This window comes from Bacillus fungorum, from assembly GCF_002746455.1.
Lineage (GTDB): Bacteria > Bacillota > Bacilli > Bacillales > Bacillaceae_G > Bacillus_A > Bacillus_A fungorum.
Genome location: NZ_NWUW01000024.1, coordinates 1 through 57,671, shown reverse-complemented (window position 1 = coordinate 57,671; position 57,671 = coordinate 1). Strand labels below are relative to the sequence as shown.

The following is a 57,671-nucleotide window of genomic DNA, read 5'->3' as shown; positions in this document are numbered from 1 at the left end:
AAAAGGTGCTGTATTTCAAGTCTTAGATAAAGAAGGTAAAGAAGTTACTAGATTAACAACGGATGAAAAAGGAAAGGTGATTTCCAACCAATTAGTATTTGGAAAGTATACGATTAAAGAAATAAAAGCGCCAAATGGATATATGTTACTTAGAGATCCAATAGAAATAGAAATTACAGAAGCGGTAAGGACACAAAAACTAACAGTGAAAAATGCGAAAAATAATTGGGTAATCCCTAATACTGGTGGCAGCGGAACAACAAGTTTTTACGTAATTGGTTTTATGCTAATGTTTGGTGTGCTATATTTCCGTAAGAAAATCGTATATAAATAGTTTAAAAACAGTTGTATATGATGAACTAATTTTTTTAAGTTAGACAGATCGTTGTATTAGATAGTTTAGGACATGAGTTCGGTATTGTACTGGATTCATGCTATTAAATTTGTTGAAGAAGGTGTAAGAGTAGCTGAAATTTGTTATGAATTTTTAAAGTCAGCAGGGCATATTCGGTGCGGTGTTCCTGATGCATTTTTCCGAGATGAAGCATATCAAAATATAGTTCAAATAGGCGGACCTGGTCCGAAAGATCACCCAGCAGCAAGTCATAAAATTGTTCATAATTATAAAACATTAACGAAAATGTTTGAAACTGCTGGATTTGAGGTAGATTTACTTGAATATTGTGATGAGAATGATCAGTTTTATAACAATGAATGGGGTGCAAAAGACGGTGTTATTTTCCGTTCGAAAAGGTATGATTCTAGAAATAAAGGTGATAAACTTGGTTTTCCATCGTTAATTGTTGATGCGATTAAGTGCTAAATCATTCAACAAAAACAGAAGTAATTCTATAAATTCAAGAGTCGCAAATGCGGCTCTTTTTATTTGAGCGTAAGTCTATATTTAATGAAGAAACGTGCATAAATGATATTTAGTTTTCAAGATTATTTAACTCGATTTAGAAAAAAATCAATTTTTTCTCATCACGATTAACTTTAAATTAATACTTCGTTGATATAAAGATTTATTTTATATTTATATTCGTTTAAAATGAAGTGAGAACATACATTCTATATAAGGGGACAATCAATATGATAGCTGAAATTGGGGAACTAACTGATGGATATATTATAAAATTTGAACGTCAATTTGCATATACGATTGAAGAAGTTTGGTCTGTTTTAACCGAAAACAGTAAGCTGAAAAAATGGATGTCTAATTTACAGATTGAAAGTCTTAAAACAGGTGGAACCATAAAGTTTGATATGATGGATGGTTCATTTATAAATATTAATATTTTAGAGTGTAAACTAAACTCAATACTTGAATTTACTTGGGATAAAGGTCGGGTTCGATTTGAAATACATAAAGAGGAAAATGGTTCTCTTTTACTCCTTAAAGAATACATTCATGAATTAACTAATCATACACCGAAAGATATAGCAGGTTGGCATATTTGTTTAGATCTTTTTACTTCCGTTTTAGAAGGGGAAGAGAAAGGATTCTCTAAAGATGAATGGCAACGATGGTTTGAAATATATAAGGATAAGGTTCTCAGACCGGGAGAATAATCACGTTAAATGTTATATTAATTATATAATTATTATATTATAAAAGTGATCATTAGTATTGAAAACAGTTGATAAGTGGTATTGTTGTGTATTAATCTTTTTGTTTTATTGTCTGATTTTTTGCATTTAACAGAAATATATACTTGAATGAAGTATATATTTCTGTTAAATTTATCCTATGGATAGAACAAGTTTAATTAAAGGTCATTTAGAAATGTGTGTATTATCTATTTTGTCGAAAAAGAAAAGTTATGGTTATGAGATTATGAAAGAGCTAGAAGTACACAATTTAAAGTTGAAAGGAGTAGGAAGTATTTATCCAATTCTAACTAAGTTGAAAAATCAAGAGTGGGTTAATACTTATCAAGAAGTAACAGACAGTGGTAAAGTTAGGATTTATTATGAAATTAATGAAAATGGGAAAATGCGTCTTGAGAAGAAAATTAGTGAGTGGTTAGAATTGCAATCGGATATTCAAACATTATTAAAAAGCGGTTTGAAAGGAGACCTTCTGAAATGAGGAATAGATTGATAGGTAAAGAAAAGCAATTTTTAACAGACGTACTTAAGGAATTAAAGCAATACGATATAAGTTTAGAAGAAAGGGATAATATTAAGCGACAAATATTAGAACATATTCAAGAATGTCGTGAACATGGTGAAGATAGTATAGATGATTTAGGTACACCTCAATTATTTGTTCAAGATTTTTTAGAAATAAATGAAATTGATTTACAAGTTAAAATGAAACAACTTCAAAATGAAAAGGGCAAATTCAACACATTTATCTTACGTGGCATATTCATCGCAGTTATTACTTACCTCTTCTCGCAAACTATATTTTCAATATTTTTAACTGAATCATTTAATCCAACTAATAGTAAAAATGCATTCCAGTATAATCTTTTATATCGCATATTAGAGAATCAATGGTGGAACTCATTATTAATAATGATAAGTTTTACGCTCTCTGTAGTGGTATTTATTTGCTTGGTAAGTTATAAAAAAAGAAAGCATCTAAAGTATAATGAAGAATATGATCTATAAACTGTCTCTAATTTGTATTCTTTGTAATGTATTAATATTATGTATCACACCTCCAAAAGTATACGCTCAGCAAAATGTTAAAGTTACATTAGATAAGTATATTGAAAAATTTATAAAGGAGCAGAACATTCCGGGAGCTTCTGTTGCAATTGTACATAATAAAGATGTATTCTTCACAAAAACGATGGGGATTACAGGAGAATCTAAAAAAAAGGTAACTAGTAAAACACCATTTGCAATCGGCTCAATAAGTAAATCTTTAACAGCTTTAGCTATAGTGAAATTAATAGAAGACAAAAAAATAAAATTAGAGGATCCAGTTCAACGATATCTCCCCTGGTTTAAACTAAAAGATTCTCAAATATCCTCAACTATAACAATCCAACATCTACTAACTCATACAAGTGGAATCAACACATATGAGGGCTTAGCATTATCAGATAAGCAATCCAAAAGTTCTACAGCATTAAAAGAAAATATAATGAAGCTTTTAAATGTAAAAGTAACTGCTCCACCAGGTGAAAAATATCAATATAGTAATGCGAATTATATTGTTTTAGGCGCACTTATTGAAGAAGTCACAAATGAAACATATTCATCATATATGCAAAAGCGTATTTTTCAGCCATTAAATATGAATGGAACGGCAGCAAGTAAAGAAACTGCATATGAAAAAGGTTATTTAACAGGTTATCAGTCTTGGTTTGGCATACCAAGAAAAAGTATAGTCTCCTATGATAATGCCGGGGCACCGTATGGCTATATTACTGCAAATTTAGAAGATATGATTCAATATATTATGTTTTTGAATCGTCCAGAGGATGCTCAATTATTAAAGCAAGAAAACATGAATCTTTATCTATCACCACTTTATAAGATAAATTCAGAAAAAAGTTATGGTTTTGGATTAAGAACAACAAATATAAATGAAAGTGAAACGATGATTTGGCATTCAGGATCAACGCCCGATGCTCGTGCAGAAATATTTATTTTAAATAAAAGTGGCTGGGGTGGTGTGATTCTAACGAATAAAAATCATGTATTAGAAGAAACCGCACTATCAGTATTGAAAAATGGGATTATTAGTATTTTGAATGGAGAAGAACCGGTTGATATCCCTAAAAACATACCATTAACACAAATTATTTTGTTGATAGTTACACTTATACTTTTCATAATATCAATTATGTTAATTAAAAAATATAAACATATGAAAACTGTAAAAAAGGTAATTTGGTTATTTACAGGGAGTTTATCCCTACTATTATCTATTATTTTCATCCCACTGCTTACTTATAGTACAAGTTCACCATGGCGTACGATTAAAATATTTGCGCCAGACGTAGCTTTATTTATAAGTATTATTGTAACTTTATTAGCTGTGAACGGGCTAATATCAATTCTTATAGCCTTAAGAAGGAAGTAAGTATAAGGGGAAAGAATTAAAGAAATATAATTTAAGTGTTATAAACAGTTGACTCTCACACAATGTCATTGTTTAAGATGAAGTTGAGCTTCGAAGTAGATGTAACTTATAGGAGGAAATCATGTTTAAAATAGGGGATTTTTCGAAACTATCTTCCATTAGTATACGTATGTTGAGACACTACGATAAAGTGGAATTATTACAACCAGTAAAAGTCGATGAACAGAGTGGATATCGATTTTATTCAGCAGACCAATTAAAAAAAGTAAATCAAATTCAAACATTAAAAGCTATGGGGTTTAATATTGCTACCATCAAAGAAATAATAGAATGTGATAATATAGATAGCATAAAAGAGCAATTTTTAAATCGTAGTGCTCAAATTAAAGAAGACATGAATAACCTCCAAAAACAATTACGTCTCCTCGAAGGCTCAATGAAAACGATGAGAGAGGATGTTGTTGAGATGAATTATCATGTTTCGATAAAAGAAATTCCAGAAAGAACTGTAGCTAGTGTTAGAAAGATTATTCCATCGTATAATTGCGAAGGTGATTTATGGAGTATATTAATGCAAGAAATTCAAATGAAAAATATTAGTATTGCCCAACCGAGTTATAGTATTGCGGTTTTCCATGATCGTGAATACAAAGAAAATGATGTAGATATAGAAATACAGCTAAGTATTCTTGGTAATCACGAAAATACAAAAGATGTTACATTTAAAAATATGGAATCAACTAATGTAGCTTCTATAACAGTTAATGGAAGTTATGAACAGATGGCAGCTGTAAATGAGGCTGCGGCAAAATGGATTGAGACAGAGGGTTACAAATTAGCAGGCCCGATGTTTAATATTTATCATGTGAGCCCAGCGATGGAAGCGAATTCTAATAAGTGGGTTACAGAAGTTTGTTATCCAGTTAAATGATGATAAAGAAAAAAGGCATTATTTATATGCCTTTTTTCTTTATAAACTTATCCATAAATATCAAGACAAATTACTTCTAGATTCGATTCGTCAACTACTAGCACAATTTTATTTGCAAATGTACAAAATGAGCGGATTGTAATGGATTCCCTTAATGAATCTTCTAAAAACCAACCTGTTGGTACTAAAGAAATACAACCCTCTTTTTGAAAGAATGAATGTTTTAGAAAACCCCGAGTGGCATAGCTAATCGTGTAAGTACACGTAAAAATCCTAAAACTCTTCCTTGTATATTTGATGGGACTGTTTTCTGGCGAACTGTTGTTACAATCGTATTCCATGCAATATTACACGTCATTGCAATACCGAAAGCAATGACGGGAGCTAACCAATATGTACTCCATAAAGCGATTGTTAATCCAAGTGTACCTAATAATAGGAGTAAAGGGATAAGAAGGCCACGCCGGAATTTCTTTTCTAAAGGGACGGCAATCAAGCTACCTAAAAGTCCTCCAATCCCAATTAAAGTATAGTTATAACCACTTTGTGCAGAGGTAAGATGTAATGTGGATAATAAATAATACATAAGTACACCTAAAACAGCACTTGCACCAAAATTCCCTACCATAGCTTGAAGTGATAAAGCTATATTTAACGGATCTTTTTTTAGCCATTTAAATCCATCATATAAATCTGTTAGTATATTTTGAAATGAATTTTTATCTTTGGTTCTCTTATTTTTGTTTTTGATAGGCGGTAACATCATCACAGCAATTAAAGTTGCAATAAAAGAAAGAACATTGATCCAAAGTACATGAAACCCACCAATAAATGAAATGAAAACTCCGGCTATCATTGGACCAACTAAACTAGACAGTTGATTGACCATTTGATATAAAGAATTCGCCTTTGTTAATGATGCACCTGCGATGTGTGGAATGACTGTAACAGTTGTTACATCAAAAAGCATGGACATAACTGCTAAGATAAAAGTAATTACGTATAAATGCCAGACTTCTAATAGATGTAATGCATGTAGAATTGGTATGAGACTTACTAAAATAATATTGGTAATATCCGCTATCCAAAGTAACTTTTTTCGATCGTATCGATCAATTATTACACCCACTAAAGGGCCAAATAAAACAATTGGCAATATGTTAATAGCAAATAAAGAACTCATAATTACACCTGAGCCGGTTAATTGATAGGCAATCCAAGGTAACCCAAAAGTATACAATGAGTCCCCAATTCGTGAAATGAGTAAACCAAAAATAAAAATCTTGTATTCTTTAGAAAAAGTTGTCTTTACGGTAAGGCTACGTTCTTGTATAAGTTTCACACTGTTTATACCACCTTTATTATAGAGGAATTTGAAAATAATCCGTCCAATATTTGTTATATATAGAATTCTATGATTCTTTTGTGAATCCTACTTTTTAGATGTATTTTAGAATTTTAAGGAGGGAATAAATGAAGGCTTTGGATTGAAGATTATTTAAAAACATAATAAAATTATAGTAAACTATTTTGTGAGAAGGTTGATTTAGGAGGAGAAATATTGATACATATAGATAAAAATGTACGAACATCTGGTGCATATGTAATGTATAAGAATTTATTTGTTTTTTCAAGTGGGACCAACGAGTAAAGGGGATACATTAGGTGTAGTAAGGCTTGGCGGACATAAAGAAGACGAAGAAACAGCAGTTTCTAAATTAGCAACAAAAGCCACATTAATAAGGGGCTTTTGTTTTAAATAATTTAATTGTATGTGTATCCTCCATCAGGAAACAATACATTGCCTGTAGTAAAATTATTTTGCATTAAATATAGAACAGTATGTGCAATTTCATCATTATGACCAGGCCTTTTTACAAGAGAAAGAGTTTTATAAGCTTCATAAGCAGCTAGTCTATTTTCGTTTTGTTCATTTTCCTTCTGTATCGTACCAGGAGAAACAACATTAACTCTTATAGGAGCTAATTCAACAGCTAAAGCTTTTCCTAAACTTTCAATAGCCCCATTACAAGCCCCATAAGCAGGTGCCCCTTTAAGTGGCCGTTGACTAAAAGCACCGGACATTAATACGATAGATCCTGATTTTGAAAGAAAAGGAACCGCATATTTAACTGCATAATATTGTGGCCAAAACTTTCCGATAAAGCTGCTTTCAGCAATATCATTTGTAGCGGTTATTGGTCCAAGTGTGTAAGAGGCTCCTGGTGTAAATAAATGATCAAAATCCCCGACTTTCTTGAAAAAATTTTGTAAATGCTCTTTATTTTGATTATCCAATACATAAGTTTGCAGACGATTGTTATTTATTACTTCTTGAGCATTCTTTAGTTTCTCTTCAGATCGTCCTGCAATAATCACATGTGCTCCTTGTTCGATTGCTTGTTTTGCTGTTGCTAATCCAATACCAGAACTCCCACCGATAATAATGATTTGTTTATCTTTTAATGAAGTAAAAGACATGATTAAGCCTCTCCCTTAATATAAAATTAAAAATAAATCTGTGCTCCTTTTATTATTCTTTAAAATAAGAGTATTGAAAAGTACGCACTTTATTTGTACTTAGTCGCAAATTTCGTACTAATCGCTTGTCGTATGGATAAATAATATGAAAAATTATTTGTTATCATTTATGATTTGAGGAGAGAGGTGAGAAAAATGAATTTACAAGAACCAAAGTTAAAAGGGGTATTAGCAACATTACAAATAATCGGTGGAAAATGGAAGCCACTCATTTTATTTATTTTACTAACAGATGGAACGAAACGATTTGGTGAATTAAAGCAATTAATACCCGATATATCTCAGGGCACATTAGCGAAGCAACTTAGAGAATTAGAGTTAGATCAACTAATAGAACGCGAAATTTATCAAGAAATACCACCTAAAGTGGAGTATAGCTTAACTGAACATGGAAAAACAGTTAGTACAGTTTTGGATAGTATGTGTAGTTGGGGAAGAGCGCATTTAGAATATATCGATAAAGATGAACTATAAAATTGTTATGTAAACTTAATGTAGTGTGAAGTGAAATATTGTTTTAATAATTTGTATTTTATAATATATAATTAAATAGCGTTGTAGGTTATTATACATATTTAATTCGTTTTTACAAAGGGGAGTTATAAGGTGAATGAATTAGAGTACAAAAACTTTTATGATAAAGTAGGCAGATTAAATGGATGGGATTTTAGTAAAATAAAATGCGAAACTGAAGGAGATACATGGGACTTTTATGGAGAAGTGAAAGAAAGATGTAAATTATCAGACACTCTACTTGATGTTGGTACAGGTGGAGGAGAGAATGTACTTCACATAGCATCTTCAGCCAAATGGTTAATTGGAATTGATAATTCTAATGGCATGATTGGAAAGGCACATTCCAACTTGAAAATATCAGGTGTACAAAACGTTGAGTTTTTTCAAATGGATTCTGAGGCATTAACTTTTCCGCATGAGTATTTTGATATTGCTTCTAGTTGTCATGCCCCGTTTATAGCATCTGAGTTAGCAAAAGTAATGAAAAAGGGTGCTTTTTTCTTAACACAACAAGTTTGCGAACATGATAAATTAAACCTTAAAGAAGCATTTGGACGAGGACAATGCTTAGGTGAAAGAGATGGAACTTTAAAAGAAAAGTATATGAGGGAGCTTATTAGTGCGGGATTTGAACTCGTGCAAGTACGTGAATATGATGTAACTGATTATTACAGTACGCTTGAGGATCTTATTTTCTTATTAAAACATACGCCTATTATTCCTAATTTTGGAGAAGAAGAAGAGGATTTTACTATTTTGCAAAAGTTCATTAAAGCTAATAGTTCTGAAAAAGGTATTCGTACGAATTCAAAAAGGTTTATGATTATTGCTGCCAAATTATAACGTATTATAGCGTAAAAGCTGTTTTTCTTGTATAGAAAAGCGGCTTTTTGTGTAAAAAAGAATGCAAGAAAAACTTAAAAATGCCCCCTTATTGATAGTGGGTATCAAACAAAAAGATTTTTGGAGCTAACATATTCATATTAAAGTTGTAGTTTTTATATGGAAAATCCATTCTTCAGTTTGATTTTATCTATTTATAAGTGTAATAAAATACGGATAGATAATAAGAAACGAGGAGGAATGTAGTGTGATTACACATATATCAGATATAAAACTACAAACGGTTTCCATAGAAGGGGTAAAACAAGTTTATAAGGACATATTATCTTTTCCAATAAAAAAAGAAACAGCATCATTTATTCAATTTGAAGTAACACCTTATACAACAATTAGCTTTCAAGAAGTGTATGAACCAATTACACCTGCACATTTTGCTTTTGAGATTCCATATTCAAAATTTCATGAAACTGCAAAATGGCTTGAAAATTCTGGGGTACTTATTGTGAAATGGAAAGGTGGAAATACAATTGGTGTGGAGAAGGATTTATTCAATTTATACTTTAAAGATGGAGATGGAAATCTTCTCGAAATTATCGCACATAGTTATGTTAAAGAAGATGTATTAATACCGCATTCACCATTAAACGCTTTATATGTAAGGGAAATCGGTCTTCCCGTTAAAAGTGTACCTGTATTTACGGAATGGTTGAAATTAAATCTAAATATGAAAACGATGGAAGATGGGGATATTTTTAACTTTGTAGTTGGCGGCACTGCATATATCGTCGCGACTTGGTGTCAGCGACCTTGGATTCCAATTGCGATGAAAGCTTTACCACCGAAAGTACATGTTTCTTTCGGAACACCGGATCAAGCTTTTTTACACCGAATCCAAAATAACTTTAAGAAAAATAGTGTTCCATTTGAATGTAAACATAATGAAGTGTCATTTATTGAGCAGGGATATTCATTTTCTATTGTGTATACACCAGAGTTTTATTCGGATATTCCTAAACAATTAAACTTACCGCTTTCTATTTAAGGATGGAAAGCGGTAAGTTTATTGTATATTCGTGAAGAAGGTTTTAGCTAGGATTATAGTGAATTTAAAGAGAAGTATAGGGTGTTATTCTAATTTATGTTAAGGAGGGAAATGAAGTGGTTTTAGGTAATCCAATTGCAAAAGGGAATACAGCGGAAATTTATTTGTATGATAATAAGATTGTGAAATTATTTAAAGAATATCTTCCAGATACTGAGGCTATGAACGAGGCAAAAAAACAAAAGTATGCTTATTCATGTGGACTACAAGTTCCAAACGTATTTGAAGTGATAAAGATACAAAATAGACAGGCAATTATTATGGGACATGTAAAAGGGGACAACATTGGTGATCTCCTGCTTAACAATCTAAATGACGCAGAGTATTACATAAATATTTGTGTTAATGAACAAAAAAAGATTCATTCTATTTGTGTGAACACAGATGAAATAGAATCAATGAGAGGAAGGTTAGAGCGACAAATAAAATCTTTACATAAATGGGATGAAAAACAAAAGGGAAATTAATTATGTAATTGAATGTTTTTTGCTTTTTGGTGACGGATTACGATTAATTCATTTAATATATGTTGTAATTTATCTTCAACAGATAAGAACTTTTCGGAAATAAGCGTTTTTGCTTTTTTTTCGTATATGACGATCTGGATCTTGTAAGTAAGACTGTAATTCGGTAATTGTTTTTTCTTCATCGTCCCATAACGCAGTTAAACCACCAGTAATTTCGAAGTACTCGGTTACTAGTTTGTCTTCGTTTACTTCTAAATCAATATTCTTTTCACAAAATAATGTTTGCGCATTCTTAATTTTTTTATCTAGTAAGCTGTACGTTTCTGGATTAAGTTCCATTCGAAAAGGGGAATCTAAATATTTATTATCAAATGAATTTTGATAACGTTTCAAAAGAGGTCGTACAAATTGTTGATCATATTCAAAAGTATCTTTTATTTCTTTATTACCTGTATTACATTGAAAGGCGATATAGTGGGATCTTAATTGTTCTTCAATTTCCCAAATGAATGTAGATTGTTTTTTTTACCAGTTTTCAAGTTCTAGTTTTGAAGAAATCACTTCATTCAATAAAGTAGAAAGAGTATTTTCTAATTCTAGAACGTTACTAATATCAATCGTATGTAAGCGTTGCATGACATATCCCTCACTTTTTATTTATTCATGGAGATATTCTATTTATTAATTGTAATTTCCTTTTTAAGAGGAGAAAATGTGAAATAATGTTAAACTTTAAAGTGATAGAAGGGATGTATTTTCTTTCGCTTTATTATGAGCCGATGAGAATGAGGGATCTTCTTAGGTACTGCTATAAGGGAGTGAAATAATGTATAAGTATTTACATGTTTTAAATGATATAGAGAACATGATTCAACATGGAGAGGTGAAAGAAGGCAAGAAATTACCGTCTATACGGTCACTCGTTACGCAATATGAATGTAATAAGGCGACAGTTATACGTGCGCTTCATGAATTAGAAAAGCGTCATATTATATATTCTGTCCCTCAAAGTGGATACTACGTTGTTAAGAAATCTGGGAGTACCATAGAAAATAACGAGATAATTGATTTTGCGTCCTCAGCACCAGATTCAGATGTTTTTCCGTATTTAGATTTTCAACATTGTATTAATAAGGCTATTGATACGTATAAAAATGATTTGTTTGTATATGGAATGCCGAAAGGGTTACCATCTTTAATACCAGTTATTCAAAAACAACTAGCAAATTATCAAGTCTTTACAAAAGAAGAAAATATTTTTATAACGTCAGGTGTTCAGCAGGCACTTGCTATATTAACTTCTATACCATTTCCGAATGGAAATGAAACTGTATTAATTGAACAGCCAACATATCATCTATATATTGATTATCTAGAAATAAATAAAGTTCCTGTAATCGGTATTAAACGTACGAATGAAGGTATCGATTTGAATGAATTGGAGCAAATATTTCAAACTGGAAAAATAAAATTCTTCTATACGATACCGAGATATCATCATCCGCTTGGAACGTCTTATTCTAAAGATGAGAAAGAAAAAATCACACTATTGGCTAAGAAATACAATGTATTTATAGTGGAAGATGATTATTTAGCAGATTTAGAAACTGATTCAAAAGCAGATCCGTTATATAGCTTGGATAATTGTAGTCATGTCATATATTTGAAAAGTTATTCGAAGATTATTTTTCCAGGTTTACGGGTTGGAGTTGCGGTCATCCCACCATCCATTGCAAATGCTTTCTATACATACAAAAAAATACTAGATATTGATAGTCCGATGATTTCTCAAGCGGCTTTAGAAATTTATATAAAGAGCGGTATGTTTGAACATCATAAAAGTAAAATTAATTCTTCCTACTACAATAGATCAAAAAAACTAGCAGAAACATTAGAAAAAGTGCAAAATGAAAATCCATCGTTATTTACATTTAATAGACAAAACACATTGGGAATACACACTTGTTTAGAAATACAGAAAAACATAATTACAGAAACATTTATACAAAAATTAGGTGACATTCAAATAAGTGTCGATACTATTGATAAAAATTATATGAGGGATTTTCCTAAAGAAAAACTATTAAAACTAAATGTTTCGAATGTAAAAGAAGATAAGATTGAAGAAGGTATTCGTAAAGTAATTGAGGAAATCAAGCAATCAAGACAGTTGAATTTTCAGTTTAGAAAAGAATAATTTGAATTAGGAGGTTGGTTTGGTTTTGAGGCGCAAAATCATTCTCTTGTTTGTATGTAGCGCTATAGTAGTTGGTGCAATGATTGTGGTTAAATATAAAAAAAGAATCAATGCATAGCAGTTGCAAAGTATTCAAGAGGTATTATCGTAGATCAAAATAACGAACCTATATCTAATGTGAAAATTTATGAAGATACTATTAAAGGCAAGGAACGCAGTATTTCAAATGCAGAAGGTGAATTTGAAGTACTGCATGGTGTTTGTGGTGAGATTGTATTACAATTCGTTACTTCAGATGGGGAAACCTATATGAGGAAATATGATAGGAAGCATATACCAGAAGTTATAAAGCTGAATAAAATGAAACCATTACGGAGAAAAGTAGCAGTTGTGGCCGGAGCAACTGTGTATGTAAATGGATAACTATATAGAATTTTAAGAGCGCTCTTTTTCGTTAATGTAAATATTTACTTAGCATCTTTTTAAAATGATTTTTATCATAATTTACATATTGCGTAGCTGTATTTCGTATTGGATCTCCAGCATAAAATCTTTCATATAATTCGTGTCTAGATCTTAAGGGGCTTCCGATGATATCCCAGGCTAACTTAAATAATTTTGTGCGTTGTTCGGCATCTATATTCGTTCCTTTAAAGTATTTTTTCAATAAATCAGCTATCGGACTCTGGAAATCATTCGAGCTCGAAGGAAGTTGAATGAACTCACCTGCTCCAATTAATTGTAAAATTTCTATTGCACGTGGATAATATTTGGAACCAAGATTCCTTGCAGTTTCAATATATTTAAAGTTCGGCAAATAAGTTTTTGTTTCATTTGTAGTACCTTCAACTTCTGCAGCAATTAAAAGTGCGCGAATTGTTTCGATTTGCATAATTAATTCCCCAAGCTTCTCTTGAACATGTAAATAAGTAGTAGCACCAATCGCTTCAGCAATTTCACAAGCAATTGCAGTTATAAATTCTAGCTTTACTACTAATCGTACAATTGTTTGGTGATAAGCTAAACTACTAGAAGCTATATCTGACTTTATTGCCCATAACGCTTCAGGGTTGTTATATAGTAAGACACGTTCCCATGGTACAAATACATTATCAAAGATTAATAGTGCATCCATTTCATCGTACTGTGAGCTAAGAGGGGAATCAACTGTAATTGAATGTGTATTTGCAAATGGTTCTCTACAAACCATATGTAATCCAGGGGAATTGGCTGCGACAATGAGAAAGTGAGCTAAATCTTTTTGAGTATCAGTCAGTTTTGCTAATGGATAGATTAATAAATCATTTGAATAAGGAGAAGCAGTACCTATCATTTTCGCACCACTTAAATAAATTCCATCAGAAGTTTTCTTCGTAACTCTTAGTAATCCTAATTCGTTTGTATTCAACATAGATTCTGTAGATCGATTTATTTGTGGATCACGTTGGACTACGCTTAAAAACAAGTGGTTATCTCTCGCTTCTTCATAATAAGATGTAATTTTATCTGGAAACTGTGTATCAAATTTTTTGATACGCACCAGCCAGTAAGTCTCGATCTTGCGTAATCAGATAGTCTACTCATTACACCGTCTGTAGCATTATACATTTTATGTACAGTATCTTTTTTTACTGTGAAAATATTTCCCTCTGTAAACTCTTCAATCCGCTCACTATTATTTTCGTACATTATATTTTGTAGCGTACCATTGACTATTAGTATACATCCTACAGATATTCCGTGATCGTGCACAAAAGTCTTTGCTTTGCTGGGGAAATTTAATACTAAAATCTCTACAAATTCAGACTGATAGATAACGTTCCTTCCGTATTCAAGATTAACTGGTGAAGTAATAAAAGGAGATATTTTATGAAGTGAAATATTTAATGATTGAATAGCGTGTATTAAATTGACTGTATCGTAGTGACATAGGTTATTAAACGCCTTTCTTATGTTATGAATCAATTGCATGTACAACTTCCTCCTAAGCATTTGCAGTGAAAGAAAGTAACCTCCTATTATATCGTGTGTAGTTGATTACATAACATTGTATTGAAGAAATTCAAAAAGGGGACTGGTTTTAATTGGGTAATATCTGCTTTGGATGATATGGTGATTAATTCCATTTTTGTGGTATGCTTGAACTATAGCCTGTTTTCTATTGGAAAGGTGATGAAATAAATGGCAGTTCTTTTAGTGGAAAATCTATATCAAATGTCTATTGTTTTACTGATCTTATGTTCATTTTGTTTTTATAGATATTTAAAGAAAATAAAAAGGGAAAGAAAGCTTACAGGTTTTGAAATTACGATGTATATCGTGACGCAACTTGCGTATTTCGTTTGGGCGGCAACAACTTTTCTTAAAATGTTATCAGAATAGTAATCTTAAAGGATTAGACGCTGAACAGAAATGTACAGGAGCATTAACGGTATAAACGTGGGCAAGGCTAATTTATCTATTAGGTAAATAAATGTAGTCGATATCTAGGTGGATAACAATATTACTTATAACATCTTTATAAAAAGAGAGGATATAAATGGAACAATATAAGTTAATTTTAAAAGGGCCTAAACAACTTGAGTGGGAAACAAATGAAATTAAGGACATACAGGACGATGAAATTATCGTTAGAACAATCGCAGGAGCGATAAGCATTTGGGCCGAGTTACCACAGTATAATGGATCCGATGTTACGGAAACGAATCCTTTTTATCCAAGAAAAACTGGATATGAAAGTTATGGTGAAGTGATTCAAGTTGGTAATAAAGTAACACATGTAAACGTAGGTGATAAAGTAGTTTCTTTTTATGGACATGAAACGATAGGGATAGTTAAGGCGCATAAAGTAATTCGAGTGCCTAGTTCTATACAACCTAAAGTTGCTTTATTATCTATTCTTTCGTGTGATGCCGCTAAAGGAGTATTGAAACTAAACCCGCGACAGGATGAAAAAGTACTTATAACTGGAATGGGAGTTATTGGTTTGCTCGCTTGTTATTTCTTAAAATACCTTGTAGGCATTGAGCACGTGGATGTTGTTGAGCCTAATAAAAAGAGAGGAGGTTTTGCAAAGAAGTTTGGTGCGAAAAACATATATGATTCAGAAGAGAAAATAATAGAAACATATAATTATGGTTTCGAATGTTCTGCTACAAATAGTGGGTTCCATACTTTGCAAAAAGCTCTTAAAACTAATGGTGAAATATGTATACTGTCTGATGGTAATATAGAAGAACTAACATTAACTGCTAACTTTTATCAGAAAGAATTGCAACTCATTGGATCAAGTGACGGATACGATTATCAAAAGCATGCAGATTGGTTTTTTGAAGAAATAGGAAAAACACCATTTATAGAAGAGATCTTTCAACATGAAATACATTATACTTCACTCATAGAATGCTTTAATGAATTGAGTTTAGGGATAATTAAACCATTAAAAGTATATGTTTCATATGAATAACGAAAAAAATGAGAAAATATTTGTCACATACCTTACAAATGTTTCGTCACATTTATGATTACTAAATGAGGAGGAACATATATGAAAATATTTGTAGCAGGTGCAACTGGTGTAATAGGACGTTCTTTATTAACACTGTTAATAAAGAATGGGCATACGGTGTTTGCGATGATCCGTAATACTTCGCAAGTAGAAGCAATGAAAAAGGTTGGCGCCATACCAGTAATAGCTGATGTATTTAATAGAGAGGCTGTATTTTCTATATTAGAAGAAACAAATCCCGATGTAGTTATTCATCAATTAACGTCATTGTCATCATGGAATTTTGAGGATAATGCAAAAATTAGAACAAAAGGCACTCGTAACCTTGTCGATGCAGCTAAAAATGTAGGGGTACAGAAAATAATCGCTCAAAGTATTTCATGGGCGTATGAACCAGGGGATACATTTGCGACTGAAAAAGATTCACTACATATTACTGCTTCCATGCCCCGGCAGCTGACTATTAATGGCATATTAAAATTAGAAGAAGCTGTTTCTGAGTTGCCAGAAGCAGTTATACTTCGTTACGGTACGCTATATGGTCCAGGTACATGGTATGCGGAAAATGGATTAATTGCAAATCAAGTTCGTAATAATGAAATTATCGCATCAGACGGGATAAGCTCGTTTATACATGTCGAAGATGCCGCTAGGGCAACTATGTTAGCTCTTCATTGGCCTACAGGAACTGTAAATATTGTAGATGATTTTCCAGCAACTAGTAAAGAATGGTTACCAATATATGCAGCAGCGATAGGGGCAACTAAGCCTAAAGTTCAAGATGGGAAAAATAGTTGGGAAAGAGGAGCTTCAAATAATAAAGCACGTAAAGAGTATGGGTGGAAACCTTTATTTCCATCATGGTCTGAAGGGTTTAACAACTTAATAGGTAAGTAAAACACAACTTTAATGGGAATGATAGTAAAATACACCATTAAAGGATTGGGTTATTATGAATATAATTTGGGAAAGTATTATATTAACTTTTACTGGAATAATTGTCTTGAAAATGACAGGTAGTGCATCTGTCAGCCAAATGACAAGAGCTGAAATCATTATAGTTGTATCAATCGGCCGTATTATTGTAGAACCTGTATTAAGTAGAAAAGTAGTCCCATCTATATTTGCGGCCATCATATTTGCAAGCATACTACTTATTATTCATTTCTTTGAATTGAAATCAAAGAAGGTGGAACAATTTCTAAATGGAAGTAGCATTATAATTGTTGAAAACGGAGAGATTGTAAAAGAGAATTTGATGCAGGCAAAAATGTCGGAGCAACAACTATATATGCAATTAAGAGAAAAAGGGATCCATGATGTAAAGAGTTTACAGCAAGTTACAGCGGAACCGAATGGGCGTATTGGTTATCGATTAATAAAAGAAGCAGAACCAATAACTTTAGAAATGTTAGAAAAAGTATTAGATAGGTACAATATAAAAAGATAATTTCTCGTGAGAAAAAGCCAATTTTTTAACGATAAAATGTAAGAGAGAACTATAATTAAAAGTTATTAAGAATTATTAAAGATGTTTATATATTGATTATGCACAAATAAAAAGGACAAGCATATAATAGAAGTACCTATTAACTTTAAGTAACCTTAACTTTCTTTAATAGGATATCTCAAAATCCCCAAAAAGAGCACTTGCGGAAACAAGTGCTCTTTTATTTGGAATTTTAAACCATAAATATTGAATAAAATGTTAAACTGAAAAGAGCAATTTTTGTAATTAAAACTGTAGTATATGAATGGAGTGTTATTGAATGCAAACAAGAAAAGCCTATCTATATGTATTTGACACGATGTCGGATTGGGAGTACGGACATTTAATTGCTGAACTTAATACAGGGAGATATTTTAAAAAAGATGTAGCGCCTTTTAAAGTAGTCACAGTTGGAATAAATAAAGAAATGGTTATTTCAATGGGGGGCTTGAATATAAAGCCGGATATTTCCCTAGATGAATGTATCCTTGAGAGTAACGATCTATTAATTTTACCTGGAGGGAATACTTGGAGTGAAGAAATACATAAACCTATTTTGCAAAAAGTTGATGAGGCTTTAAAACTTGGTACAATTGTGGCTGCCATTTGCGGTGCAACTATAGGTCTTGCAAATTACGGTTACTTGGATTCTATAAATCACACAAGCAATAGTTTAGAGTATATGAAAATGGTTTGTCCTACTTATAAAGGAGAAAATTTTTATAAAGAGGGACCTGTATCATCCAGTGAAAACTTTATTACCGCATCGGGTGTAGCTCCTCTAGAATTTGCCATGGAGGTATTGAGAAAATTAGATGTATTTGCGCCGGATACACTTCATTCATGGTATAAATTGAATGAGACTCATGAAGCGGAATATTTCTTCCAGTTAATGAATTCAATTAATAGCTGATTAGTATTTCGAATGAAAATTATATTTTAGATGATACGAAAACTAATAACGAAATAATATTATGAAGATAAAAGGTAAGGGTGTTCCTATGAATATATGAGAAAATATCCTTACCTTTTATAGTATTATTTCTGAAAGGCAAAAGTAATAGCATTTGTTTTTAATTGAATGTGTCTTTCGTTACGAACTATATTATAAGCTAATTCTTTTATTTCAACTTTTACTTCTTTCCATCCTTTATAAATACTTTTTAATAGATGTATCATTTCATCAGTTGGGAGATTAATTTCAATTAAAGCTTCTAATTCTTCATTCGTTTTTAAAACAATTTCTTGTATGTTAGAGTTAATAATTAAACAATTAATACCGCCGTTTTTTGTCCCTTGTTTCATAGAATGGAGCACTTTTTTAAAATCTTCTTTTGATTTAACATGCTCTAAACTTGATACTGCAACGATATAATCATAAGCGTTAGAGTCAATATGATAGTTTTCAATTTCTGCTTGTTCTGTTTTTATAACCTCGAATACATCATGTTCTTTACTATAAATTTTTAGCTTTGTTAAAGCGGAATCAAGTAAATCAACACATGTAACAGTGCCATTATAATTTTTTATTATTTGTGCAATTGGAATGCTATTTCTACCGACGCCAGATCCAAGGTCAAGTACTTGTAATTTGTTTTGCCCTTCAAAGTAGTTCATTAAGTCCATAACTGTTTTAACCGGTTTATAAAGCCAAGAGCCAGCTTCAAACAATTTATATTGTTCATAGCAAAGATCGTGCTATTTCTTTTCTTCTTGTCTTATGTAATCGATACGGTTCATATTGTTTCAGTTCCAATATTTTTATTACAAAATGAATAGGTGGGGCAGCCTTTAATATTTGTTTGAATTCGAAAAATACCACCAGCATGTGGATACTCTTTTAATTCGTCATCAGTCATTCTTGTTCTGGCTGTGGTGATATATAAATCTGTTAAATTAGGTCCTCCAAATGTACATGATGTTACATATAACGCAGGAATTGGAATGCTTAATATTTGTTCTCCAGTAGATGGATTCCATCTAGTTATTTTTGAACCTCCCCAATGTGCAATCCATAAACAACCTTCTTCGTCAATTGTCATACCATCAGGTAGACCATCATTTTCAGAGAAAATGATTACATCACTTGGATTATGAATTTCTCCAGTACGTATATTATATTGATAGCGAACCACTTTTTTAGTAGGTGTATCTATAAAGTAAAAGTATGTATGATCAGGTGACCAAGCAATTCCATTTGATGTATTTACATGTGAAACTTTTTTCTCTACACTTAAATTATGATGTAAACAATACAAGGAACCTACAGCATTCATACCGTATGTATCTGTAGAACCTGCCCAGAAACGACCAGTTGGATCACATTTTCCATCATTGAAACGATTTTCTATTAAATGTGGTTTAGGGTCAAAAATATGTGTCAGTTTTTCTGTATTTACATTAATAGAATAAAAGCCTTTTTCCATAGCTAAGAGTAGTACATCCTCTAAATATGGAACAACACAGCCAATTGGTTGATTGAGTGCAATTACTCGGTTCGTATTAGCGGTAGGATTGTATATGCATAATTTTCTCTCCATAATATCAACCCAATATAAAAGTTGCTTTTTTTCATTCCAACATGGTCCTTCAGCTAAACTTGCTTTAGCATCTAAAACTAATTCTATATCACTGAACAAGATGTTCACCTCGCGTTATAAGATATTAATATAATTCGATAAGAATAGAGGTAAACCTTTTAGTCAGAGGATATTAAGATTTATACTGTAGAAAAATGACCTTCTCACAAGTGATTAAAAAAGTGTATAAACAAGGAGAGGAAAATGCATATGATGTTTTACGAAATTGTTTGCTTTTCTTGTAAAAATATATTTCTTGTTTACGAAGGTAGTGAAAAATATAAGCGATTTAAAGAAAAACCAAAAGGGGTATATTGTTGTGATGAGTGTAGTCACAAAATTCAATTAGAAGCGATAAAGAATTTTTTAGGTAATTTTACGATCTCAATTCGAAAATGTTTGACAATAAAAGTATTATAAATTATCATATTAAAAAACTAATATTTAACATGGCATGGAAGAGAAGAGTAGTTAAGAAAGAATACGTACAGAGAGCTCTGGTAGCTGAGAAAGAGCGGTATACATCTTAACGAAAAAAGACTTGGAGCTGCGCAAGGAACTAATTTATTTAGGGATGGTGCGACGGGTTCTCCCGTTATAGAGATAGGGTATAAGCATATTTTGCCGTACCTGAAGAGGTTAATATGGTGACATATTAACAAACTGAGGTGGTACCGCGAAGCTAACAACTCTCGTCCTCAAGATGAATAATCTTGGGGGTGGGAGTTTTTTTATTGCATAAAACTGAGAATACGAAAACAAAAAATAATTGAGGTGAGCAATAAATGCATTGGGCGTATGAAGTAGCACATGAATTAATTAGGAAACATCCAAATAAAGAAACGTTTGTTTGTGCATCTGGAATTAGTCCTTCAGGTTCTGTTCATATTGGGAACTTTCGTGAAATCGTAACGACTTATTTCGTAGTAAGAGCACTTCAAGGTTTAGGGAAAAAGACTCGTTTTATATTTTCGTGGGATGATTATGATCGATTTAGAAAAGTTCCAAAAAATATTGATCCATCTTTTGCAAAGTATATTGGTATGCCATACTGTGATATTCCAGATCCGTATGGATGTCATAACTCGTATGCGGAGCATTTTGAAAAAGAGTTTGAAACATCGCTTCAAGCATTTGGAATTGAAGTAGAATTTATTTATCAACATGATGGATATAGAAGTGACCACTACCAATGGCTATCCAAAAAGAAAAAATAATGACAATTGCTTCAGAGAAATTGTTAGATGATGCAGTGAATCGCGCTGTACGTAATATGGTGACATTTTTACATGAGGAAGTAGAAATGTCTAAAGCTGAGGCCACTCTTTTATTATCAGCTGCAGGCAATTTAAAAGTTTGCCAAGTTGTGGATCCGCTGAAGACTGCTCGAATGGAACTAGGAATGGATTATGTGGAGAAACTAGGATTTACTTTTAGTAAATTTCATATTAAATAGATAAGGGACGAAAAAGGGTACTTTTGTATAAAAGCATCCTTTTTTAATTTACGGATTTTGTGAAAAGAGGTAGTATTTATTTTATATAAGTATATTTGAGATTGTGGATTAAAAAGGAGTTCAATAATGGTCAAAATTATGATTGTAGAAGACGATATGAAAATTGCAGAACTATTATCAACACATGTTGCGAAATATGGTTATCAAGGAATTATTGTATCGGATTTTCAAAATGTATTAAATGTTTTTTTAGAAGAACAACCAGAGTTAGTTTTATTAGATATTAATTTACCGAGTTTTGATGGGTACTATTGGTGTCGTCAAATTCGCGGAGTTTCTACATGTCCAATATTATTTATTTCAGCCCGTGAAGGTACGATGGATCAAGTTATGGCGCTAGAAAACGGTGGCGATGATTTCATTTCAAAGCCATTCCATTACGAAGTTGTAATGGCTAAAATTCGAAGTTATTTAAGGCGTGCATATGGAGATTATGCACCGAAACTAGAAGAGCGAATGATTGAACAACAAGGCCTTTGTTTATATCCTGAAAGACTTGTATTGAAACTTAGAAACGAAGAGATTGATATAACGAGAAACGAAGCTATTTTATTAGAGACATTAATGAAAAATTATCCGCGTGTTGTGAGTAGGGAAGTGTTGTTAAATAAATTATGGGATAGCGAATCTTATGTTGATGATAATACATTAAGTGTAAATACAACACGTGTGCGTAAAAAGTTACAAACGTTACATATAGAAGGTGCGATTGAAACGATTCGTAGTGTTGGATATAGATTGCATATTACTTGGGATACTGGTATGGAAAAATGATAAGGTTGTTTATACGTGATCATATACCACTTATTTGCTTTACTATAATTCAACTACTAGCTATATTTCTCGTATATTGGTTTGATGGGCATAATCATATTACAACGGCGTTATATGCAATGTTTCTAGGGGCTTTCTTTATGGGAAGTTATTTAGTGTTTCGTTATTTTACACATCGTTCTTTTTATGAGCGCTTAGCAAACCCGATGCAATCTTTGGATGAATCTGTTCAAAAATCTGATTTTGCAGCTGTATCTGCTGCTCTTCAAGAATTGCTTGAGGTGCAATATAGGCATTATCAAAATCAGCTGCAAATGCAAGAGAGAAAAAATAATGACCATTTAACTTTTATGAATCAGTGGATCCATCAAATGAAAACACCTTTATCTGTAATAGAATTAATTACACAGGATGAAGTAGATTCACGTTTTGAAAGTATAAATGAGGAAACTGATCGATTAAAAAAGGGATTAGAAATGGCTCTGTATGTCGCGCGTTTAGAAGCGTTTACACAGGACTTTTATGTAGAAAGGGTACAACTACATAAAATAGTGAATGATTCGGTACATGAACATAAACGTTTCTTTATCCGGAATTTTGTATATCCAGAGCTTGAAATTGATAAAGGCATTACTGTAGAAAGTGATGCGAAATGGTTACAATTTTTAATCGGACAAATACTATCGAATGCGATTAAATATTCATCAGGTAGTAGAGAAAAGATTAAAGTGAAAGCTTGTAAGGAAGATAATACCGTTATACTTGAAATTGCTGATAATGGCGTAGGTATACCGAAGCAAGATTTACCAAGAGTCTTCAAACCTTTCTTTACAGGAGAAAACGGTAGAGGTTTTAAAGAATCAACAGGAATGGGGCTATATCTTGTATATGAAATTACAAAACAATTAGGTCATAGTGTAGAGATTCATTCAGAAGTTGATAAAGGTACGGCAGTACGAGTAATATTTTTTAATGTGTAAAAATTGATCAAGGCTAAAGAACTTTGGAGATAAGTTTTTTAGCCTTGTTTTGTATTTTTTTTAAAGTTTTCATATGAATAAACGATACAAATTAGTAAAAATTAAAGATATGAGCACATGAAATTGTAGAAATGAAAAATAATTGTTTTTGTAGTACAAATAATAATATTTACGCATACAGTATTATCATGGTACAATATGGTTATTAATGACGGAAAGGAATGATGGGTGGACGATGATTAACTAATCTTATTTTTAAATGTTGAAATTCAATAAATTTCAATTTCTAAAAAATAGGATTAGTCTGCCCAATTCCAAACAACGGTATTGCTATTTGCTTTATATAATAGCTTATTTGGGTATAAATAATGTAATGACTAATCCTGCCAAAATTACTTTGGGAGGATTTTTTTGTTCTCCTTTAATGAAAGGGATCGGTAATATGAAAGGAATTTTAAAATTAAATGATGTTTATGTTGAAATAAAGGAAAATACTTTGTTAGAAAAAATGAATGTAGCAGTGAAACAAGGGGATGTTATCGGATTAATTGGTAAAAATGGTGCTGGTAAATCAACGTTACTTCAATTAATAAATGGAAAGATTGAGCCTTCGAAAGGGATTGTTGAATGGCAGCAAACGAATATGACAACCGCATATGTTGAGCAAGAAATAGAATCTTTTATTAGTAATGATGTAATTGCAAAAGAAGCAGAACTTCTTGCGAAATGGGGCGTGCCAACGAACGATTTTCATACTTTAAGTGGTGGTGAAAAGCTGAAAATTCGATTAGCAAAAGGATTTGCTGAAAATCCTAATGTCTTAATATTAGACGAACCGACAAATCATTTAGATGAGATCAGTACGGGATTTCTCATTAAACAAATAAAAAACATGAAAGGTACAGTTATCGTTGTATCACATGATCGATATTTTTTAGATGTTGTCGCAACAAAAATATGGTCAATTGAGGACAAAAAATTAATTGAGCATAGTGGTAATTATACGAGCTACATGAAAGCACGTGAGCAAAAAAGAAAGTCGCAGCAGCGTGAATATGAAAAGCAGCAAAAAAAGATAGAACAGGTAGAAACTCATATAAAAGAATTAAGTTCATGGTCACAAAAGGCACATGCGCAGTCTACAAAACAAGAAGGAGTTAAAGAATTTTATCGTGTAAAAGCGAAGCGCATGGATGCACAAGTGAAGTCAAAACGAAAACGGCTTGAAAAAGAGCTAGAGAAAACGAAGGTAGAACGTGTAAAAGAGGAATATTCAGTTGAATTCTCTATTCAAGCGAGTAAAAAAGTAGGAAAACGCTTTTTAGAAGTAAAGCAATTAAAAAAAGAATTTCATGGGAAAACATTATTTGAGAACGTTAATTTTACAATTCAACACGGTGAGAAGGTTGCGATCGTTGGACCAAATGGTAGCGGGAAAACAACATTACTGAAGATGATTATGGGAGCGGAAACTGCTGAAGGAGAAATATGGATTTCACCTTCAGCAAACATCGGTTATTTAACACAAGAAGTATTTGATTTACCACTTGATAAAACACCAGAAGATTTATTTTTTAAAGAGACGTTTGAAGAAAGAGGAAAAGTCCAAAATTTAATGAAACATTTAGGATTCCAAGCGTCTCAATGGAAAGAGCCGATTGAGCATATGAGTATGGGAGAAAGAGTAAAGTGTAAGCTAATGGCTTATATTTTAGATGAAAAAGATGTACTCATTTTAGACGAACCGACGAATCACTTGGATCTACCTTCACGTGAACAGCTTGAAAATACATTAGCTGAGTATAATGGAACGCTTGTTATCGTTTCTCACGATCGATATTTTCTAGAGAAAACAACTAATACAAAACTCGTGTTTTTAAACAATACGATACAAAAGCAGCTAGAAGAACCGACTAAATCAAGAGATGAAATTGAAGAGTTACGTTTAACGTTAGAAACAGAGAGACAAGAAGTATTAGGTAAGTTAAGCTTTTTAACTTCTAAAGACAAAGAATATAAAGCACTGGATGAACGGTTTATGGAACTTACGAAGCAGATTAAGGAGCTTTAATGATTAACATGGGGGGAGAAGAGAGTTTGCCTAATTTATTTAGAATCGATTGTGGAGATATATACCTGCAAGAGTTTACGATTAAAGATGCAGAGAGTATTTATAACATATCCAATCAACCGGAAATAGAAAAGTTTTTACCAGACTGGAAATCAACGAAAGAACAAAGGGTTAATTGGGTTTTAAATTATGAAATACCAGAAAATAAAGCGTTTCTTCATGCAGTGAGAACTACGACTAACATAGATGATCACATATTAAGACTAGGAATATTTAAGAAAACCACAAATGAATTTATTGGATGGTGCTGCACAGGTATGAAAGATGAACTCCCTGCACCGAACAGAGAAATTATGTATGCTATTTCAAGTGAATATCATAATAATGGTTATGCAACGAAAGCAACTAAAGGACTGATTAACTATTTGTTTGAAAAAACGAATGTAGATGTCTTTAACGCAATTACTTTAATTAACAATGTGGCATCAAATAAAGTTATTGAAAAATGCGGGTTTACCTATAAGAACCAACTGAATATAGAAAATCAATTATATAACTATTATATATTGAGTAAATCGGAGTGGATAAAAAATATAGCTCTTTAACAAGTGCTAAAATGTAATGAAATTATTAAAAAGCTTAGAGTGAAAATTCTAAGCTTTTTTACAATCAAATGTACCAGTTAACCATATTGAAGAGTAACTTCATGATGAAGTTGCTTTTCACCAAAAACAGATGCATCAAGTTGTACATGAAGCATGTTATAAATATTATATCTGAAAAGGTGATTGGAAATTTTTGTAGAATGTATGTATCTATGAAAACACTAATTTCTTACTCAAATCATCTTACAAATGAATCATTTTAAGTTTTAGTAGAAGAATGCACGGCAAAAGTGAAGGTGAGTGAAGATTTGCATTTAAAATTAACGGTTGAATGTTAGTGGATTAAATGTTTTAAAATATGAAATAGTTTAAATGAGGGAGGAAAGGCGTATTATTATTTGGTTTCGTCACTTACCACAGATAAGTATGGATTTGTCAGAATGGACTCCTTTTATACAGAATAATTGGCACCGCAACCATTATATGAAGCTCGTATATGTACTTCAAATCATCATTTTTCTAATACCGTATTACTTTGGAGCAGATTTCACCCACATTAATATATTTTATCTCATCATCATAGGCATTTGGGCCTTTATTATTCATGAATTTCTACACGTTATTGTTATAAACAAAAAAGGTGATATTAGCTTAACGTGTAGTGGAATATTTTTTTGGTTAAATACAAATGCAATCCTATCCAAAACGAGATTTTGGGTCTTTATGAGTTTGCCTATTATTGTATTATCGATCGTCCCTGCCATTATATCGTTCTATATATCAGGAAATATTAAGTCAATCATTTTATTTGTATGTTGGATAAACGCAATAATTTCCGCTTCAGATATCTACAATTCATTTTTAATTGCGATTAAACCGAAGAACTCAATTTTTTGTAGAGGTTATTATAAAGTGAAATAGTATTAAAAGAGTAACTCAAAAACATATCAGCTAAAGGCAATAGTTATAAATATAACTTTGGGAAGTAAAAGATCGATAAAGTAATCGGTCTTTTTTCATTTATATAATAAAGTATTGATATACATTGTATTTTCTACCACTATACAATTATTATAAGATAGTTATGCGTTAATTTTAGTTTGAAAATAGTTATATTGTCAGTTTTTTTAGAAATCTTACAAGCGTGTAAGATAAATGAAAGATGAATCAATATGAGCTGTTTGACAATTCATTTACACTTTATAGTGAGCAGTGCAAATGAAGGGAGAATATACATGGAAATTTTACATGCAAAAAGTATTAGTAAAGTATATAAAGGAAAAGTACCTTATAAAGCATTAGTTGATATTGATTTATCAATTCAAGAAGGTGAATTTGTAGGGATTATGGGGCCATCTGGTAGTGGGAAAACAACGTTATTAAATATGGTATCTACTATTGATTCCCCGTCATCGGGAGAAATTTTAATAAATGGCACAAATCCTTTCCAATTATCATCAGAAGATTTAGCGTTATTCCGCAGAAAACAATTAGGATTTGTTTTTCAATCCTTTAATCTTCTTAGTACACTTACTGTAAAAGAAAACATCGTATTACCGATGACTTTAGATGGTGTTTCTGTGCAAGAAATGAACAAACGAGTGGAAGAGATTACTGAGAAATTAAATATTACAGATATACTAAGTAAAAGAACGTTTGAAATATCAGGGGGACAAGCTCAAAGAACAGCAATCGCTCGTGCGATAGTTCATAAGCCGCAATTATTACTTGCAGATGAGCCTACAGGAAACTTAGATTCTAAATCTTCAAATGATGTAATGGAGATGCTAGATACGCTTAATAAAGAAGAAAAAGCAACGATGATGTTAGTTACTCATGATCCGTATGCCGCGAGTTTTTGCAGCCGAGTAATATTTATTAAAGATGGTCAACTATATAATGAAATTTATTGTGGTGAAAGTAGGCAAGCTTTTTATCAAAAGATTATAGATGTCCTTTCTTTGTTAGGAGGGAAAAGGTATGACTTTTCGTCAGTTCGCATTTAATAATATTTTTCGCAATAAGCGTACATATGCAGCTCATTTTTTGAGTAGTGCATTTTCTATTATGATTTTCTTTACGTATGCTCTTTTATTATTTCACCCTGATTTACAAGGGGAATTAAAATCGACAAGTGCAACAATAAGTGCATTGAGTACAATGGGATTTACAATTTCGCAAGGTTTGATTTTTATATTTTCATTTTTCTTCATTCTATATTCAGTCAGTTCATTTTTAAAGACGCGTAAGAAAGAATTTGGCATATTAATGATGCAAGGTATGTCAATGAGACAACTTAAGAAGTTATTGTTAATTGAAAATATGTTAATTGGACTTGGTTCAATTTGTATAGGGATTTTCATTGGACTGATATTTTCTAAACTAGTCTTATTAATAAGCGCAAGTGTATTAATGATTAATAATGGTTTACCTTTTTATATACCAGTGCAGGCTATAATATTAACAGTTATCACATTTCTTTTCTTGTTTTTAATCGTTTCACTTTTTACATTTAAAATGGTGAAAGTAACAGAACTTGTGGAACTTATTCAAGCAGAGGAAAAGCCAAAACCTGAACCGAAATCTTCAATTTTATTATCACTACTTTCTTTAATTTTTATAGGAAGTGGGTATTTTTCAGTATTTCATTTTATTTCAAGTCATAGTTTTTTTACACTTGGAATGGGTGTACTACTAGTAATTATAGGAACGTACTTTTTATATACACAGTGTAGCGTTTATATATTGTACCTTGCTAAAAGGAGAGAAACTTTCTTTTTAAAGAGAACAAATATATTAACATTTTCAGAATTAATTTATCGTATGAAGGATAATGCAACGATGTTTTTCGTTGTATCTATTATTACAGCAGTTGCTTTTACAGCAATTGGTACAACAGCCGCTCTTGGAAATAAAGAATTGGTAAGGATGACGAATCCGTATACATTTCTGTATACAGGTTCTGAAAAAGATCAAACGGTGGATAAACATCTCTCTATTATAAAAAAACACCTTTCTGATGCGAATATTCCATATCAGATGGCTTCATCTTCAATTATATATACAGAAAGTAATGTATATATAATTAAGTTAAGTGAATATAATGAGCTAGCGAGAGCGCTCGGATATCAACAAGAAACAATTGAAAAAGAGGATGAAATTTTATTAATACCTGGCATGGTATCACAAAAACAAGAATTTAAAAATGGGGATTATAAAAAGAAAATTGAAGTTATTCAGGGCGAATGGAAAAAGACATTTCATGTGAAAAAATCTGTAGAAAATTTAGTTTTACCACATGATACTATAGGTATTTTTATTGCAGTTCAAGATCATGTGTATGATGGTATTCCTTTTAATAGTAATCAAGATGATATAGTTGTTCAACATCGTACGTACGGATTTGTTGTTGATGACTGGATAAAGACGAAAGAAATTTCAAATCAATTAAATGATATATTCGCTGAAGATGCTAGAGAAGGTAATTTCTATTTTCAAGCTTTAACATTAAATTTGTTAGAAGCAAAGCAAACAAATGGATTATTACTTATGGCAAGTGTTTTAGTAGGAATCGTCTTTTTTACATTCGCCGCTAGTTTTATTTATTTTAGATTATATACAGATTTGGATCGCGATCAACAGCAATATAAAATGATTTCAAAAATGGGGTTAAGTAAACGAGAATTAAAAAAAGTTGTAACGAGACAGTTAGTATTAATGTTCTTCTTACCAATTATTGTTGCAGTAATTCATACTGTAGTTGCTTATATGGCATTACAACAATTAGTAGACTTTTCTATTTTAAATAGTTCTATCGTTATTTTAATTTCATTTATATGTATACAAGTTTTATATTTCTATATAACCCGTTGGCGTTACCTGCAAAAGCTTTATAAGGTTATGGAGCAATAAAGTATAGTCGCTTGTAAGACTATACAAAAGTACGTGAAAAAATGAACTGTATGATGAAAGGAAACGAGATGAAAAGAACTTTAACTATTTTTATTTTAACGATAGTATTTTTAATAAGTTTTAGTGCATGCACTAAAAAGGAAAATCCATTTCCTGCAAACGGTTTATTAATCATTGGAGATGAAAATAAAATTTCACCAATTATTAATCGTTATCAGGAAATTACGAAAAAAAATGAAGTGTTTTCTGTGAAAAAAGGTAAAGTTGGAAATGGACAAGTATTAATTTTAAATGAATCTACTGCACAAGCATTAATTAAAGCAAAAGTTTTTCGTAAACGAGATAATGGCTCCAATTTTATACCTATAAATACGTTACCGCAGCTCCCAAAAGAGGGTTCGTTACTGTTTGCACAAGAAGACGAAAAGAATTTGAAAAGTATTGAATTAGAAGGAAAAGAGATTTCTGTTAAATATGATAGTGATGCTTGGATAGGTAATACTCGTGCATATCCAACGCAATGGCATGTAATAGTATCAAAAAATAGTGTGTATAAAGAAATAAAGGCAAATGAAACGAAAATGCACCTTCTTCATTTGAAAAAATCTCTAGGTGACGAAAAGCCTAAAATGTCGACAGATAATATATTGGTTAATGAAAATGTTAAAGCAAAAAAGCTAATTAAAGGTTTGGAAGAAGAAGTATCTTTTCAGTTTGTAACGATTGGAGAAACATCTTAAAAAAGAGTTCGAAGCTGATGGGAATTTTATCAACTTCGAACTCTTTTTAGTTTATAGATCAATCAAATATTATGCTTTACATAACTTCATTTAATCGAGTCTCACTCGTTTCCTCAATCGCATTTGAATTTTGAACTGAATTATTTTGGGCTTCTTTTTCTTTACGAGCCTTTTGTAGCATTTCAAGGATGATCCATAAAGGAACACCTTTATCCTTTAACATCTTCCATAAATCTAATTCATTAAATTTATGCTCAGGCTGTTTCATTTCTTTTTTAGATGAACGAATGTCGAACTTGATAGGATCATTTACTTTCTTACCTTCAAGTTTAGTAGAAGAGATAGTATTATGCTCAAGAGTAGATGGAGTTATTTTAGTAGGTTGAGATAATGTATGAATGTTTGATCCGATTTGCATGCTTTTTCCTCCTCTTTAAGTAATGAATTTAGTTTTCTTATGATTTTTAAAACCATTTAACATGAGGAAACTAAATTTAATTATAAATTCGAATAATCAGATTTAAAAGTTTTATTGTAAAAAAGTAAATGCTTAGTTGAATTTATATTTATCAACATTTGTGTATGTTTTCTATATATACAATGTATATAAAATACTTTACATTATGTTTAAGTTATTAAAGCATGTTGTGAATTAAAAATGTAAACGTTTTATTAGGGGGGAGAAAGTATGTGGAAGTTATTTTTAAAAATATGTTTTTTTGCATTGATGACTGTATGTTCATTCGCAACCAAAGTAATATACGCTGAAGAGAGTCAACAAAATAATTATCCTATCATATTAGTGAATGGATTTGCTGGATGGGGTAGAGAGGAAATGCTAGGGGTTAAATATTGGGGTGGTGTTCATGATATACAGGAAGATTTGAAACGCAATGGTTATACAGTTCATACCGCAGCTGTTGGGCCAGTTTCTAGTAACTGGGACCGTGCATGTGAATTATATGCCCAAATTAACGGTGGAACAGTAGACTACGGTGCCGCACATGCTGAGAAACATGGACATAATCGTTTTGGTAGAACTTATAGTGGTTTTGCGCCGAATTGGAGTGAAACAAATAAAGTTCATTTAATTGGGCATAGCATGGGTGGACAAACGACTAGAACATTAGTACAGCTATTAAAAGAAGGTAGTTTTGAAGAAAAAAATTATGTAAAAAATCACCCAAACACCAAAATATCACCACTATTTGAGGGCAAGAAATCATATGTTCATAGTGTTACAACATTAGCAACTCCACACAACGGTACAACACTTGCGGATGGTAGTCTTCTACTACCGTTCGTTAAAGATTTACTCATTACAGCTGCAAGTTTAGGAGGAAACAGTAATTTATCATTATATGATTTCAAATTGGATCAATGGGGGTTAAAAAAGAATGCTGGAGAGTCCTCTTTCCAATATACTGATCGTATTTTAAATAGTTCAATTTGGAAAAATACAAAAGATATAAGTCAATGGGATTTAAGTACAGATGGTGCAAAGGAGTTAAATGATTGGGTAAAGACGCAACCGAATGTGTATTACTTATCCTATAGTGGACATGCATCACAAGCAGCACCTATAACCGGTTTACATTTACCTCATATAACGATGAATAAAGTACTAATGGGGAATGCGTTTTTCTTAGGCTCTTATGCGAGATATGAAGAAAAACGTCCATTAATTAATACTTCTTGGTGGCAAAATGATGGTGTAGTAAATACAAATTCTATGATTGCACCATCATCTAATGCTACTGTAAATAATAATGAGTCGTTACAGATTGGGAAATGGAATCATATCGAAACGAAAGCAAATTGGGACCATCTCGACATGATAGGATTAAGTGTTTCAGGCACGTTAGGTTTTTCTAACATTCAAGAGTTTTATAGAACAATTGCTGAAAAGTTATCACGTTTACCAAAATAGGTAATATTAAAGCGCTCTCGATGGAATTCGAGGGCGCTTTATATTATATTGAAAGAGGGATTTGGTAGGAAAATATGGGGGGGATATTATGAAAATTCAAGTTGTATTATCAGGATATGGAACAGTAGGAAGAGAGTTTATAAAATTACTAAATGAAAAATGTTCATATATATATGAAACATATGGTATAGAGTTAGTTGTAAGTGGCGTATTAGGTAGAAATATTGCAATACATAATGTGGATGGATTATCTATTCATAACTTATTAATGTATGGTAGCAGTAGTGCCGCAATTGAACAGTATATAGAACATTATCCGGAGGAACGTGCAACAGATAACATAAGTGGGACAGTACTGGTGGAATCAACAGTTACAAACCTTAAAGATGGAAATCCAGGAAAACAATATATAAAACAAGCGATTGAGAAACGGATGGATATAGTAGCAATTTCAAAAGGTGCACTCGTTACAAACTGGAAAGAAATAAACGAAGCGGTAAAGCAGGCGAATGTACGAATTCGATATAGTGGTGCAACTGCTGCCGCATTACCGACACTTGATATTGGTCAATTTAGTTTAGCTGGTTGCCATATTGAAAAAATAGAAGGAATATTAAACGGGACGACAAATTATATTCTTTCGAAAATGAATGAGGAAGATATTACGTTTGAAGAGGCACTGAAAGAAGCGCAAAGTAAAGGAATTGCTGAAACGAACCCAATATTAGATGTAAGTGGCTCTGATAGTGCGTGTAAATTGTTACTTTTGACAAACAGTTTAATGGGAACAGAGAATACACTTACAGATATACATATAAAAGGAATCGAACATGTTACAAAACAACAAATTCGAAATGCTAAGGAACAAAATAAATTTATTAAATTAATTGCATCAGCATATAAAGATGAGGAAGGCAATGTGAATCTAAATGTTGAACCGTGCAAAGTGGATAAAGATCATCCGTTAGCAAAAGTAAATGGGACGGAAAAAGGGATTACGTTTTTTACAGATACGATGGGGCAAGTTACTACAATTGGTGGTGCTTCTAATCCACGTGGAGCCGCAGCTGCTGCTTTAAAAGATATAATTAACTTATATCGTAAAGATTTGTCACGTATTAATGGGTAGTAAAACTCTTGATTGGTGTGGGCTAATAATCAATGGGCGGGATGAATTCTCCATTGATTATTAGCCCACTTTATAAGACCGTACCGCCCTTAATAAAAAATACATATGTAGTGGACCTTTTGAGAATGAAATAAATATGCAAAAATAATTGCAGGGGGTAAGGATTTGTTTAAAGATTTTAAAGTTGTCAAAGATCGTCCCGTTTATATTCAATTGAAAGATTATTTTAAAAAAATGATTATGAAAGGGCATTTGCTCGGGGACCAAAAAATACCTTCAACAAGGGAACTAAGTGAACTATTAAGTGTAAGCAGAAATACTGTACTCGCTGCCTATGCAGATTTAGAGCAAGAAGGGCTCATTTATGCAGTTAAAGGAAAAGGGAATTTTGTTACGAAGGTTGATATTTCAAACACTTCGTCTGTTGAAATAGATTGGAAAAATAAACTTAATACAGTTACTTTATTAGCGGATGAATTAGATTTAATGAAACATGGTGTTCGCTGGGAAAAAGGAATGATTGTTTTTAACAGCATTGCACCGGACGAAAAGCTATTTGATGTGGAAAATTTCAAAAGAGCTTTTCTTACTCGTATGTCCATTGAAGGGGATATCGTATTAAACTACGGATATGCAAAAGGTTATAGACCGTTAATGAATTATCTACTTCATTATATGGAAATGAAAGGTGTAGATATTTCAAACAAAGATATTTTAATTACAAATGGATTTACTGAAGGGTTAGACATTGTTCTATCCTCGTTATCAAAGAAATCAGGGCGTGTTATTTGTGAGAATCCGACTCATCATGCTGCGTTGAAGCTTTTCCGCTTACATGGTCTTGAAGTTCATGGTATTGATATGAATGAGGATGGCATTGATACGAATCAAGCTGAAAAAAGCTTGCGTGAAAAAGAGTTTGATTTTGCGTATTTAATTCCTTCCTATCATAATCCAACCGGTATTGTTACGAGTTCGGAGAAAAGAACGGAACTGATGAGATTATTTTCAAAATATAAGATTCCTATTATAGAAGATGGATTTAATGAAGAGCTACGTTATTCAGGGTCACATTTAGCGCCATTATTAACTTTTGCTGGCGCTGGTAATAATGTGATTTATATTAGTAGCTTTTCAAAGGTACTTTTCCCTGGTTTACGTGTAGGTTGGATTATCGCAGATAAAGAACTGATTCATTATTTAGAAAGTGTAAAAAGAGCAAGAACAATTCACACATCTACTTTAAATCAAGCTGTTCTTTTTCAATATTTACATGAAGGATATTTTGAAAAATATTTAAAAAAGGCAAGGTCTGTTTATAAGAAAAAATATGAGTTAGCTGTTGGGGCGTGTAACGAGTACATTCCGTTTCAAAGAATGACCGGTGATGGTGGACTTCATTTATTTATAGAGTTAGAAGAAAAAATTCATGCCCGCAAACTTTTACAAAAATGTTATGAGCAAGGGGTTACATTTTCTCCTGGAGATGTGTTTTATTCTGATGGAGGAGGATCGAACACGTTTCGATTAGGATTTTCACGTCTAAAAGAAGAAGAAATAGTTCGTGGAATTAAAATAATTGGTGATACAATAAAAAATGAAATTTGGAGTTGAGGAAATGAGAATTGGCGTTATTATGGGAGGAGTATCCTCTGAAAAACAAGTATCAATTATGACTGGAAATGAAATGATTGCAAATTTAGATAAAAATAAATATGAAATAGTACCAATTACGTTAAATGAAAAAATGGATTTAATCGAAAAAGCAAAAGACATTGATTTTGCGTTGCTCGCATTACACGGAAAATACGGAGAAGATGGGACGGTTCAAGGAACGCTTGAAAGTTTAGGTATTCCTTATAGCGGGAGCAATATGTTATCTAGCGGTATATGTATGGACAAAAACATTTCGAAAAAGATTTTACGTTATGAAGGAATAGAAACACCAGATTGGATTGAACTTACAAAAATGGAGGATCTAATTCTTGATGAATTAGATAAGTTAGGATTTCCGTTAGTGGTAAAACCAAACTCTGGTGGCTCAAGTGTTGGGGTAACGATTGTATACAATAAAGACGAATTAATTTCAATGCTGGAAACTGTGTTCGAATGGGATTCTGAAGTAGTAATAGAAAAGTATATAAAAGGTGACGAGATTACATGTTCCATTTTTGACGGAAAACAGTTACCTATTATTTCCATTCGACATACTGCTGAGTTCTTTGATTACAATGCGAAATATGATGATGCAGGTACTATTGAAGAAGTTATTGAACTTCCAGCTGAATTAAAAGAACGTGTAAACAAAGCGGCACTGGCTTGCTATAAAGCATTAAAATGTAGTGTTTATGCAAGGGTTGATATGATGGTGAAAGACGGTATTCCATATGTAATGGAGGTTAATACATTACCAGGGATGACACAAGCAAGTTTACTACCAAAAAGTGCAGGTGCCGGGGGAATTAATTATAGTAAACTATTAGATATGATTATTGAAACTTCATTAAGAGTAAGGAAAGAAGAAGGGTTTTAAGTAGTAGTATCATGAATAATTTTGATAGTAATATGAAGTATGTTATGATGAATATAATACGAAAATTAAATATTTATCCACTAGGGGGGCCTATTATAGGCTGAGATCAAATGGGAATTTGAGACTCTTAGTACCTGATCTGGTTAATGCCAGCGTAGGGAAGTGGGAAAGACATTGCTATTTCATGTATAAATATTGTCAATTTCACTTTCTTTACGCCTGTAAAGAAAGTTTTTTTATTTTAAAGCGTTAATAGCTGTGGATAAATACTTATATTTAATTAATTATTGGAGGGATTTACATGATTTTTTCACAATCATTACGTAAAGAAGTAGATTCAATTTGGGAAGCTAGTTTTCATCATCCTTTTGTAAAAAAACTTGGTGAAGGAACGTTAGATTTAGCTAGTTTTCGCTATTACGTGCTTCAAGATTCATACTATTTGAGTCACTTCGCTAGAGTACAAACTTTAGGAGCTGCAAAAGCACTGGAATTAGAAACGACAGCTCGTATGGCACACCATGCTCAAAATACATATGAGGCGGAATTATCTTTACATGAAAATTTTGCGAAGAAACTAGGGGTAACACAAGAAGAAAAAGATAGTTTTATCCCTGCTCCAACTGCATACGCATATACTTCACATATGTATCGTGCTGCGTATGAAGGACATTTAGGCGATATCATTGCAGCAATTTTACCTTGCTATTGGCTGTATTATGAAATTGGTGAGCGTTTAAAAGAGTGTAAGCCAGAAGAGCCAATTTATAACGAATGGATTTCTGCTTATGGATCCGATTGGTTCCGTACATTAGTTGAAGAGCAAATTACACGATTAGATGCAATAGCTGAAAAAGTAACAGAGGCAGACCGAAATCGAATGAAACAACATTTTATTATTAGTAGTCAATATGAATATTCATTTTGGGAAATGGCTTATACATTAGAAAAGTGGCCAGTGGATACAGACGTAAAAGATGTAATTGGATAAATAATGGAAGTAATGTTATAGATAGGTAGGGATAATACGTATCTATATTTCAAACATATCTTGCAACAGCAGAAAAAATTACATGAGTAATTCCAGAGATTTGGAAAACTATTTTGATAGATGTTCCTTAAGGTATACTTGTTCTTTTAAGCGCAAGTGCTTTATATGATTTCAGAAAAGAGGTGTCACAAAAAGACGCATCCATCTAAGTGGGTCTTTCTTCAATTAGCAATTTCATGGAGAGCTTGGTAGAAAAGTAGAAAAACATACCTAATCAGTGCTTATTTTATAGGGATTTCTTAACGGTTATTGAATTCTGTCACTATTAGGTGTTTTGATGCTACGGCGGACGAGATTGTTTATCCGGCTAGTGAAGTATATAAAAGTTGGCACGCTCAGAAAGTATATGGAAGTGTTATAACGAGAGGCATTTACAGTATAGAAAAATCTAAGTGGCAGACGGGAATACATAGGGTACGGCATCATGGTTATTGAGAAATGAATTGAATTTAGTAAGCATGAAGATATAACACTAGAATTCAAATTTTATAATTTCTATTTATAAAAATGAGCCCATAGTAAAAATAGGTACATGAACAAGGTGCATCATCTAGTGATAAGTCATACTTTGTTGGTGTATGTATTGAACTTAGTTTATAGCGCTATTTCTACTTAGATTTAACGAACAGAAATATAGGAAAGCATCGATGAGGTTGTATCTTATAAACGGAGGTTATGAAAATGAATCAGTTTCAACAAGAACTACAAGCGTTAAGCCTTAATGATTACCGGTCTGGAGATATTGTGTATTGGGACCCACAAAACCAATATCCATATTACTATATTGAAGATGCTGCTCGTCGTTGCGGTGGCTGTGGTCGTTGTGGCGGTTGTGGCGGTCGTTGTGGTGGATTCCGTTGTATTGGTTGCTTCGGTTGTTTTGGTTGTGGCGGCTGTGGAGGTTGTGGTGGTTGCTCTAATTGTTTTAATGGTACTTTTGATACTACTGGTACTATTGTAACATATGAATATTGACTACATTTATCAATTAAAAAACACTAACTTTATACATGTATATGCCGACAAAGAATATAGCCATCGCTAATGGATATATTCGATCATTCAAGTGAAAGAGTAACAATAAGATATATAGGTATAAATCAAGATGAGGTAGATAAAGCAATGGCTAGATATAAATCTAATCATTGCTTTTTTCTTATGGTTTTACCATCAAATATCTGTCTAATTTAAGGAGCGATTTCTTTTAGTTAGTGTGTAGGTCATGAAATTATTACAATTGTGTAAGGTTAATGTAATGTTAATCGATAGTAAGTTAAGGTGCTTGAGTGTATTTTAAATAGGATTAAAAAGTACTGTTTATCTATAGAATAATGGGTAAATAATATTTAATTAGGAAGTGTATTAAAATGATTGAATTTAAATCTGTTATCCATTCGTACAAACTAAAGAGAAAAATAGCTAAGGATTTATACGGAAAAAGAGATGAATTGACACTGTTATTAAATGAATTTAATAATATGAAATGTACAGTAACATGTGAAAAAAAGAAAAATAATATATTATCTCGTTTACAATTAATCTATCAAAATATGAAATTAGATAAGCAGTATCCTCTTCCAGTTGCTTTGAATAGTAAATTATTGGAGCGATTAGAAAAAGAATCTCTACATACTATTGAGGATGGTGTAACATGTCTACATTTCATGTTAGATATGAATTATGAGAAAATAAAACAATATGGATCGAATACAAGTAGGTCATTTGTTCCATTATCGCAGTCTTCTATTTGTCTTGCTGATTGTATTTGTTTTACAGGATTTGTATTAGGTTTACTAGGGGCAATTTCATTTGGGAAACTAATCTTATCCGTATGTTCAATTATATAAATATTAATATTTATAAAAAGGGCATCGACTTAAGGTGTTCCTTTTTTATTTTATTGTAAAATTATTGTAAATGATAAATACATTACATTATTTATATTATATAATTTGAATGTATTGAAATATAGTTTTCAAGGGGGCTGTATATGATAATTACTTTTTATTTTTAAATGAGCTGTTTTAATAATACATTATTCGGAGAAATGTTTTTTACTTTTCTTTTAAATACTTGATTTAAATGGATTAGAGTATGTGCTAGTTTTTCTAGTTTTTTGATGATCAAGACAAATAAAGAAAGGAAGTAATGATTTTATGGAAAAACTAAGACTGTTAACATTTGAAAATATAGTAGAACCTTTTTTAAACGAAAGTGTATCATTTATATATTTCCCTATTGATTGGCTCGATATTGTAGAGATACATTATAAGACATTTTTATTAACGAGTAAGTTGAAACGATTGAATGAAAGATTATATGATATGTTTTCTGATATATTATTTATTCAGCATAATCCATATGTATTAAATGAAAATACACCGTGGATTGTATGTAAAGAACCTATTAGAAAAGAACAACTCGATTATATTTTTCAAAGTTGGTATGAGGTGATTCATGATTGGAAACCTAATAAACTAATAGAATTGCCAAAATATGAATGGCATTACGATTTAATTTCTAATTTAACAGTACTACATGATAATGAAATATATTCTAAATGGGTGCCCGCTTTAATTTCACATATTTTTTGTGAACAACCTGTACAATTAGAAGATATAAACGAAGAAGATATATATTTTTCTCCCCTTAGATCACAAAATATTTGTGAGGCTATGTCAGTGCCTATTAAAGATGAAAAAACACAAGATTATTTCGCCTATGTATATCGGTTCGAATGTATAACACGCGGAGGTGAGAATATTCCATTATTAAATGTTTCAATAGGAATTCGGAGATTCTACCAAGAATATAACCATCCAGAAATTCCTTTGCTGTTAAGACGAAAACGGGGCATGATATTAATTTCTACTCCAGAATTTGCATCGAATAATAAAAAATTACGGTTTGTAAAACTAAAAGTACAACAAGCTACAAACGGTATAAAGTGGATTAAGATATTTAGAAATTTAAAAGATGATTTTCATATAGGTGGAGAAGTTGAATTGGAGCATATTCTTCAATATCCGAAAGATTATATGCTAGGGGCAAATCTTAGGGTATTGCTTCCATACAATGAGAGAATATATAAAGTTCAAGGTACTAAAATAAAACCTGGTATAAAAGTAAAGGAAAGAGAGTATCTATTTAAAGGGTTCCAGCAAAAATTCTCTTATTTCACATTACTACCAGAATGTAAAAGAATAGCAACAAATAATGAAAATGAATTAGTCCCTTTAATTGCACCAAAAGGATTAGAGACTATAACGTTAGAAATATGGTCTGAAAAAATATCGATGGAAGTAGAACAAGCGTTATTTGAAAGTGAAATTGTGTTAGCTCAAATCAGTGAATCATCATATGTATTACATGCAGATTCTCCAGTATTATTAAAAATAGTAAGATATGATATTGAAAAAGTATTGCAAAATCCATATAAAATGCAATATTGCCAGAAATATAAAACAAATTTAGTAGAGGATGTTATGAAAGCGGTTTATGCTACTGCAGGTGAGTGCAATGAAGCAACATTGGCGTTAATCGCAATGAAAAATTGTGATGGCCGTGAAAAAATTGATCCAAAGCAAATTGTTAGAGAAGGATTTGCACGAACAAACCGTATTTCAGCATTTATTAATTTATTTATAGGCCAAAGTGTATCACGTAAAACAATTATAGATTGTATTCTTAGTTTATTAGAACAAAAAGGATTTTTGAAACGTAGTTGGAATAAGATAAATTTACCTTGTACATATGTTAATTTATCGATTGAACGAATCTCGAAATTTGATTTCTTACCTATTTTTTCACAAATAAAAGGAAAAGAAATTTCATATAAATTATATGGGAATACAGAGTGGCAAACGATTGATCATTTATTATTAAATATAAATAAACATAATATCTTTTTACCGCAACCTTCAAAAAGAAATGATATGGGAATTCAATTTAAACAATTTGTTTTTGAAACATTAAAGAAAATTTTACAACATGCAAAAGAGAAAAATGAGCAAGTGTATTTCATTGTAGATGCGAATTTAAGAAAATATTGGATAAAAGAGTTACAAAATAAAAAAATTGATATAGATATTTTACCGGAGATTGTTCCTGATGTGCTAAAGGTTCCCAATTTAAATGTTATAAGAATAAATACAGCTTTTGATACACCGAAATACGGTGTGATAGAACGTGATGATGTTCCTGAGGGCACAAGTTTATATGTAGATCAAAAAGGAATGTATTATAGCACTGGTGAATATTCCTTTAATGGTAGTGAAACATTGCATCGATACATACTTGAAATTTTACCACTAGGTGTAAAACCTGTAGAAAGGAATTATATCGCTAAAATGATACACTATATGTGCTGTAATTCAAGTATGCTTCAGGAAAAAAATATACACATGCCGTATTCCATGCATATGGCGAAAGTAATAAAGAGCTATATGACGGATATAACATGAAAGGTCGAACAAACGTTGATATAACAAGGTTTGTTCGACTTCATAATATAAAATGCAAACATTTTGCAAACATTGGCTATCCAAAGATGCTTTTACCAAAGTTTTTAACAGCCTCTTCTTGCATATTCGGTAAAACATGCGAATAAACACTTAGCGTTATTGAAATGTCTGTATGACCTAATCTTTCACTGATAATTTTAGGATTAACCCCTTGTTTCAATAATAAAGTTGCGTGCGTATGTCTTAAATCATGAAATTTAATTTGCTTTACACCTGCGTTTTTTATTATTTTAATGAATTGTCGTCTGAAACTGTCTTTTCTAAATACATTGCCAAATTCATTACAATTAATTAAGTCTTGATCTTGATAAGCGGAACCGAATCGTAATTTCTCTTTATTGATTGTAATCTTATGCTTTTTTAAGGCTTCTATTGTTTCTATGGGCACGGGTATTGTACGCTTTGACGAATTTGTTTTTGCTGTTTTTTTGATCTTATCATCATGACCAGATGTTTGATTAATTGTGACAGTATGGTTCTCAAAATCAACATCTTGCCAACGCAAACCTAAGACTTCCCCTAGACGCATGCCTGTAGTTATTGCAAGAAGACATCCGATATGATAACGTGTTTCTTGTGAATGCAATAAAAATTTCTTTACTTCTTCCTCTGTCCAAGTTTGGATAGAGGCTTTTTCTCTTTTTGGAATCTCTGCAAGAGCAGCTGGATTTCGAGAAACAACGTTTTGTTTTACAGCTAGGTTTAATGCAGTTTTTAAAATCCTATGCATCAGCAGAATAGAATTGTTTGCCATACCTTTATCCATTGCAGTTTTGTAGCATTTTTGAATGTGCATAACATTTAATTTAGGAAGTGCAATTGTTCCAATGCTAGGTATAATATGTGTGTTTATATATGTTAAATAGCAAGCATAGGTACTTTCTTCAATACTCATACTTTTAATTTCTAGCCAACTATTTAGGTAATCTTTTAAAGTCACCTTAGATGGCTCGATAAAAGTCCCTTCATTCAACTCCGCAATCTTCTTCGCAACATCAGCCTGTGCTTCTTTTTTTGTCTTATACCCAGAAAACCACTTCTGTCTTCTTTTTCCTGTCTCTGGATCAGGTCCAATGTCGACCACAATACAATATTTATTTCCTCTTTTTCGAATATGTCCTTTCACTTAAAACACTCCTTCATTTTGTTTTGAATCATGTTGTATAAGTCTAGTTGTAATTTTGCTGCTATGAAAATTACAAGTTTGGACATATCAGCGATGGATATATTTTACCATATATGAACAATTTCAGTTATAGGATATGATTGTCAGATGTTGTTAAATAATAGTAAAGTATATATTTTAAAAAAGTAGTTAATAACTTATAATCTATATAAATGGATTTGTTTTATAAAATTAATTAGTGAAAGGAGGAATCTCAATAATTCTCTTATAAACATAAGAGGGTGATTGGAGAGAAAACATATGTTAGCAAAAATCAATAAATTTATGTTTGATTTACCTGTAGTTTGGTTTATATTACTGATCTTATTAGGTTCATTTTTATTTGCTATGCCATTAGATTTATTCTTACCTGAAATAGAGAAAAATCCAATAATGGAACAGCCTATTATTATTGAAATTTTAGCAGGAATAGTTGCAGCACCTATATTTGAAACAATAGTTTTTCAGGTGTTTTTATTCTGGATATTGAGTTTTATTCCTTTTATCAGGGATTATAATTATCTTGTTATCTTAATAGCATCGATTATATTTGGATTAAATCATTCATTTGGAATTACTTATATCGTTGCTACAACAATAATTGGACTTTTCTATAATTATGCTTATTGGGTATATCATAAAAAAAATGAAAAAAATCAAGTTACAATATCTGCTTTTTGGGTTGTTTGTTGTATTCACTTTTTACATAACTCTATTGCTTTTATTGGGTCACATTTGTAACTTTTTTAACGATAACTTAGATTAACAAATTCTGTTTAGTTCTAATTGAATGTAAGAAGAGATAAGTAGGTATTAAAGAATATTAGTTAATTTACTAGAATGGCGAATTGAGGCTCTTTTAGTTTATTCCTTAACGAGAGAATCTTTTGGGATCTATATTAATACATAATAAAAAACCACTCATTTGAGTGGTTTTTTATTTATAGTAAATGCATACATAATGAGAATTTTTGTATGAATAATTTTGTAAACACAAAAGTTGTATATATATATATCATTTGCCAAATGCAATATTGCATAATTTTTTTCAGTGTCTAAAAAACTAGGCGTATATTAATTTCATCAACTTTCTCAAGTATTTTCAGAATATGAGAGAATAGATGTTTGGTTTATTTGTGATAGAATATTCTTAATAATATAATTTGACGGAACAAAAAAGACCCATAGCGCGTGTAATTGTGCTGGGAACACGTTTACACCATTTAACCCTAATTGAAGTAGGGAAAACATTTGCCATGAGCCTTTCGGTTACGAGTTTTCGTAACGTATAAGGCTAGTATAACACAGCTTTTGGATGTAATTCGTCATTAAGGTGCGTTTTCATGATAGGGAAGTGTGTCTTGTTCCAAGAAGGGGGACAAAGCATGTGGAAAGCTCTAGGTCAAATTGAAAAAGAATTATGTGTAGCTGGTATAAGAAAAAATAAACTAGCAGACCATTGGGGTGTTAAGCCAAGTACTGTTACAAAAGTATTTAAAGGTAACACAGATATTAGTTTTGGTTTTCTTTCTAAAACAATTATTCTATTAAATAAAGGCATACAGGTACAAGGGAATATATTAAAGAATTATATCGATGTCACAAATCCGAAATCAGAGAATTTACGTGAAGCGATGGAGGACTTAGCTTTAAGAGGTAAATTCGATCTTTTGATTGAAGTAATAAATAGTGAATTGCAGTCTAAGGTGTCTGAAAATAAAGAATTTGCAAGTGTATATCTGATTATTTATAAACGATATATCGGTGAGTTGAATGCCAAACTGTATCATAAAGCGTTGCATATAGAAAGTAAATCAGTGAAAACAATTGAGATGGAAGTGCTAACTGAAATTTTATTATGTCAAGCGCAATATCAAACAGGAAATTATACGGCTTTAAATGAGCGTCTGAAATCACTAGAAACTAAAATTGATAAAATTAGTAATAAATATCTTCGTGAGTGCTTCAAATTACGTTACAGAGAAGCGATTGCTGTTACTTCATTGCAAGGAGGAGAAATAGATGAAGCAAGAAACGTTTGTATTAAATTAATAGATGATCTTGAGTGGGATAACTTTTTTTCTTTTCCAAAAGTAAATGCTTACTTAAAGTTAGGTGAATCGTATGTTTTCTCAGTAGGTGAATATGAGAACTCAAAATATTACTTAGAGAAAACATTACAAGTGATTGGTGATAGAAAAGTTGAAGCTGTAGAGAAGAAGAAAGAAATGGTGCAACATACATTATCATTTTTAAAGATTCACCATGACAAAAAAATTAGTGATACAGATGTTGTACATCCAAGTGAGCTGGCATATTTAATGATTAAACAAGGTAATACAACAGGAGCGAGGGAAATATTAAATCAAATTAAAAGTTCTATAGGTGAATTAACAGACATACAGACCGCTTATTTAGCTTTAACATATGAGGGAGCTAAAAGAGAAGAGTTAATGAAACAATCTCTTCTAATGTGTCAAAAATCAGGAAATATATTTTATTCGAATTTACCGAAAATTCACTTGGGTTTAATTTGAATATTTGTTATAATTAGCATCGGAAAGAGGTGATTAGATGAAAAAATTAATTACAATTATTCCTGTACTATTATTAGCAACTACACTAGTTGTTAACACTGATTCTGCGAAAGAAAAGCCTAGTACAAATGACTCAAAACCAGCAGTTCAGCAAATGATGGTTGATCCTGGTGGCGGTTGGTAAGATACAAAATATAGGTTTACATATATATATTTAAAATGACATCGTCTTAATTGACGGTGTCATTTGTAGTTTTAAGTAAGATTTCCTTTTTAGGTTTATGAACAAAAAAGAAATTTATGTAAAAAAATAACAAAAATGATAAGGGGATAAGAGAAGATGAAAAGTAAAGATGGGGAAGTTAATCTGATAAAAAAAGCGCTTTTACTTCTGCAAGAAGAAGATAACCCAAAAGAAATATTATTATCTATCTGTTTAAGTGGACATGAAAGAGAAAAAGTATTTTAAAAAAGACTATCTAATTTTTCGGATAGTCTTTTTTCATTAAATATTCCCTTTAGCTTTTTCGTAATTCACAAACATTTCTAGTTGTTCTAATGCTTTTTTTCGTTGTTCTTCAGGTAGAGCATTTATGATTTGAAGAATTTCTTGAGCTTCTTTTGTAAGTTGTAGATCTTGGTCTGCTGTTAAATCTGGCGAATCAGATAACCTAAGTAGATAATCAGTAGTAACTTTTAAATGATTAGCTATTTTTTGAAGTGTACGTGTACCTGGTGATTTTTTTCCTTCAACGTAGTTATAAACAGAAACATGACTAACACCAATTGCATCAGCTAATTGTTGTTGGGTAATCCCTCTTTTTTCAATTAACAACTTTAACCTTTCATGACTAAACATAATTAAAACACCCCAAGTTTATTTTATCTATTTTATATGAAGTTATTTCTTCTTTATTACTGTTATAGTGTGACACACGTCACTTTGCTACACTGTCATTATATATTAACTATCAGTTAAGTGGAAAGGTAAAGTTTTTGAAAAAAGTTTTATAAAACACTTGAACTTAACTTAAGGTTAAGTTAATATGTAATTAACAACAAAAACGGAAGAGAGGAGTTGCATATGAAAACTCTAAAACAGCTACGTGTAGAACAAGGATATACATGTAAGGAAGTAGCTGAGGCCGTTGGTATTACGGAAGTGTACTATTGGTACATAGAAAACGGCAAACGCCGTCCTTATTATGACTTAATTGTAAAAATTGCTGATTTCTTAAAAGTGAAACTAGATGCAATTAAAATTTTTTGCCCTTAACTTAACTTATAGTTAAGTTAAAGTTGGTTAAGTTAAATAGAAGGGAGCAAAACAAAATGGGATTAGATCAAATCATTAAAGAGTCAATCCGTGAAGTTGTTCGTGAAGAAATTCAAGCCGCATTAGCTTCATTCCAACTGCAAGCACAACCAAACAAAGTAATGAGAGTGAAAGAAGCGGCAGCTTACCTTAACATCGCAGTTTGCAGAATGTATGAGTTGGCAAATCATCCGCAGTTTCCGGTAATCCGAGAAGGGCGCAAATTACTCTTCTTACAAAAAGATTTGGAAGCATGGCTAGAAGCACAAAAGGAGGGATCAAAAGTTGGTTGAAAGCACATTCAGCCTTTTAATAACAGCGGTGGTTATTGTGTCATTCATGGGTGGTGTAGCGTTATTAGATGTATTTGAAAAACTTATCAGCGAGAACGAACAGCTAAAGCAAGAAAATAAACAATTACGGAAGGTGAAGAGAATATGAAGAAACCAATTCAGTTGGAAGACGCACCAGAAGAATTACATAAGGCAATTCAAGCATATCTCAACTTTCATTATGAAGTGTTGCAAATAACAGTAGAAGAAATTGATCCAAATAAATTCGTTTACACTTCAATTTTAACGCACAATCACTACGAGTTCGTTCAAGTGACTTGTCGAAACAGAAAAATATCAGAGCAAATATTCGAGTCTTGGTTCATAAGAGAAGTACTCGAATTAAGTGAAACGTTCCGAAATAGAATCCGTTGGCGTATTGAAAATATCGAAAAAGAAAAGGAGCAAGGCGAATGAGCATAACAGCACCAGTTCTACCAAAAGACATGAAAAAGAAACAAGTGTTAGATGAATTTTTAAAGTATTGCAATACGATGCAAATTGAAGCATTAAAGCACCATGATCCAATCGCACTTTGCACATGGATTAAAGAAGCGCGACTTGCAAGAAGGGAACTTGCAGCACTGTATCGAGCGAAAGAAAAGCATGATGTGGAACGTGAAAGAGATCGTAAAAACATTTTAGGAATCATCCAGCGGTTAAGAAGTCAAGGTGTTGATGCAAGTGCGGTGGTAAGAGCTCATTACATTACTCTTTGCGAGGAGGTTAGCTAAGTGAGGAATAAGTATGAAGGTTTCTGTTATCGATGTGGTAAGAAGGTCGGAGTAAGAGAAGGTCATTTCGAACGCTTCCAAGGAGGATGGAGATTACAACATGCAACATGTGCCATCGAACATAGGAAATTGAGAGAAAACAACAAAAAACGTTCTCCTGATAAAGGAGGTGAACAAGATGCTAGATAACCCGATGACAATGCACAACGGTTACGGTAAAGCGGATCCACAAGAACAAATGATTGACCATCCCATCGAGGATGCATTAGGAAATGAAATTCTACCTGGTGATGAATTTTTGATAGCACCAGATGGTGAAGTAGTTTTGAGAGAAAACATTATGGATTACATGATTACGCAGCTTGGATTTGAGAAGAAAACCGCAGGGGAATAAAACAGACACCTGTTACAGCAGGCGTCCATTTGAAAAATTAAGTTAACAATATTTTATCACAAGGGGGATATAAAATGCACGTTCAGTTTAAATCTTTATCTATCTTGAATTTCAAGAATCATTCAAATTCACAAATTTTATTTGGTGATATTACTTCTGTCGCAGGTCGCAATGGTGTAGGTAAATCAACAATCGCTGAAACAATCACTTGGGTGCTTTTCGGTACAGATCCATTTGGAACAAAACTTGATCCGAAGCCAATCGGTGATTCAGATGCAGAAACGGTAGTTGAGCTTCTAATCAATGTAGATGAGAAAGACATCTTAATTGGTCGCAAACAAAAGAAAACAGCAAAGTACTTTATCAATGAGGTACCTAAAAAGGCAAAAGAATTTGAAGCATGGGTGGAAGGGTTAATTGATAAACAAGCATTCTTATCACTATTCAATCCTAGCTTTTTCAGTACACAGCATTGGCAAACGCAGCGTGAACAACTTCTCACATACGTAAGTGAACCATTAAAAGTAGAAGTGTTTGCTGAATTATCGAAATTGCAGGTGGAATTACTCGAGGAGAAGTTGAAAAAGCATTCGCTGGATGACTTGCAAAAAGTGCATGCAGAGCGAAAAAAAACACATGAAAAGTCATACGAACGTGCAAGCGAGCGCGTCATTACCCTGCAAGAGCAACGGGATAAACAAAAGGAAGAACAGCTAGAAACGGATACGGAAACTGTTAAACAAAAATTATCAGAGTTACAAGAAAAACGTTCCGTAATCGATGAAAAGGTTCGTGCTTCTCAAAAACAACAATCAGCATATACGCAAATGCAATATCAAATTGGAGGCGTTAAACAAGAAATTGAAAAGCAGAAAGAATTGGTTTTTGCTATCAAGGCGGAACAGGTGCAAGAGTCTTGCCACACATGTGGTCAAGCGTTACAAGGTGAAGCGCTGGATAAGGTGAAGCAAAATCGTATCGATCGTTTCGAACAAGCGAAACAACTTGGGAAAAGCATGGTAGCCAAACATAAAGAGTTGGCGGAACAGTTCAAACAATTATCACTAGTTGAAGTAGATGTAACTGAAACTAGTGAGCTAGATAGTCAAATCTTCTCACTGAACGCGGCATTAAAACAAGTCCATAGCTTAGAACTTTTACAAAAAGAAATTGATGAAGCGGTAGCAACAAAAGAGCAAATTCGAAAAGAGAAAAACGAGTCCATTGTATTGTTAGATGCAATCAAAGATTTCCGTACGAAACGTAGTGAGTTAATGGTGAAAAAGATTCAAGCGTTATTTAAAACAATCGATGTTCAATTGTACGAAACGCTGAAAAATGGCGAGGAACGTGCAACATTCGAAATCTTGATGGATGGCAAGCAATACAGCCGATTAAGTACTGCTGAAAAAATCAAAGCAGGTTTAGAAGTAATTGAGGTATTAAGCCAGCAGTCAGAACTTATCGTACCAACATTTATCGATAATGCGGAAAGTATTTTACACTTCGAAAAACCAGTTGGACAACTGATTGTGGCGCAGGTTCAAGATACAGAATTTACGGTGCAAGCAAAAACAATTGAAAACAAGGAGGAAGTTGTTCATGAAGATGCGCTATAGAAATTATGATTGTGAAATTGCTTTTGGAATGTACGGGAATGGAAATGTAGCAATGCAATTATTAGGTGCGAAAGGAACGGAATATGGTGGTGATCTCATTACGACAGCAACGGTGAATTTGCATCCTGTTTCTTCAGATACAGTTGGTATCAAAAACTGGTCGGAAAACCAAGGGATGAGCCAGGCTCTTATGCAAGCGAACGTGATTGAACCAGAAATGTTGTATTCATCACCAACGGGTTTTGTGGAAGTTGAGTATTACAAGTTGACTGAAGAAGCTCAAGGGGAATTACAAAAGCAAAAGGAGGGACAAATCAATGGCTAAAAATCAAGTGGCAGTTTCAAATACACAAGCAGTGGTAGGAAGTTTTACGCAAAGTGAGTTAGATACATTGAAATCAACAATTGCAGCGGGTACATCAAATGAACAGTTCGCTTTATTCGTTCAAACGTGCGTAAATTCTGAACTGAATCCATTCTTAAACCACATCTTCTGCATTGTGTACGGCAATAAAATGAGTATACAAATCTCAGTAGAAGGTGTGCTTCACTTAGCGCGACAAAAGAGCGGATACAAAGGAATTGATGTTCAAACGGTTCACGAAAATGATGAGTTTGATGCAGAACGATCAAATGAAGGGGAATGGATTATTAAAAACCATAAAGTGAAATTTCCTAGAGGTCAAGTAGTTGGGTGTTATGCAGTCGCACAACGCGAAGGGTTTAAAGATGTAGTTGTACTGATGGAAACAAATGAAGTGGACCACATGAAGTCAGGTACTAATAAGCACATGTGGAATAACTGGTACAACGATATGTTTAAAAAACATGTAATGAAACGAGCTGCAAAATTACAGTATGGTATTGAAATAAATGAGGATGAGTCGGTTGGAAGTAATCCGGTAGAACAAGTTGATTCTTATCAACCAGGTGCTCGAGTGGATATTACTCCAACTCAGCTACAAGTTGAGGAAGGAAAAACTGTAACACAAGTATCAGAACGTGAAAATCAATGGTCGTATATTAATGGGAAATTGCAAGAGTATGACATGACAAAGGACGATTTAAAAGCAATTATCAAAGAAAAATTCAATAAGAAACCAAACGATTTATCACTTCAAGAAGTTGTAGCTCTTTCTAAATTTATCGATTTAGAACATACAAGTCGCCAGAAAGAAGCAGTGATTGTTCCAGAGCAAAAAGAGCAGAAAGAATTCGACTTTGAAAATGAAGAGCTTTAATCCATGCGAAACGTTCCATACAAAGTGCTTCTCCCCAGTGCATTGTGGAGAGAAGCAAAATCTAAAGAAGAAATAAAAGAACGGATAAAACAGTATTTTAGGACTTCGTATCCAGAATGCCAGATTAAAAAAGTCATTATGGAGAATAGGTCTTACATCGCGATTTGTGAGAGGAAGTGAGTCATTTGAACAGCAAGGTGCTACAAATTGGACAAATGAACTTCCGTGGAAATGTGATAGATCATGGTTGGTTTAAAACAATCACATTAGACAACGGAAAGCCATATGTAATTGCCATTACCATCTTAGGGGAAGTTGTTTATTGGTATAAACCAACAGAAATAAGAGATGAAGAATCCAATCATGTAAGGTACAAACAGAAATTTAAGGCGGATATGCTTCAAAAGAACTACCAACAGCTTGCAGACTCATTTGGTTTTACCAAAAGACAAGTAAAAGATGCATGTGACTATTTGAAAGATAGAAGTTTGATTAACATTGAATTTCGAACGGTATTTGTAAATGGCACTAGGTGCAATAACGTGATGTTTATCGAACCTGTTCCGGAAGAAATACAAAAAATATCAATCTTATATTGGGGAAATGGTACCCCTCCTACGTTGAAACGTAATAGCCCTCCTACGATAGAAAGTAATAGCCTATTACGTTCAAACGTACCACCCTCTTACGATAAAACGGAGGAGCCTCCTACGTTAGAACGTAAGACAAATACAGAGATTACTACAAATATTACTACAGAGAATGTAAGTAGTAGTAGCAGTCCTAATTGCTTCAATTTTTACGAAGAAAATTTCGGTATGATAAAGCCGTTTGTCGCAGAAGAAATTGGTCACTGGATAGATGATTTAAGCGAAGAAGTAGTTATTGCTGCCATGCAAAGAGCATTACGGAAAAACAAGCGTTGGAATTATGCAGTGGGTATTTTAGAAGATTGGGCTAACAACAACATTCGTACATTAGCTGATATTGAATCAGCTGAAGAAGAATTTCATCGTAACGCAAATAAACGAACAGGAAAAGTAAAAGGCGGTGGATTGAATGGGTCAGTTAAAACAGGTAAATCAGGTAAATCAAGTGAAGAATTCTTCAGCAAATATGATTTCTCAAAAAGCTAAGAAAAAAGCAGTGGAAATGTTTCAATTTTCACCGAATCGATGCCAGAACGTTTTCATTGTAGGGAAGAAGAACATAAAAGATGTTTGTAACAAGCGCATGCTTATCGATAAAGAAACAGGAAAAGAATTTTGTCCGCAGTGTAAAGCGGTAGAAAAGGAAGATCAGCAATTAGCGACGGAAGCACAAGAAATGCATGTGAAAGAAAAGGTCCTCAAGTTATTTAAAGGATTTGAAGATGGCAGCTTAATCAATCAGAAGTTGAAAAAGGCAACATTCCAAAATTATGTTCCACCAAGTCAACAGCTTTATGACGCGAAAGAAGCGTGTGAGCAGTATGTACGAACGTTTAATAAGAAAGTCGGACAAAACATCATGCTTGTCGGTGATTACGGAACGGGTAAAAGCCATTTAGCTGTATCCATGACAAAAGAATTAATGAAACGCGGTATAAGCGCTTGCTTTATTACAGAAGAAAAGCTCTTTACCAAATTGAAGTCCACATATAACCGTAAAAGTGACATGACAGAAGATGAATTACTGACAATGCTTTCTAAAATAGAGTGCTTAGTAATTGATGATCTTGGGGCTGAAAAGGAACCAGATGATGAAGACGAGTTAAAGAAGCACAAATGGGCGCAAAAGAAACTGTTTGAAATTATCGATAGCCGAATTGGACGGCACACGATTTATACAACAAACCATTCCATACAAGCTCTCTTCGGGATTTATAACGAACGTATTTTTAGCCGCATCTTTGATGATGAAACGGAAGTTATTGAAATGAACGGTAACAATTATCGATTAAGAAGATTCGAAAAGGAGTGAAAAAAATGTGCATGACATGCAGTAACACTGGCGTAGTTCATAAAGAAATTTATCCTGGGATGATAACGGTTGAGGGTTGTAATTGTGAAATAGCAAAGCAGCAAGTAGTTGCGCAAAAAGAAAATTGGGATGCTTGGATTCGAAAATTTGAAGGATGGAAAAGGGGGGTACTGCATGAGCAACGTGTCGGTTGAGAAAAAGCGTGAGTTTATGCAATTTGTTTTAAACCATATCTTGCCTAGAAGACACGAGGGCTTTCCATTTATCTACACATTTCATAAACATTTAAGGTTTGTAACAAGAATCCACTTTGTTGAAAATGCAAAGAAGTATCCGTATGGAATTGAAATTTCTGCAGAGTTTTCAGAAGGTCAACTGTTCGCGTTTTATAAACCAAATTTAACTGTTACAGATGGGATGTCAGCATATCATCATTTCAATGTGAATGATGCACCGATATATATTCAAATCAATTTTAAAGGTAAATACAAGGAACCTTTGTACATGGAAGTACTTGAAGATGATGAGTGCTCACTTGAAACGCATATCGACGGGGAAGATCATGATGAAATTGAAAAGTTAATAAAATACCAACTCATTAATCATGCACTAGACACAAGAAACAAAGAACTGTTCCACCAGTTGATTGCAAATTAAGGGGGAGGTGAAAGGATGGTGGTTCTTTACAAATTCAAACTCACTACCATTTTCGAACAATGGCCGAATGAAGAATATGTGGTAGCGGAAACTGAAGGAAAGGCAAGATTTCTGTACTGGCAAAAGTTCAGAACAAAGCTTCTAACGATGCCAATGGCTGAATTCATGAAGTTTGCAAAGTGTGAGAACGAAGGGGTTTTTGATATCAAGCGGATGTACAGCACAGAACAAGCGTTTAAGAAAATGCAAAACTTTAGAAACCTACATTTTGCTTACATGGGTATGCGAGTAAACGTAGCTGGCATGTGGGGTACGATCGTTGGGAACTGGAAAACTAATCTGTTCGTTTTGTTCGATGGAGAAATTGAAAAGCACAACTGCCATCCTTATTGGGAAATTGTTTACTACGATGATGAGGGCAATGTGGTTCGAAATTATCAGAAGGGAGAGTATGCGGTATAAGTAAAAAAGGACGAGCAGTCGTACCTGCCGTCCTTTATAGGAGAAAAATTATTCTGGATTAGAACTACGAATAACCAGAAAACGCGCTTTAAAACAGTGTTGTCAAAGATGTGATAATCTATGCAACAAAAAGCTTAGTCGGAATTCAAAACACCAAATGGCTTGCATTGGCAACAGGCTCAAAAGTAGTATATGTAAAATGAAAAATTCCATACAAAAAGCAGACAACATTTTCGGTTGTCTGCCAGTTAGTCGAATGAGTTAGCTAATTGTGATAAATTGCATTCCCATTGCGAGAAGAGTGAAGCTGCTAGTTCAAACAGCTTGTTGGTATTATTTTCGATATTTTTAAAAATATACAGTAAGAATTAGAAAAGTGATGAACCAATCTGCCTCTTACTGTAAAAGAAGGAAGTACCAGCCGTGGATTAAGCGGCTTGAAAATAGTATGTATTGATTTTTGAAAAATATTCAAGGGGTGAAGAAACATGGAACGTGCACAAAATGCTGTATATGAAATCACTCAGTTAATTAGTGAAGCGAAAGAGAAAAGTTATGAGTAAATATAACAATAAAAAAGTTAAGCTAAACAGCCATATTTTTGATAGTAAAGCAGAAGCGGATTATTACTCCGGATTAAAAATACGCCAAGCTGCAGGTGAAATTACAAGCTTCGAATTACAACCAAGATTCACCTTGCAACCAGCGTTTACGAAGAACGGTAAAAGTTTTAAGGCAATTACATATATCGCAGACTTCATGGTTTATTTGCCAAATGGTGATGTGGAAGTCGTAGACATAAAGGGTATGGTTACACAAACATTCGCGGTAAAGAAAAAGATGTTTGAATACAAGTACCCACATTTACAACTCATCTTGCTAAAACATGTGAAGAAATACGGCGGATTCATCACGCTAGATGAGTACAACAAATTAAAACGTGAAGAGAAAAGACTAAAACAAGCGAAATAAAGGGAGCGGATCATATGTCATATATCGAATTCAAACCAACATTAAAGAAAGTGAATCTTAAACCTGATGGGAAGAAAGAAATTGTTTTGGAAGTAACGGATTCATCATTGCGCGGTAAGTTGGATGTACTTTCCGAAATGATCGATACAAAAGTATTTATCTCGCTGGAATCCATGCAGGTTAATTTCAACGTTACTGTTAACGCAAAAACGAACGAACCAGTAACGCAGTATGAGGTTGATGACAAAGGGTTTGTGAAAGAAGTAAAGGCATCATTTGAACAGTTAGAAGCTGATTTTGATATCCCAGAAGAGAAAATTCCGACACGCGAAGAAAGAGAGCAAGCTGATCGCGAAACGATTGATGAGTTTATCATTAGCGGACTTGCACCAGGTTTAGATGATTTGCCGCATGATTTTGCTTACATCGTAAAACGAAAGCTTGAGGGAGAGTCTTATCTAAAACTAGCGAATGAGCTGAAAATTTCTAACGTGAAGTTGATTGAAATGATTGATGATTACCGCGCGCGTATTGCACCGATGGCAATCAAATGGCACGAATGGAAAGAGAAACAGCCTGATGTGGCAGAGCAGCCGAAGGCAGAAGAGAAACCGAAGGAAGAAACAGATACAGAAGAACCGGTTGTGCCGGAAGAAGAGCAGGTGCAAGAAAAAGAATCGAAATCTTCTGAGGAATATGAAGTGTCTGATGAGGACAAGCCTTTTGATGAAACATTAGAAGACTAACAATTACAGGTTGGTAGTATGACAAGTTCGTTGTACTACCTATCTTTCAATCTCATATGGGGTGATGGATTGAACAAAACTGAAAAACGTCAGGTCCGACTTAGGATTTTAAATATACAAGATGATCAGTGCAAAGGTTGTACGAAGGTCCCGAAATATAGTAACACTTGCAAAAACCATAAAACTTCATGGTGCGCTGAAAATTGTGAAATCGGTGAAAAACTAAAAAACTTAGGCGAAAGCCTACTCGAGGGGAGAACGGAACACATGGCTGAACAAAAAAACTGGGATCAAATTTGTACGACTGCTGAAAAGTTACGTGCTGCGGATGAAAAGAAATGGACTTGGGGAAGACTTTCTGAGCACTTAGGTGTAAACGAAAAAACTTTGTACCATCACATTTCTAAAAGAAGAGAATCAAAAGTGGTGCCTAATAAGCGTGTAGGCGCATCTAAGAATCCTCAGAACACAAAACCATCACCACAACTTAAAAACGTTGAGAAAACGAAATCTGAACCGTCAAAATTAAATTCTATAGCTGCTGAACATATCGAGAAAGTAGAAACGTTAAATGTTTCTTGGAAAGAGCGATTAAATGGCATTATTGATGAAAAAGATGCCCTTCGAAAAGAGTTAAGTGAAGTATCGAAACTGTATGAGGACTTAAAAGGTATAAAAGAAAAACTAGCGCAAGGTCTGATTGCAGAAACGAAAGCACGCTTAGAAGCGGAAGATGCTTTTGAAAGCATGAAACAACAATCGCAAGAGCGTGAGGAAGATTACAGCACATTACTAAACGAATTCAATGCAGTTACTGAAAAGAATCATGAATTAGAGCATGACCTTCAAAAAATGCATATCAATGTACGTGCCGCAGAAGAGACAGCTGCGAAAGAACGTGAACATCGCCTTGAGTTACAAGGTAGATCACAAGCGCTCGGTATGGCGCTCAAAGCAGTCTTATAGGTGCGCGTTATGAAATTGACAAAAGAAGAACGAAAAGAGCTCACATACCAAATTGGTGACATTATCGAACAGAAATGCAGACGTTGTTATTACAATCGCTCATCCAATGAAAGTTTTAGTGTTAATGAGTGTAAAGTATGCCCGACTGGTGAAGAGTTACGCCAGTTGGGTAGATACTTGGATACACAGCCTAAAAAGAACGGTGGACCAAGAAGGGAAGCGTCGAGTGGTTTAACGCCTGAGGTTGTCAGGAATTTAAATATACAAGGTATACCGGATAAGGATATTGGTATTATGTATGAACTTAGCCCCTCGTATGTCGGGAAAAAGAAAAAACAATGGAAACGAGCGGGGATTTGGAAAGGTCCAACTGATATGAGAGAAATCAAAAGGGGTGGAGCGAATGGCTGAGGTTGTTGATGTGAAGGGGATGTCGGATGATGAATTTGTGAAGAAATATAAAAAGCTAGTTTATAATTTCGTTTGGAAAAAATACAGTTCAAACGAGGAAATGATAAAAAGTAATACGGGATTAGAAATAGATGATTTAATCCAATACGGCATGATTGGTTTACTGAAAGCGAGAA

Annotated in this window: 59 protein-coding genes, 15 pseudogenes, 1 riboswitch and 1 other annotated feature (1 of these 76 running past the window's edge); of the genes and pseudogenes, 65 read left to right on the top strand and 9 right to left on the bottom strand. The window is 32.7% G+C overall.

Going from position 1 to position 57,671, the window contains the following annotated elements; genetic code table 11:
- The 7 genes and pseudogenes from CO726_RS24305 to CO726_RS24275 form a co-directional block, all read left to right on the top strand.
- Positions 1-334: part of an MSCRAMM family protein coding region (locus CO726_RS24305; protein WP_136699837.1), annotated on the top strand (this coding region is incomplete at its 5' end). Its footprint begins 661 nt before the window's first position; the window shows 334 of its 995 annotated nt.
- Between the two features lie 114 nt (positions 335-448).
- Positions 449-823, top strand: a pseudogene (locus CO726_RS24300) (class I SAM-dependent methyltransferase); the annotation flags it as partial.
- A 269-nt stretch (positions 824-1,092) separates the two neighbouring features.
- Positions 1,093-1,572, top strand: coding sequence for an SRPBCC family protein (locus tag CO726_RS24295; protein WP_099685933.1), 480 nt, complete (start codon positions 1,093-1,095; stop codon positions 1,570-1,572).
- A 178-nt stretch (positions 1,573-1,750) separates the two neighbouring features.
- Positions 1,751-2,092 (top strand): PadR family transcriptional regulator, encoded by a 342-nt coding sequence (locus CO726_RS24290; RefSeq protein WP_099685932.1) that lies wholly within the window; start codon positions 1,751-1,753, stop codon positions 2,090-2,092.
- Positions 2,089-2,619 carry a DUF1700 domain-containing protein gene (locus CO726_RS24285; protein ID WP_099685931.1) on the top strand — a complete coding sequence of 177 codons (531 nt, stop codon included), beginning with the start codon at positions 2,089-2,091 and terminating at the stop codon, positions 2,617-2,619. Before CO726_RS24290 ends, CO726_RS24285 begins: the two co-directional genes overlap by 4 nt.
- On the top strand, positions 2,600-4,045 hold the full coding sequence (locus tag CO726_RS24280; RefSeq protein ID WP_099685930.1) for a serine hydrolase domain-containing protein: 1,446 nt from the start codon (positions 2,600-2,602) through the stop codon (positions 4,043-4,045). Before CO726_RS24285 ends, CO726_RS24280 begins: the two co-directional genes overlap by 20 nt.
- 121 nt (positions 4,046-4,166) lie before the next feature.
- The gene (locus tag CO726_RS24275) at positions 4,167-4,976 is read left to right on the top strand and encodes a MerR family transcriptional regulator (protein WP_099685929.1); all 810 of its coding nucleotides are present in this window, start codon (positions 4,167-4,169) and stop codon (positions 4,974-4,976) included.
- Positions 4,977-5,208: 232 nt separating this feature from the next.
- On the opposite strand, the pseudogene CO726_RS24265 reads toward CO726_RS24275, so the two are convergent.
- Positions 5,209-6,318, bottom strand: a pseudogene (locus CO726_RS24265) (MFS transporter); the annotation flags it as partial.
- A gap of 219 nt (positions 6,319-6,537) precedes the next feature.
- On the opposite strand from CO726_RS24265, the pseudogene CO726_RS24260 reads away from it, so the two are divergent.
- Positions 6,538-6,688 (top strand): annotated as a pseudogene (locus CO726_RS24260) (NUDIX hydrolase); the annotation flags it as partial.
- A 52-nt stretch (positions 6,689-6,740) separates the two neighbouring features.
- Here the strand turns inward: CO726_RS24260 and CO726_RS24255 are convergent.
- Positions 6,741-7,457 (bottom strand): SDR family oxidoreductase, encoded by a 717-nt coding sequence (locus tag CO726_RS24255; RefSeq protein WP_099685927.1) that lies wholly within the window; start codon positions 7,455-7,457, stop codon positions 6,741-6,743.
- Positions 7,458-7,652: 195 nt separating this feature from the next.
- On the opposite strand from CO726_RS24255, the gene CO726_RS24250 reads away from it, so the two are divergent.
- The 4 genes and pseudogenes from CO726_RS24250 to CO726_RS24235 form a co-directional block, all read left to right on the top strand.
- Positions 7,653-7,991 carry a winged helix-turn-helix transcriptional regulator gene (locus CO726_RS24250; RefSeq protein WP_099685926.1) on the top strand — a complete coding sequence of 113 codons (339 nt, stop codon included), beginning with the start codon at positions 7,653-7,655 and terminating at the stop codon, positions 7,989-7,991.
- Positions 7,992-8,123: 132 nt separating this feature from the next.
- On the top strand, positions 8,124-8,876 hold the full coding sequence (locus tag CO726_RS24245) for a class I SAM-dependent methyltransferase (RefSeq protein ID WP_099685925.1): 753 nt from the start codon (positions 8,124-8,126) through the stop codon (positions 8,874-8,876).
- A gap of 247 nt (positions 8,877-9,123) precedes the next feature.
- On the top strand, positions 9,124-9,918 hold the full coding sequence (locus CO726_RS24240; protein WP_099685924.1) for a VOC family protein: 795 nt from the start codon (positions 9,124-9,126) through the stop codon (positions 9,916-9,918).
- Between the two features lie 116 nt (positions 9,919-10,034).
- Positions 10,035-10,442 (top strand): annotated as a pseudogene (locus CO726_RS24235) (aminoglycoside phosphotransferase family protein); the annotation flags it as partial.
- Between the two features lie 2 nt (positions 10,443-10,444).
- Here the strand turns inward: CO726_RS24235 and CO726_RS24230 are convergent.
- Positions 10,445-11,081 (bottom strand): annotated as a pseudogene (locus tag CO726_RS24230) (gluzincin family metallopeptidase); the annotation flags it as partial.
- A gap of 190 nt (positions 11,082-11,271) precedes the next feature.
- On the opposite strand from CO726_RS24230, the gene CO726_RS24225 reads away from it, so the two are divergent.
- On the top strand, positions 11,272-12,642 hold the full coding sequence (locus tag CO726_RS24225) for an aminotransferase-like domain-containing protein (protein WP_099685923.1): 1,371 nt from the start codon (positions 11,272-11,274) through the stop codon (positions 12,640-12,642).
- Between the two features lie 25 nt (positions 12,643-12,667).
- Positions 12,668-13,065 (top strand): annotated as a pseudogene (locus CO726_RS24220) (carboxypeptidase regulatory-like domain-containing protein).
- Between the two features lie 31 nt (positions 13,066-13,096).
- On the opposite strand, the pseudogene CO726_RS24215 reads toward CO726_RS24220, so the two are convergent.
- Positions 13,097-14,241 (bottom strand): annotated as a pseudogene (locus tag CO726_RS24215) (4-hydroxyphenylacetate 3-hydroxylase C-terminal domain-containing protein); the annotation flags it as partial.
- Positions 14,242-14,823: 582 nt separating this feature from the next.
- Between CO726_RS24215 and CO726_RS24210 the strand changes: the two are divergent.
- The 5 genes from CO726_RS24210 to CO726_RS24190 all read left to right on the top strand — a co-directional run bounded on the left by CO726_RS24210 (position 14,824) and on the right by CO726_RS24190 (position 18,552).
- A complete protein-coding gene (locus tag CO726_RS24210; protein ID WP_099685922.1) occupies positions 14,824-15,024 on the top strand; it encodes a hypothetical protein in 201 nt (66 codons plus the stop codon).
- Between the two features lie 157 nt (positions 15,025-15,181).
- Positions 15,182-16,108 carry a zinc-dependent alcohol dehydrogenase gene (locus tag CO726_RS24205; RefSeq protein WP_099685921.1) on the top strand — a complete coding sequence of 309 codons (927 nt, stop codon included), beginning with the start codon at positions 15,182-15,184 and terminating at the stop codon, positions 16,106-16,108.
- An 81-nt stretch (positions 16,109-16,189) separates the two neighbouring features.
- Positions 16,190-17,047 (top strand): NAD-dependent epimerase/dehydratase family protein, encoded by an 858-nt coding sequence (locus CO726_RS24200; protein ID WP_099685920.1) that lies wholly within the window; start codon positions 16,190-16,192, stop codon positions 17,045-17,047.
- A gap of 55 nt (positions 17,048-17,102) precedes the next feature.
- Positions 17,103-17,600: a DUF421 domain-containing protein gene (locus tag CO726_RS24195; RefSeq protein WP_001021697.1), complete on the top strand. Its 498-nt coding sequence runs from the start codon at positions 17,103-17,105 to the stop codon at positions 17,598-17,600.
- Between the two features lie 319 nt (positions 17,601-17,919).
- Complete coding sequence (locus CO726_RS24190) at positions 17,920-18,552, top strand: type 1 glutamine amidotransferase family protein (RefSeq protein ID WP_001194773.1); 633 nt, start codon at positions 17,920-17,922, stop codon at positions 18,550-18,552.
- A 125-nt stretch (positions 18,553-18,677) separates the two neighbouring features.
- On the opposite strand, the pseudogene CO726_RS24185 reads toward CO726_RS24190, so the two are convergent.
- Together CO726_RS24185 and CO726_RS24180 are read right to left on the bottom strand one after the other, a co-directional pair.
- A pseudogene (locus CO726_RS24185) lies at positions 18,678-19,379 on the bottom strand (class I SAM-dependent methyltransferase).
- Positions 19,376-20,278 (bottom strand): SMP-30/gluconolactonase/LRE family protein, encoded by a 903-nt coding sequence (locus CO726_RS24180; RefSeq protein WP_099685919.1) that lies wholly within the window; start codon positions 20,276-20,278, stop codon positions 19,376-19,378. The pseudogene CO726_RS24185 and the gene CO726_RS24180 overlap by 4 nt, the downstream one beginning before the upstream one ends.
- Before the next feature lie 144 nt (positions 20,279-20,422).
- Here CO726_RS24180 and CO726_RS24175 point away from each other — a divergent pair, with 144 nt between their 5' ends.
- The 11 genes and pseudogenes from CO726_RS24175 (at position 20,423) to CO726_RS24125 (ending at position 30,816) form a co-directional block, all read left to right on the top strand.
- Positions 20,423-20,638 (top strand): DUF2197 domain-containing protein, encoded by a 216-nt coding sequence (locus CO726_RS24175; RefSeq protein WP_099685918.1) that lies wholly within the window; start codon positions 20,423-20,425, stop codon positions 20,636-20,638.
- Positions 20,639-20,664: 26 nt separating this feature from the next.
- Positions 20,665-20,921 (top strand) — a binding site (T-box leader).
- Positions 20,922-21,003: 82 nt separating this feature from the next.
- A pseudogene (gene lysS, locus CO726_RS24170) lies at positions 21,004-21,408 on the top strand (lysine--tRNA ligase); the annotation flags it as partial.
- A pseudogene (locus CO726_RS24165) lies at positions 21,402-21,674 on the top strand (acetamidase/formamidase family protein); the annotation flags it as partial. The pseudogenes lysS and CO726_RS24165, both read left to right, overlap by 7 nt.
- 126 nt (positions 21,675-21,800) lie before the next feature.
- Positions 21,801-22,508: a response regulator transcription factor gene (locus CO726_RS24160; RefSeq protein ID WP_099685917.1), complete on the top strand. Its 708-nt coding sequence runs from the start codon at positions 21,801-21,803 to the stop codon at positions 22,506-22,508.
- On the top strand, positions 22,505-23,488 hold the full coding sequence (locus tag CO726_RS24155; protein WP_099685916.1) for a sensor histidine kinase: 984 nt from the start codon (positions 22,505-22,507) through the stop codon (positions 23,486-23,488). The genes CO726_RS24160 and CO726_RS24155 overlap by 4 nt, the downstream gene beginning before the upstream one ends.
- 442 nt (positions 23,489-23,930) lie before the next feature.
- A complete protein-coding gene (gene abc-f / locus CO726_RS24150; protein WP_099685940.1) occupies positions 23,931-25,559 on the top strand; it encodes a ribosomal protection-like ABC-F family protein in 1,629 nt (542 codons plus the stop codon).
- Positions 25,559-26,164: a GNAT family N-acetyltransferase gene (locus CO726_RS24145; protein WP_136699836.1), complete on the top strand. Its 606-nt coding sequence runs from the start codon at positions 25,559-25,561 to the stop codon at positions 26,162-26,164. Before abc-f ends, CO726_RS24145 begins: the two co-directional genes overlap by 1 nt.
- A 426-nt stretch (positions 26,165-26,590) precedes the next feature.
- The gene (locus tag CO726_RS24140; protein WP_136699838.1) at positions 26,591-27,085 is read left to right on the top strand and encodes a DUF3267 domain-containing protein; all 495 of its coding nucleotides are present in this window, start codon (positions 26,591-26,593) and stop codon (positions 27,083-27,085) included.
- Between the two features lie 314 nt (positions 27,086-27,399).
- The gene (locus CO726_RS24135; RefSeq protein ID WP_099685914.1) at positions 27,400-28,170 is read left to right on the top strand and encodes an ABC transporter ATP-binding protein; all 771 of its coding nucleotides are present in this window, start codon (positions 27,400-27,402) and stop codon (positions 28,168-28,170) included.
- Positions 28,145-30,076, top strand: coding sequence for an FtsX-like permease family protein (locus CO726_RS24130; RefSeq protein ID WP_099685913.1), 1,932 nt, complete (start codon positions 28,145-28,147; stop codon positions 30,074-30,076). The genes CO726_RS24135 and CO726_RS24130 overlap by 26 nt, the downstream gene beginning before the upstream one ends.
- Before the next feature lie 68 nt (positions 30,077-30,144).
- Entirely contained in the window at positions 30,145-30,816 is a 672-nt protein-coding gene (locus CO726_RS24125; RefSeq protein ID WP_099685912.1) for a lipoprotein BA_5634 family protein, read from the top strand.
- A gap of 76 nt (positions 30,817-30,892) precedes the next feature.
- Here the strand turns inward: CO726_RS24125 and CO726_RS24120 are convergent, their stop codons facing one another.
- Positions 30,893-31,234 carry a DUF3914 domain-containing protein gene (locus tag CO726_RS24120; RefSeq protein WP_099685911.1) on the bottom strand — a complete coding sequence of 114 codons (342 nt, stop codon included), beginning with the start codon at positions 31,232-31,234 and terminating at the stop codon, positions 30,893-30,895.
- Positions 31,235-31,504: 270 nt separating this feature from the next.
- Here CO726_RS24120 and CO726_RS24115 point away from each other — a divergent pair, with 270 nt between their 5' ends.
- The 10 genes and pseudogenes from CO726_RS24115 to CO726_RS24070 all read left to right on the top strand — a co-directional run.
- Complete coding sequence (locus CO726_RS24115) at positions 31,505-32,746, top strand: esterase/lipase family protein (protein ID WP_136699835.1); 1,242 nt, start codon at positions 31,505-31,507, stop codon at positions 32,744-32,746.
- A gap of 88 nt (positions 32,747-32,834) precedes the next feature.
- Positions 32,835-33,875, top strand: a complete 1,041-nt coding sequence (locus CO726_RS24110) for a homoserine dehydrogenase (protein WP_099685910.1) — start codon at positions 32,835-32,837, stop codon at positions 33,873-33,875.
- Positions 33,876-34,040: 165 nt separating this feature from the next.
- Positions 34,041-35,489 carry a MocR-like pyridoxine biosynthesis transcription factor PdxR gene (gene pdxR, locus CO726_RS24105; RefSeq protein ID WP_099685909.1) on the top strand — a complete coding sequence of 483 codons (1,449 nt, stop codon included), beginning with the start codon at positions 34,041-34,043 and terminating at the stop codon, positions 35,487-35,489.
- Positions 35,490-35,493: 4 nt separating this feature from the next.
- Positions 35,494-36,408 carry a D-alanine--D-alanine ligase gene (ddlB, locus tag CO726_RS24100; protein ID WP_099685937.1) on the top strand — a complete coding sequence of 305 codons (915 nt, stop codon included), beginning with the start codon at positions 35,494-35,496 and terminating at the stop codon, positions 36,406-36,408.
- A gap of 72 nt (positions 36,409-36,480) precedes the next feature.
- Positions 36,481-36,586, top strand: a riboswitch (TPP riboswitch).
- A gap of 123 nt (positions 36,587-36,709) precedes the next feature.
- Entirely contained in the window at positions 36,710-37,399 is a 690-nt protein-coding gene (gene tenA / locus CO726_RS24095; RefSeq protein ID WP_099685908.1) for a thiaminase II, read from the top strand.
- Between the two features lie 86 nt (positions 37,400-37,485).
- Positions 37,486-37,530, top strand: a pseudogene (locus CO726_RS33235) (DUF3937 family protein); the annotation flags it as partial.
- Positions 37,531-38,134: 604 nt separating this feature from the next.
- Positions 38,135-38,434, top strand: coding sequence for a heterocycloanthracin/sonorensin family bacteriocin (locus CO726_RS24085; protein WP_099685907.1), 300 nt, complete (start codon positions 38,135-38,137; stop codon positions 38,432-38,434).
- Between the two features lie 17 nt (positions 38,435-38,451).
- Positions 38,452-38,650 (top strand): annotated as a pseudogene (locus tag CO726_RS24080) (site-specific integrase); the annotation flags it as partial.
- Positions 38,651-38,826: 176 nt separating this feature from the next.
- The gene (locus tag CO726_RS24075; protein WP_169513072.1) at positions 38,827-39,306 is read left to right on the top strand and encodes a homoserine dehydrogenase; all 480 of its coding nucleotides are present in this window, start codon (positions 38,827-38,829) and stop codon (positions 39,304-39,306) included.
- A gap of 309 nt (positions 39,307-39,615) precedes the next feature.
- Positions 39,616-41,916, top strand: a pseudogene (locus tag CO726_RS24070) (RNaseH domain-containing protein); the annotation flags it as partial.
- Positions 41,917-41,998: 82 nt separating this feature from the next.
- Here CO726_RS24070 and CO726_RS24065 read toward each other — a convergent pair.
- Entirely contained in the window at positions 41,999-43,108 is a 1,110-nt protein-coding gene (locus CO726_RS24065; protein ID WP_099685905.1) for a site-specific integrase, read from the bottom strand.
- A gap of 300 nt (positions 43,109-43,408) precedes the next feature.
- On the opposite strand from CO726_RS24065, the gene CO726_RS24060 reads away from it, so the two are divergent.
- The 4 genes from CO726_RS24060 (at position 43,409) to CO726_RS32865 (ending at position 46,153) form a co-directional block, all read left to right on the top strand.
- Complete coding sequence (locus CO726_RS24060) at positions 43,409-43,888, top strand: CPBP family intramembrane glutamic endopeptidase (RefSeq protein WP_099685904.1); 480 nt, start codon at positions 43,409-43,411, stop codon at positions 43,886-43,888.
- 644 nt (positions 43,889-44,532) lie between these two features.
- Complete coding sequence (locus tag CO726_RS24055; protein WP_099685903.1) at positions 44,533-45,684, top strand: AimR family lysis-lysogeny pheromone receptor; 1,152 nt, start codon at positions 44,533-44,535, stop codon at positions 45,682-45,684.
- A 37-nt stretch (positions 45,685-45,721) separates the two neighbouring features.
- Positions 45,722-45,868 (top strand): complement C1q protein, encoded by a 147-nt coding sequence (locus CO726_RS24050; protein WP_099685902.1) that lies wholly within the window; start codon positions 45,722-45,724, stop codon positions 45,866-45,868.
- A 156-nt stretch (positions 45,869-46,024) separates the two neighbouring features.
- Positions 46,025-46,153 (top strand): hypothetical protein, encoded by a 129-nt coding sequence (locus CO726_RS32865; RefSeq protein ID WP_281259852.1) that lies wholly within the window; start codon positions 46,025-46,027, stop codon positions 46,151-46,153.
- A gap of 36 nt (positions 46,154-46,189) precedes the next feature.
- On the opposite strand, the gene CO726_RS24045 is transcribed toward CO726_RS32865, so the two are convergent.
- Positions 46,190-46,543 carry a helix-turn-helix domain-containing protein gene (locus CO726_RS24045; protein ID WP_099685901.1) on the bottom strand — a complete coding sequence of 118 codons (354 nt, stop codon included), beginning with the start codon at positions 46,541-46,543 and terminating at the stop codon, positions 46,190-46,192.
- Positions 46,544-46,768: 225 nt separating this feature from the next.
- On the opposite strand from CO726_RS24045, the gene CO726_RS24040 reads away from it, so the two are divergent.
- The 21 genes and pseudogenes from CO726_RS24040 to CO726_RS23945 form a co-directional block, all read left to right on the top strand.
- Entirely contained in the window at positions 46,769-46,960 is a 192-nt protein-coding gene (locus CO726_RS24040; protein WP_078183770.1) for a helix-turn-helix domain-containing protein, read from the top strand.
- Positions 46,961-47,016: 56 nt separating this feature from the next.
- Positions 47,017-47,292 carry a helix-turn-helix domain-containing protein gene (locus CO726_RS24035; RefSeq protein ID WP_098341222.1) on the top strand — a complete coding sequence of 92 codons (276 nt, stop codon included), beginning with the start codon at positions 47,017-47,019 and terminating at the stop codon, positions 47,290-47,292.
- Complete coding sequence (locus CO726_RS31905; protein WP_169513070.1) at positions 47,285-47,440, top strand: hypothetical protein; 156 nt, start codon at positions 47,285-47,287, stop codon at positions 47,438-47,440. The genes CO726_RS24035 and CO726_RS31905 overlap by 8 nt, the downstream gene beginning before the upstream one ends.
- Positions 47,437-47,748, top strand: a complete 312-nt coding sequence (locus CO726_RS24030; protein WP_099685900.1) for a hypothetical protein — start codon at positions 47,437-47,439, stop codon at positions 47,746-47,748. Before CO726_RS31905 ends, CO726_RS24030 begins: the two co-directional genes overlap by 4 nt.
- On the top strand, positions 47,745-48,065 hold the full coding sequence (locus tag CO726_RS24025) for a hypothetical protein (RefSeq protein ID WP_099685899.1): 321 nt from the start codon (positions 47,745-47,747) through the stop codon (positions 48,063-48,065). The genes CO726_RS24030 and CO726_RS24025 overlap by 4 nt, the downstream gene beginning before the upstream one ends.
- The gene (locus tag CO726_RS24020; RefSeq protein WP_099685898.1) at positions 48,066-48,254 is read left to right on the top strand and encodes a hypothetical protein; all 189 of its coding nucleotides are present in this window, start codon (positions 48,066-48,068) and stop codon (positions 48,252-48,254) included.
- Positions 48,244-48,459 carry a YqaI family protein gene (locus CO726_RS24015; RefSeq protein ID WP_099685897.1) on the top strand — a complete coding sequence of 72 codons (216 nt, stop codon included), beginning with the start codon at positions 48,244-48,246 and terminating at the stop codon, positions 48,457-48,459. Before CO726_RS24020 ends, CO726_RS24015 begins: the two co-directional genes overlap by 11 nt.
- 74 nt (positions 48,460-48,533) lie before the next feature.
- A complete protein-coding gene (locus CO726_RS24010; protein ID WP_099685896.1) occupies positions 48,534-50,078 on the top strand; it encodes an AAA family ATPase in 1,545 nt (514 codons plus the stop codon).
- Positions 50,062-50,403 carry a hypothetical protein gene (locus CO726_RS24005; protein ID WP_099685895.1) on the top strand — a complete coding sequence of 114 codons (342 nt, stop codon included), beginning with the start codon at positions 50,062-50,064 and terminating at the stop codon, positions 50,401-50,403. The genes CO726_RS24010 and CO726_RS24005 overlap by 17 nt, the downstream gene beginning before the upstream one ends.
- Positions 50,396-51,319 carry a RecT family recombinase gene (locus CO726_RS24000; protein WP_099685894.1) on the top strand — a complete coding sequence of 308 codons (924 nt, stop codon included), beginning with the start codon at positions 50,396-50,398 and terminating at the stop codon, positions 51,317-51,319. Before CO726_RS24005 ends, CO726_RS24000 begins: the two co-directional genes overlap by 8 nt.
- A gap of 185 nt (positions 51,320-51,504) precedes the next feature.
- Entirely contained in the window at positions 51,505-52,455 is a 951-nt protein-coding gene (locus CO726_RS23990; protein ID WP_136699834.1) for a DnaD domain-containing protein, read from the top strand.
- Positions 52,379-53,281 (top strand): ATP-binding protein, encoded by a 903-nt coding sequence (locus tag CO726_RS23985; protein WP_483860600.1) that lies wholly within the window; start codon positions 52,379-52,381, stop codon positions 53,279-53,281. Before CO726_RS23990 ends, CO726_RS23985 begins: the two co-directional genes overlap by 77 nt.
- Positions 53,282-53,286: 5 nt before the next feature.
- Complete coding sequence (locus tag CO726_RS23980; RefSeq protein WP_099685892.1) at positions 53,287-53,475, top strand: hypothetical protein; 189 nt, start codon at positions 53,287-53,289, stop codon at positions 53,473-53,475.
- Positions 53,456-53,938: a YpiB family protein gene (locus CO726_RS23975; protein WP_098382316.1), complete on the top strand. Its 483-nt coding sequence runs from the start codon at positions 53,456-53,458 to the stop codon at positions 53,936-53,938. Before CO726_RS23980 ends, CO726_RS23975 begins: the two co-directional genes overlap by 20 nt.
- Before the next feature lie 15 nt (positions 53,939-53,953).
- On the top strand, positions 53,954-54,400 hold the full coding sequence (locus CO726_RS23970; protein ID WP_245916733.1) for an MFS transporter: 447 nt from the start codon (positions 53,954-53,956) through the stop codon (positions 54,398-54,400).
- Between the two features lie 555 nt (positions 54,401-54,955).
- Positions 54,956-55,372, top strand: coding sequence for a DUF1064 domain-containing protein (locus CO726_RS23965; protein ID WP_099685891.1), 417 nt, complete (start codon positions 54,956-54,958; stop codon positions 55,370-55,372).
- A 14-nt stretch (positions 55,373-55,386) separates the two neighbouring features.
- Entirely contained in the window at positions 55,387-56,118 is a 732-nt protein-coding gene (locus CO726_RS23960) for a 2-methylcitrate dehydratase (protein WP_099685890.1), read from the top strand.
- 18 nt (positions 56,119-56,136) lie between these two features.
- Positions 56,137-56,352, top strand: a pseudogene (locus CO726_RS32595) (hypothetical protein); the annotation flags it as partial.
- Positions 56,353-56,385: 33 nt separating this feature from the next.
- Positions 56,386-57,084, top strand: coding sequence for a hypothetical protein (locus tag CO726_RS23955; protein ID WP_245916735.1), 699 nt, complete (start codon positions 56,386-56,388; stop codon positions 57,082-57,084).
- Between the two features lie 9 nt (positions 57,085-57,093).
- Entirely contained in the window at positions 57,094-57,495 is a 402-nt protein-coding gene (locus tag CO726_RS23950; protein WP_099685888.1) for a zinc-finger domain-containing protein, read from the top strand.
- Positions 57,488-57,671 (top strand): annotated as a pseudogene (locus CO726_RS23945) (sigma factor); the annotation flags it as partial. The gene CO726_RS23950 and the pseudogene CO726_RS23945, both read left to right, overlap by 8 nt.

Excerpts from the sequence above, each read along its gene's own strand:
- CO726_RS24295 (WP_099685933.1), top strand. The coding sequence starts at position 1,093 with ATGATAGCTGAAATTGGGGAACTAACTGATGGATATATTATAAAATTT.
- CO726_RS24290 (WP_099685932.1), top strand. The coding sequence starts at position 1,751 with ATGGATAGAACAAGTTTAATTAAAGGTCATTTAGAAATGTGTGTATTA.
- CO726_RS24285 (WP_099685931.1), top strand. The coding sequence starts at position 2,089 with ATGAGGAATAGATTGATAGGTAAAGAAAAGCAATTTTTAACAGACGTA.
- CO726_RS24280 (WP_099685930.1), top strand. The coding sequence starts at position 2,600 with ATGAAGAATATGATCTATAAACTGTCTCTAATTTGTATTCTTTGTAAT.
- CO726_RS24275 (WP_099685929.1), top strand. The coding sequence starts at position 4,167 with ATGTTTAAAATAGGGGATTTTTCGAAACTATCTTCCATTAGTATACGT.
- CO726_RS24255 (WP_099685927.1), bottom strand. The coding sequence starts at position 7,457 with ATGTCTTTTACTTCATTAAAAGATAAACAAATCATTATTATCGGTGGG.
- CO726_RS24250 (WP_099685926.1), top strand. The coding sequence starts at position 7,653 with ATGAATTTACAAGAACCAAAGTTAAAAGGGGTATTAGCAACATTACAA.
- CO726_RS24225 (WP_099685923.1), top strand. The coding sequence starts at position 11,272 with ATGTATAAGTATTTACATGTTTTAAATGATATAGAGAACATGATTCAA.
- CO726_RS24210 (WP_099685922.1), top strand. The coding sequence starts at position 14,824 with ATGGCAGTTCTTTTAGTGGAAAATCTATATCAAATGTCTATTGTTTTA.
- CO726_RS24205 (WP_099685921.1), top strand. The coding sequence starts at position 15,182 with ATGGAACAATATAAGTTAATTTTAAAAGGGCCTAAACAACTTGAGTGG.
- CO726_RS24200 (WP_099685920.1), top strand. The coding sequence starts at position 16,190 with ATGAAAATATTTGTAGCAGGTGCAACTGGTGTAATAGGACGTTCTTTA.
- CO726_RS24195 (WP_001021697.1), top strand. The coding sequence starts at position 17,103 with ATGAATATAATTTGGGAAAGTATTATATTAACTTTTACTGGAATAATT.
- CO726_RS24190 (WP_001194773.1), top strand. The coding sequence starts at position 17,920 with ATGCAAACAAGAAAAGCCTATCTATATGTATTTGACACGATGTCGGAT.
- CO726_RS24175 (WP_099685918.1), top strand. The coding sequence starts at position 20,423 with ATGCATATGATGTTTTACGAAATTGTTTGCTTTTCTTGTAAAAATATA.
- CO726_RS24160 (WP_099685917.1), top strand. The coding sequence starts at position 21,801 with ATGGTCAAAATTATGATTGTAGAAGACGATATGAAAATTGCAGAACTA.
- CO726_RS24155 (WP_099685916.1), top strand. The coding sequence starts at position 22,505 with ATGATAAGGTTGTTTATACGTGATCATATACCACTTATTTGCTTTACT.
- abc-f (WP_099685940.1), top strand. The coding sequence starts at position 23,931 with ATGAAAGGAATTTTAAAATTAAATGATGTTTATGTTGAAATAAAGGAA.
- CO726_RS24145 (WP_136699836.1), top strand. The coding sequence starts at position 25,559 with ATGATTAACATGGGGGGAGAAGAGAGTTTGCCTAATTTATTTAGAATC.
- CO726_RS24140 (WP_136699838.1), top strand. The coding sequence starts at position 26,591 with ATGGATTTGTCAGAATGGACTCCTTTTATACAGAATAATTGGCACCGC.
- CO726_RS24135 (WP_099685914.1), top strand. The coding sequence starts at position 27,400 with ATGGAAATTTTACATGCAAAAAGTATTAGTAAAGTATATAAAGGAAAA.
- CO726_RS24130 (WP_099685913.1), top strand. The coding sequence starts at position 28,145 with ATGACTTTTCGTCAGTTCGCATTTAATAATATTTTTCGCAATAAGCGT.
- CO726_RS24125 (WP_099685912.1), top strand. The coding sequence starts at position 30,145 with ATGAAAAGAACTTTAACTATTTTTATTTTAACGATAGTATTTTTAATA.
- CO726_RS24120 (WP_099685911.1), bottom strand. The coding sequence starts at position 31,234 with ATGCAAATCGGATCAAACATTCATACATTATCTCAACCTACTAAAATA.
- CO726_RS24115 (WP_136699835.1), top strand. The coding sequence starts at position 31,505 with ATGTGGAAGTTATTTTTAAAAATATGTTTTTTTGCATTGATGACTGTA.
- CO726_RS24110 (WP_099685910.1), top strand. The coding sequence starts at position 32,835 with ATGAAAATTCAAGTTGTATTATCAGGATATGGAACAGTAGGAAGAGAG.
- ddlB (WP_099685937.1), top strand. The coding sequence starts at position 35,494 with ATGAGAATTGGCGTTATTATGGGAGGAGTATCCTCTGAAAAACAAGTA.
- tenA (WP_099685908.1), top strand. The coding sequence starts at position 36,710 with ATGATTTTTTCACAATCATTACGTAAAGAAGTAGATTCAATTTGGGAA.
- CO726_RS24085 (WP_099685907.1), top strand. The coding sequence starts at position 38,135 with ATGAAAATGAATCAGTTTCAACAAGAACTACAAGCGTTAAGCCTTAAT.
- CO726_RS24075 (WP_169513072.1), top strand. The coding sequence starts at position 38,827 with ATGATTGAATTTAAATCTGTTATCCATTCGTACAAACTAAAGAGAAAA.
- CO726_RS24060 (WP_099685904.1), top strand. The coding sequence starts at position 43,409 with ATGTTAGCAAAAATCAATAAATTTATGTTTGATTTACCTGTAGTTTGG.
- CO726_RS24055 (WP_099685903.1), top strand. The coding sequence starts at position 44,533 with ATGTGGAAAGCTCTAGGTCAAATTGAAAAAGAATTATGTGTAGCTGGT.
- CO726_RS24050 (WP_099685902.1), top strand. The coding sequence starts at position 45,722 with ATGAAAAAATTAATTACAATTATTCCTGTACTATTATTAGCAACTACA.
- CO726_RS32865 (WP_281259852.1), top strand. The coding sequence starts at position 46,025 with ATGAAAAGTAAAGATGGGGAAGTTAATCTGATAAAAAAAGCGCTTTTA.
- CO726_RS24045 (WP_099685901.1), bottom strand. The coding sequence starts at position 46,543 with ATGTTTAGTCATGAAAGGTTAAAGTTGTTAATTGAAAAAAGAGGGATT.
- CO726_RS24040 (WP_078183770.1), top strand. The coding sequence starts at position 46,769 with ATGAAAACTCTAAAACAGCTACGTGTAGAACAAGGATATACATGTAAG.
- CO726_RS24035 (WP_098341222.1), top strand. The coding sequence starts at position 47,017 with ATGGGATTAGATCAAATCATTAAAGAGTCAATCCGTGAAGTTGTTCGT.
- CO726_RS24030 (WP_099685900.1), top strand. The coding sequence starts at position 47,437 with ATGAAGAAACCAATTCAGTTGGAAGACGCACCAGAAGAATTACATAAG.
- CO726_RS24025 (WP_099685899.1), top strand. The coding sequence starts at position 47,745 with ATGAGCATAACAGCACCAGTTCTACCAAAAGACATGAAAAAGAAACAA.
- CO726_RS24015 (WP_099685897.1), top strand. The coding sequence starts at position 48,244 with ATGCTAGATAACCCGATGACAATGCACAACGGTTACGGTAAAGCGGAT.
- CO726_RS24010 (WP_099685896.1), top strand. The coding sequence starts at position 48,534 with ATGCACGTTCAGTTTAAATCTTTATCTATCTTGAATTTCAAGAATCAT.
- CO726_RS24005 (WP_099685895.1), top strand. The coding sequence starts at position 50,062 with ATGAAGATGCGCTATAGAAATTATGATTGTGAAATTGCTTTTGGAATG.
- CO726_RS24000 (WP_099685894.1), top strand. The coding sequence starts at position 50,396 with ATGGCTAAAAATCAAGTGGCAGTTTCAAATACACAAGCAGTGGTAGGA.
- CO726_RS23985 (WP_483860600.1), top strand. The coding sequence starts at position 52,379 with ATGGGTCAGTTAAAACAGGTAAATCAGGTAAATCAAGTGAAGAATTCT.
- CO726_RS23980 (WP_099685892.1), top strand. The coding sequence starts at position 53,287 with ATGTGCATGACATGCAGTAACACTGGCGTAGTTCATAAAGAAATTTAT.
- CO726_RS23975 (WP_098382316.1), top strand. The coding sequence starts at position 53,456 with ATGAGCAACGTGTCGGTTGAGAAAAAGCGTGAGTTTATGCAATTTGTT.
- CO726_RS23970 (WP_245916733.1), top strand. The coding sequence starts at position 53,954 with ATGGTGGTTCTTTACAAATTCAAACTCACTACCATTTTCGAACAATGG.
- CO726_RS23965 (WP_099685891.1), top strand. The coding sequence starts at position 54,956 with ATGAGTAAATATAACAATAAAAAAGTTAAGCTAAACAGCCATATTTTT.
- CO726_RS23960 (WP_099685890.1), top strand. The coding sequence starts at position 55,387 with ATGTCATATATCGAATTCAAACCAACATTAAAGAAAGTGAATCTTAAA.
- CO726_RS23955 (WP_245916735.1), top strand. The coding sequence starts at position 56,386 with ATGGCTGAACAAAAAAACTGGGATCAAATTTGTACGACTGCTGAAAAG.
- CO726_RS23950 (WP_099685888.1), top strand. The coding sequence starts at position 57,094 with ATGAAATTGACAAAAGAAGAACGAAAAGAGCTCACATACCAAATTGGT.